This window comes from Roseinatronobacter monicus, from assembly GCF_006716865.1.
Classification (GTDB): domain Bacteria; phylum Pseudomonadota; class Alphaproteobacteria; order Rhodobacterales; family Rhodobacteraceae; genus Roseinatronobacter; species Roseinatronobacter monicus.
In genome coordinates this window covers 1410103-1464668 of sequence record NZ_VFPT01000001.1, presented here as the reverse complement: position 1 = coordinate 1464668, position 54566 = coordinate 1410103, and the positions used below count along the sequence as shown (strand labels likewise).

Sequence of the window (54566 nt, the reverse complement as noted above, 5' to 3'; positions counted from 1 at the left end):
TGCCGCGACACCGCGCAGCATGCGCGCGAAGATCAGATGCGTATCTGTGGGCAGGCCTTGCCAATAGGGGGGATAATGGCGCGAAATCTCGTTGCGACGGTCGGCGCGGGGCCAATCTTCGAGCGCTTCGCGCAGGGCGCGCTTGGCCTCATCTGCGCGGTTCTCGCGGTTGATCGCCTCTAGCCCGTTCTCCAGCGCATTTGCCGTTTCGCGGTAGAGCGTCCGCAACAGTTGCGCTTTCCAGTTATTCCATGTCCCTGGCCCGACACCGCGAATATCGCAGACGGTCAGCGCGGTCAGCAGGTCCAGCCGTTCCCGCGTTTTCACCAGCTTAGCGAAATCGCGCACTGTGCGCGGGTCCGAAATGTCGCGCTTTTGTGCAGTGTCGGCCATCAGCAGATGATAGCGCACCAGCCATTCCACAGTTTCGCATTCGCTTTTGCGCAAGCCCAGACGCGGGGCCACGCGGCGCGCAATCTGCGCGCCCAAAACGGAATGATCCTCTGGCCGCCCCTTGCCGATATCATGCAGCAACAGCGCGACATAAAGCACCCGCCGGTTGACCCCTTGCTCTAGAATACGCGAGACGACAGGCAGTTCTTCGCGCAACTCCTTGCGCTCGATCTGGGCAAGATGGCTGATACATTGAATCGTATGCTCATCCACCGTGTAGTGGTGATAGACGTTGAACTGCATCATTGCGACGATCGGCTCGAACTCCGGGATGAACGCGCCCAGAACACCCAGTTCGTTCATGCGCCTGAGCGCGCGCTCCGGGTTGGCGTGCTTTAACATCATCCGAAGGAAAACCTTTTGTGCCTCTGGTGTTGCGCGTAGATTCTCATCTATCAGGTGAAGATTGGCCGCGATCAGGCGCATTGCATTCGGGTGCAGCAGGAACCCTGTGACAAGCCCTTCTTCAAACAGGCGCAGCAGGTTCAGCGGGTCGCTTAGAAATTCTTGCGGGTCTTCAATATCCAAGCGGTTCTGAACCACTTTAAGACCGTGCCGCATTGTCTTGCGTTTGTTCAAGAAATGCCGCAACAGCGGTTCTCGTTTGACGTGCCGCGCTTCCAACTCGGTCAGAAAGATGCGCGTCAGATCGCCCACATGGGTGGCGTGGCGGAAGTAATCCTGCATGAAATGCTCGACCCCGCGCCGACCCCCGTGATCTGAGTAGCCCATGCGCTCGGCCACGCCGACCTGCATATCAAAGGTCAGTTGTTCAACCGGGCGGTTTGCAAGGTGGTGCATATGACAGCGCACGGCCCACAGAAATGTCTCGGCGGCGCGGAATGTTTCGTATTCTTCGGCGCGGAAAAACCCAAGCCCGACCAGTTCTTCGGCTTGATCGACTTCGTGGATATATTTGGCGATCCAGTAGAGGGTCTGAAGGTCACGCAAGCCGCCCTTACCCTCTTTGACGTTCGGCTCCAGCATGTAGCGCTGATTGCCAAGCTTGCTGTGGCGCTCTGCGCGTTCCGCCAGTTTCGCCTCGACAAAATCGGCGTGTGTCTTGGCGAATAACTCGCTCCACAGGCGCGCGCGCAATGTCTGGGCCAGATCAAGGTTGCCACATAGGAAACGCTGTTCCAGCAATGCGGTGCGGATGGTCACATCCTCGCGCCCCAGACGCAGGCATTCATTGACTGTCCGGCTGGCATGACCAACCTTCAGGCGCATGTCCCACAGCACATAGAGGGTTGATTCAATGATCTTTTCAACCCAGCCCGTCACCTTCCACGGGACCACGAACAACAGATCAATGTCGGAATGCGGCGCCATCTCGGCGCGGCCATAGCCGCCCACGGCCAGAACCGCGATCCGCTCGCCCTCGGACGGGTTGTTGTTGGGGTGCAAACGGGTCTGCACAAGATGCAGAACCAGTTTGACAATCGCATCCGTCAGCCATGAATTGGCCGCTACAAAAGACCGCGCATCCCGCGGATGCTGGGCGAACAATGCCTCAAGGCGCTGCGAGCCGTCTTTTAACGCGGCCTTCAACTCGGCCACGATGACCGCGCGCTGCGCCTTGCCATCCCCTGCATCAACATCATCCAGCGCGCGGGCCACCCGCGCGCCAAGATCTGCTTCATCAAGCAAATCTTCCAAGGGAAACAGTGCTGGCATGTCATCGCTCAGCCGTGGCTGCGGCACGGCGTTATGAGGGCCAACTGTCAGATGTTGCGTGCTCAGGACCCACCCCCGGCAAAGCTGCGGGGTGCGGGGCTTAGCACATTCACCCGCTGATCCCGGATTTCGGCAATCGCCAGACCGCGCTCGTTGCTGCCATCCGCGCGCAGGCGGAACACCCCTGTCACACCAGCGAAACCCGACCCTTGGGTGATCGAAGCTGCCGAGAATGGTGCATTGCCGCCACGGCTGGCAAGGGCGCCGACAGCGGCGATCCCGTCATAGGCCAGTGCGGCAACTGCGTTCGGGGTCGACCCATAGGCCGCGCGATATCGCGATTCGAATTGCGAGGTCAGCGTCGGGTCAGGCAGTGCGAACCACCCCCCTTGCAACCCGCTCAATTGCAGCGTGGCGGGCGGAATATCCCACCGCGTCAGCCCCATAAACTGAAAGCTGCTGGGTGATATACCGTTTTCAGGCAGCAATTCTGCCAGAAGCGGCAAGGCCCCTGCGGAACTGGCTGTCATGAAAATGCTTTGTGCGCCGGATGACTGCGCGGCAGATGAAATACGCGGCAAGGAATCGACAATCCCCCGCTGCGAGAACTCATAGGATTCAGACGCAACAATGCTGGCACCCGTCCGGTCGGCGGCACGCCGCATCGAGCGCGCGCCAACCTCGCCTGCCTCGTTTTGTTCGGACAGGATCATCACCCGCCCTTTGTTCTGCGATGCCGCGTAGGTCAGCAACCGTGTGGCCGTCGGCTCGAACATCGGTCCAAGCAAAAAGACATTGCCGCCTGCGACGTCAGGGTTGTTGGAGAAGCTCAGCACATTGACCCCGGCCTGAGCCGCAACCGGCCCCACCGCTCTGGCCGAATCGGCGAAAAGCGGGCCGACAATGATCTGCGCGCCATCATTGATTGCGCGTGCAGCCATCGCGGCCGCGCGTTCGGCCGAGCCGCCGGTCTGGTAAATTCTCAGGTCAATCTCGACACCTTGCAGATCGGCCACTGCCAGCCGCGCTGCATTCTCAAGATTGCGCGCAAGTGTCTCTCTTTCTTCATTGCCGCCGCCGCCGGGCAGCATCAGGGCCACCGGAACCGGCTGTGACGGGTCCGCCGCCGGGCCAGTGCTCAGCGGGCCAATCGCGGGCACATCACAGGCGGCAACCGCCATCGACGCGGCAGCAGACAACAGCAGGGACCGCCTGGACAGGCCTCGGCTCTGGCTGGTTTGGGACTGATTGCGCATCTCACCTCCACTGCGAACTTACATGACATGTTATAGGGCGTCACAGTAAGGAAGGGCGCGCTTGAAGTAAACGCTCTGAACGCATAACCCCGCCAAAGCGGCAAAGACCTGAAGTGAACCCCGATGCCTGAACATGAAGATGACATCACGCCCCTGACGCAAGATACGCGGCCAAGCGCCAGTTTTGCGTCCGGCCTCTATCTGATCGCAACGCCGATTGGTGCGGCGCGCGACATCACGCTGCGCGCCCTCGATCTGCTGGCGGGCTGCGATATTCTGGTGGCCGAAGATACGCGCAGTCTGCGCAGATTGATGGAAATTCATGGTGTGGCACTTGGTGGGCGGAAAATATTTGCCTATCACGATCACAACGGCGCACAGATGCGCCCCAGATTGCTGAACGCACTCCAGCGGGGCAAATCGGTTCTCTATGCATCCGAGGCCGGAACGCCGCTGGTTGCCGACCCCGGATTTCAGCTTGCCCGATCCGTGATCGCCGAAGGGCATGAGGTGATCGCAGCGCCCGGCCCTTCGGCCATGCTGGCCGCGCTTATGGTTGCGGGGCTGCCCAGTGACCGGTTTTGCTTCATGGGGTTTGCCCCCGCACAGGCAGGCGCAAGGCGCAAGTATCTTGAAGAAGCCGCCGCCATTCCGGCAACGCTTATTTTTTATGAATCGCCCAAGCGGATTAACAGATTCTTAGATGAATTATGCGAGATATTGGGCAGCGACCGACAGGCGGCGCTGTGTCGGGAGCTGACAAAGAAGCATGAAGAAATCTTGCGAATGCCGCTTGGGGACATGGCACAAGCGCTGTCAGACAGGACATTGCGCGGTGAAATCGTGCTGGTGATTGATCGGGGTGAGAAACAAATTGCCGATGCGCAATCACTTGATGACGCATTGGGGGCCGCATTGGAAACGATGCGCCTAAAGGATGCAGTGGCGCAGGTCGCCAGTGACCTCGATCTGCCCCGCAGGCAGGTTTATCAAGCGGCTCTGGCCAAGGAAAAGGGCAAGACGGAGTGAGGCAGGCGCGCAACTATCAGGCCGGATTGGCCGCCGAGGCATCGGTCTTGCGGCACTATCTTGCGTCGGGCCATTCCCTGCTCGCGCAACGCTATCGCGGTGTGCATGGTGAGATTGACCTTGTCTTGCAGCGTGGCAGCGATGTGATCTTTGTCGAGGTGAAGAAAAGCCGCAGCTTTGACGCCGCTGCACTGCGTCTGGGCGCGCAGCAGATTGATCGCATATTCCAGACCGCAAGCGAATTTCTGGGCACGCAGCCGCAAGGGCAGATGACACCGGCGCGGTTTGATGTGGCGCTGGTCAACGCGCATGGCGAAGTTTCCGTGCTGGAGAATGCTTTGGCCGCCTGAGGCATTGCGCCCATTGCAACCGATCCCGGCTTCCGTCATCTAGAGTTGAACCGGGCAGAATTTGGCCCCTTGATGATGAAAAGAGGATCGCATGGCGTTGCGTGTTGCCTTTCAGATGGACCCGATTGAAACTGTCGATATCGACGCGGACAGCAGTTTCCGCATCGCGCTGGAAGCGCAGGAACGCGGGCATGAGTTGTATGTCTACACCCCTGAAAAACTGATTTTCAGCGAAGGGCGCGTCATGGCATTGGCGCGCAGCGTGACCTTGCACAAGGTCAAGGGCGCGCATGTCACCTTCGGCGCGGAAGAGATGCTTGATCTGGCCCAAATCGATGTGGTCTGGCTGCGGCAAGACCCGCCTTTTGACATGGGTTATATCACGACAACGCATTTGCTGGACATGATCCACCCCGCCACATTGGTGGTGAATGACCCGTTCTGGGTGCGCAATTACCCCGAAAAGCTGCTGGTGCTGAAATTCCCGGACCTGACGCCGCCGACAATGATCGCGCGCGATCTGGCCACGATCCGCACCTTCAAGGCCGAGCATGGCGATGTGATTCTGAAGCCGCTTTACGGCAATGGCGGCGCGGGCGTGTTCCGGCTGGACCCCAATGACCGCAACCTTGCGTCGCTGTATGAATTATTTGCGGGCATCAACCGCGAGCCGTTGATCGTGCAGAAATTTCTGCCCGCTGTAGCCAAGGGCGACAAGCGCATCATTCTGGTGGACGGGGTTGCCATTGGTGCAATCAACCGCGTGCCTGCGGTGGGCGAGACGCGCTCGAACATGCATGTGGGGGGGCGGCCAGAGCGCGTGGCGATGACACAGCGTGACCACGACATCTGCGCGGCCATCGGCCCGTTGCTGCGCGAAAAGGGTCAGATTTTCGTCGGCATCGATGTGATTGGCGATTACCTGACGGAAATCAACGTGACCTCGCCCACAGGGTTGCAGGAGCTAGAACGCTTCGACGGGGTGAATGGCGCGAAACTGATCTGGGAAGCGATAGAGGCCCGTCGCACGTCATGATCTGGCAGTTGAAGGTCATGCGTGTCGCCATGCGCCACGCCGTGCGCCGGTCACTGGGGCGCCAGCGCGACAGTCTGGCGGCGCGCAAATGGTTCGAGCGTGGCGCTTGGCTGAACGCGCGTGGCCGCCCATACAAGACCTTCATTCCAGATACATTCGACATTGAGGCGCGCGATCTGCCCGCGCTGTGGACCGCCCTGCCCGACCAATCAGAGCGGTTTATTCTGTATTTTCATGGTGGCGGCTATGTCATGGGCAATCCGCGCACCCATGCCGCACTTGCGAATTTCCTGACACGAAAAACCTGCCTGCCAGATTATCGCCTTGCACCCGAGCATCCCTTCCCAGCCGCGTTTGACGATGCTGTGGGGATATGGAATGCGCTGATGGCGCGGGGTGTGCCTGCCAGTTCGGTGGTCGTTGGGGGTGATTCGGCGGGCGGGGGGCTGGCGCTGGCCTTGCTCGGCCATCTTTGCGCGACAGACCAGCCACGTCCCGCTTGCGTTTTCGCGTTCTCTCCCTTCACTGATCTGTCCTTGTCGGGTGCATCCATCACGCAAAACGCACAGAGTGAGTTGCTCTTGCCGCCGCACCGGTTGGAGCAGTTGCGCGACCGTGTTCTGGCCGGGGCCGATCCGCGCGATCCGCGCATCTCGCCGTTATTCGGCAATTTCAAAGGCGCGCCCCCTGTCCTGATTCAGGTTGCGCGCAGCGAGATATTGCGTGACGATTCGCGCCGCATGGCAGAGGTGTTGCAGCGCGATGGCGTAGACGTGACGCTACAGGAATGGGGCAACCTGCCCCATGTCTGGCAGTTTTTTCATGGCTGGCTGCCAGAGGCGCGCAAAGCCTTGGGCGATGCGGCCCTGTTCATCCGCTCACAGTGTCCACCATCCCCATCAGGCGATAGCTGATCGCCTCGGCCATATGCGGCGCACGGATCACGGGCGCGCCTTCCAAGTCTGCGATCGTGCGCGCAACCCGCAACAGGCGGTGATAGCCGCGCGCGGTCAGGCCAAAGCGTTCCGCCGCGCGCGTCAGAAGGGCGCGCCCTTCGGCATCGGGGGCTGCGATTTCTTCCAGCAGCGCGCCTTCTGCATCGGCATTGACGCGCAAGCCCTCATAACCCGCAAACCGCGCCGATTGCACAGCGCGCGCCTGCGCCACGCGCGCCGCCACGATGGCAGAGCTGTCGCCCGATGGCGGCAAATCGAGATCCGAAAACGCGACCGGCGGCACTTCGACACGCAGATCGAAGCGGTCCATCAAGGGGCCGGATATGCGCCCCATGTAATCTTCGCCGCAAGCCGGGGCGCGCGCACAAGCGCGGGCGGGTTCCGACAGATAGCCGCATTTGCACGGATTGGCCGCCGCGATCAGCAGAAAACGGCACGGATAGCGGATATGGGCATTGGCACGCGCGACCACCACCTCGCCCGTCTCAATGGGCTGGCGCAGGGTTTCCAACACCATGCGTGGAAATTCGGGCAACTCATCCAGGAACAGCACGCCATTATGGGCCAGCGAAATCTCACCCGGTTTCGCCCCCTTGCCGCCCCCCACAATTGCCGCAACAGAGGCTGTGTGATGCGGCTCTCTGAAGGGGCGCGCGCGCGAAATCCCGCCCTGTTCCAGCAAGCCAGAGATGGAATGCACCATCGACGTCTCCAACGCCTCGGCCGCGCTGAGGTCGGGCAGGATGCCGGGCATGCGCGCGGCCAGCATAGATTTGCCTGACCCCGGTGTTCCGACCATCAACATGTGATGCCGCCCCGATGCCGCGATTTCCAGCGCACGCTTGGCGCGCTCCTGCCCTTTCACATCGAACAAATCACGCGCGGACCCTTCGCGGATAACCTCGCCGGGGCTGGCTGGGCTCAGCGGTGCCTGTCCGGTGTAGTGTCGGATAACCTGCGCGAGTGAGGTTGGTGCGAAAACGCGCGTATCCGCGACCCATGCCGCTTCCGCACCGCAGCCGGCAGGGCAGAACAGGGTGTAGCCGCCCTCGGCTGCGGTCATGGCCGCAGGCAATGCCCCCGACACGGCCACCAGCGCCCCGTCAAGTGACAGCTCGCCCAAGGCGACTGTGTCCGCAACCTCTTCTGCTGGTATGATTTCCAGTGCTGCCAGAAGCGACATGGCGATGGGCAGATCGAAATGAGACCCCTCTTTCGGCATATCAGCCGGGGACAGATTGATCGTGATGCGTTTGGAGGGCAGCGCCACGGACAGGGCGGAAAGCGCTGCGCGCACACGCTCGCGCGCCTCGGACACAGCCTTGTCGGGCAGGCCAACAATCTGAAATGACGGCAACCCCGGCGAGAGCGCGCATTGCACTTCGACCAAGCGCGCCTCGATCCCCACAAATGCAACAGTCAAGGCCCGAGCGACCATGTTGATTTCCACTTTACCCAGACACATGGTTAACGCGCCAACCCTTTCCGAAAGGTTAACGCGCGCAACACAGCCGCCCCTGCAAGAAAATTACATCGCATGTGAACCAATTGGCATTTTGGTGCGTAACACCCTCAACAAAGCATGGTGGGGGAAAAAATGTCACTGGATTTTTCCGACGATCGCAGAATGTCTCGCAAGGCGATGAAGGCCGAATTGCTGGACGCCGAAACAGAACTGGGGCTGGCGCGCGCGTGGCGCGATCATCGGGATGAACAAGCGCTGCACCGGCTGATTACAGCTTACATGCGGCTTGCAATCTCGATGGCTGGCAAATTCCGCCGCTATGGCGCGCCCATGAATGACCTTATTCAAGAAGCCGGTTTGGGGCTTATGAAAGCCGCCGAAAAATTTGACCCTGAACGCGGGGTGCGGTTCTCGACCTATGCTGTGTGGTGGATACGGGCAAGCATTCAGGATTATGTCATGCGCAACTGGTCGATGGTGCGCACCGGATCAACCTCTAGCCAGAAAACCCTGTTTTTTAATTTGCGCCGCGTACAGGCCAAATTCGAGCGCGAAGCCTTGGCGCGCGGTGAGGAGCTAGACCGGCACCAACTGCGCGAGATGATTTCGCGCGAAGTGGGTGTGCCGCTGCATGATGTGGAAATGATGGAAGGGCGTTTGTCCGGCTCTGATTTTTCGCTCAACGCCATGCAGTCGTCGGATGAGGACGGGCGCGGATGGATTGATGCGCTGGAAGATGACACACCGCAGGCAGGGGCGGAGGTTGAGCAAGCGCATGACATAGCACAATTGCGCGACTGGTTGATCGTGGCGATGAAGGGGCTGAGCGAGAGAGAGCGTTTTATCGTACGTGAACGCAAACTGCGGGACGACCCGCGCACATTGGAATCACTGGGTGAGGAATTGGGCCTGTCCAAGGAGCGTATTCGTCAGGTCGAAGCCGCGGCATTCCAGAAAATGCGCAAAAGCCTTGAGACTCAGTCTAAGGAAGTGTTTCACTTCCTGACATGAAATATTTGTTTACGCTTGCAGCGTTGGCCTGTGCCCCTGCCCATGCAAAACTGATCGACGCGGATGATGTCGGCGGGCTACCGTTGGCCGATGTCATCTTCCTTGGTGAGGTGCATGACAATCCGATGCACCATGACAATCAGGCGCGCGCGATTGAACAGATCGGCCCGACGGCGCTGGTGCTTGAAATGCTTGACCCGGATCAGGCCAGCCGGATGCCAGACAGCTTGCCCGACATGGCAGAATTGCGCGCGCTGCTGGATTGGGATGCGTCGGGATGGCCTGATTTCGCGCTCTATTACCCGCTATTCTCTGCCGCGCCGCAGGCGCAGGTTTTCGGGGCTGGCCTGCCGCGAGAGGCCGCGCGCGCAGCAATGGGCCAAGACCTTGATCAGGTATTGTCAGGCGACGCCGCGCTGTTTGGCCTAACAACTGACCTGCCAACAGCGCAACAACATGAGCGCGAAGCGCTTCAGGCGCGGGCGCATTGCCGGAGGATTTGCTGCCCGGAATGGTCGATATCCAGCGCCTGCGCGATGCCATGCTGGCCGATGCCGCACTGGAGGCCGTGACACAGACCGGCGGGCCGGTCATTGTGATCACCGGCACAGGACATGCGCGAAATGATTGGGGCGCGCCCTATATGCTGACGCAAGCGCAGCCCGATTTGCGGGTGCTGTCTGTGGGTCAGTTCGAGCTGACACCGGAAGATTAACCACCTCATGACTACTGGATCGTGACCGACCCGCACCCGCGCCCCGACCCTTGCGAGGTGTTTCGCTAACCGCAGTTGGGCTTTCGTTTTTTGCGCCAAGCGCGTAAGGCTTGAGCCAGAGTTCATCATGCAAGAGGCAGAGCCATGTTGGCCGGAAAACGTGTCACGCTGATTATTGGTGGCGGAATCGCGGCATATAAATGCCTTGATCTGATCCGCCAGTTGCGCCGCGCGGGCGCAGAGGTGATCCCTGTCCTGACGCGCGCAGGCACGGAATTTGTCACCCCCCTTTCGGTGGCCGCACTTGCAGGGATGCAGGTTTACCAAGACCTGTTCGACCTGAAAGACGAGGCCGAAATGGGCCATATCCAGTTGTCGCGCGCCGCTGATCTATTGGTTGTGGCCCCCGCAACCGCCGATATGATGGCGAAAATGACCGGTGGCCATGCCGATGATCTGGCGACGACGTTGCTGTTGGCAACCGATAAACCTGTCCTGATTGCACCTGCGATGAATTTGCGCATGTGGTCCCACCCCGCGACCCAGCGCAATCTGGCGCAGTTGCATGCCGATGGGGTGAGAAGCGTCGGTCCCAATAGTGGTGATATGGCGTGCGGTGAATATGGTCCCGGACGCATGGCCGAACCGGACGAGATCCTGTCAGCCATTGCCGCACAGTTCAGCGCGGGGCCAATGTCGGGCAAACGGGTGCTGGTCACATCCGGTCCGACACATGAACCGATTGACCCAGTGCGGTATATCGCCAACCGGTCGTCGGGCGCGCAGGGAGCGGCACTTGCGGTTGCGTTGCGTGATCTGGGCGCGGAGGTGATCTTTGTCACAGGACCGGCCAGTGTGCCGCCGCCCGCTGGAGTGGCTGTGCACCGCATTGAGACTGCGCGCGAGATGCTGGCGGCGGTTGAGGCCGCACTGCCGGTCGATGCGGCGATTTTTGCCGCCGCTGTTGCAGATTGGCGCGTCGAGAACAGCTTGACGCAAAAGATTAAGAAGGTGGCACAAACCTCTCCAAGCATTACACTTTCTGAGAACCCGGATATTCTTGCGACTGTCTGCGCGCACCCCGAACGGCCAAAGCTGGTGATCGGTTTTGCTGCGGAAACCGAGAATGTGGTTCCCCATGCAACGGCAAAACGCCTGCGCAAAGGGTGCGACTGGATCGTGGCGAATGACGTCTCGCCCGCGACAGGGATCATGGGGGGCAGCAACAACACGGTGCATCTGATTACCGAAGCGGGGGCCGAAGATTGGCCACCCTTGCCAAAAAGTGAAGTCGCGCAGCGTTTGGCCGCGCGCATAGCCGAGGCATTGGCATGAGTGTTACCGTCAAGTTCCTGCGCCTGCCCGACAGTGACCCCGCAGTGCCCCTGCCCGCGTATGCGACCCCGGGGGCTGCGGGGGCGGATATTCGCGCCAATTTCCCAGCCGAGGCGCGCGTGACCGGGCTGCTGCTGGCCCCTATGGCGCGCATGTTGGTGCCAACCGGACTGGCCTGCGAGATACCGCAAGGGTATGAGATGCAGATCCGCGCGCGCTCTGGTCTGGCGCTGCGTCATGGCATTGCGCTGCCCAATGCACCGGCCACAATCGACAGCGATTATCGTGGCCCCATCGGTGTTATTCTTGTTAACTTGGGGGACGAGGCGTTCCTTATCGAGCATGGCGCGCGGATTGCGCAGATCATCATTGCGCCCGTTGTTCAGGCCCGCTTTCAGAGCACTGACACGCTGGGCGACACATCACGCGGTGCGGGTGCTTACGGCTCTACAGGGTTGAAATAGATGGGTTTTGTTCTGTTCCTGATGGCCGCACTTTGGGGGCTTGGCTGGGTGATGAAAACGCCAGTGCGGGTGCGGCTTGTCATGATTGGCCTGCTCTATGTGGCAGCCGTATTGGCCAACCTTGTGCTGCCTGAAGCCGCAGAATTGCGACGTGCAACAGGTGGTGACGTGCGCCCGTGGCTGGTTCTTGGTGGGCTGGCGGCGTTGGTTTACGGATATACGCGGATTGTCGGAGGCTTGCACAAACGCAACGCCCCCCCTGAGGACGCCCCACCCGACCAGCCCGGCACCTTTCGTGAGGCAGAGTTGAACCGCTATGCCCGCCATATTGTCTTGCGCGAAATCGGGGGGGCGGGGCAAAAAAAGCTGAAGGCGGCAAAGGTGCTGGTCATTGGCGCGGGCGGGCTGGGATCGCCTGCGCTGCTATATCTGGCGGCGGCGGGTGTCGGCACCATCGGCGTGATTGACGATGATCTGGTTGACGGGTCAAACCTGCAACGCCAGATCATTCACCGTGATGACACGATTGACACGCCCAAAGTCTTTTCAGCGCAATCCGCGATGATGGCGCTGAACCCGTTTATCACCGTGCGCCCCTATCAGCGCCGCTTGACGCCCGAAATCGCGCAAGAACTATTTGCCGAATACGATCTGGTTCTGGATGGCACGGACAATTTTGACACCCGTTATCTGGTCAATCGCGCCGCCGTCGCCACAGGGAAACCGCTGATTTCGGCGGCAATCACGCAATGGGAGGGGCAAATCAGCCTGTATCATCCGGCGAGTGGTGCGCCGTGTTTTGAATGCCTGTTCCCCACCCGGCCCGCGCCCGGCCTTGCCCCCGCTTGCGCAGAGGCGGGGGTGATTTCACCCTTGCCCGGCATTTTGGGCGCGATGATGGCCCTGGAGGCGATAAAGGAAATCACAGGCGCTGGCACCGGATTGCGCGGGCGCTTGCTGATCCATGACGCGCTTTATGCAGAAACGCGCAGCGTGCGGATCACGCGGCGCGCGGATTGTGGGTGCTGCAAGGATGTAACGGAGCAGTCAGCCCCGAGCGCACCCTTGCAAGACAGCGCTGTCTGACCCCGACAGTTTCAGGCGGGTTCGATCCGGTAGCTTTCGATAACTGTGTTGGCCAGCAGCCTGTCGCACATGGCGCGCGCCTGTTCATTGGCCTTGTCCGTGTCCCCCTCGGTCAGGTCAAGTTCGATCACCTTGCCTTGCCGCACGCCATTTACACCCTCAAACCCCAATGCCGACAATGCATGGCGGATCGCCTCGCCCTGCGGGTCCAACACACCGGGTTTCAAGGTTACAAATACACGCAGTTTCATGGGTACGCCTTTCAGTTCATCAACTTGGGTTTATTAATGGGTGTGGGCGATTTTGGCATGACACCCAGACGCCGCGCAACTTCGGAATAGGCGTCGGTCAGGCTGCCAAGGTCGCGGCGAAACACGTCCTTGTCCAGCTTCTGTCCGGTTTTCATATCCCACAGGCGGCAGCTGTCGGGGCTGATTTCATCTGCCACGATCAGGCGCTGCATCTCGCCATCAAACTGGCGGCCAATCTCGATCTTGAAATCCACAAGTTTGATGCCCACGGCCATCATAACACCCGACATGAAATCATTGACGCGCACGGCCAGTCCGACCATGTCATCCAGATCCTGATGGCTGGCCCAATTGAAGGCAAGGATCTGGTCTTCGGTGACCAGCGGATCGCCAAGCGCGTCATCTTTGAAATAAAACTCGATAATCGGGCGCGGCAAGGGCGTGCCCTCTTCGATCCCCAAGCGCTTGGACATGGAGCCCGCAGCGATATTGCGCACGACCACTTCCAGCGGGATAATCTCGACCGCGCGGATCAGTTGCTCGCGCATGTTGATGCGCTTGAGAAAATGTGTCGGCACACCGATCTGGCCAAGCCCGGTCATGAAGAACTCGGACAGCAGGTTGTTCAACACGCCCTTGCCCTCAATCACATCGCGCTTCTCGGCGTTGAATGCAGTGGCATCATCCTTGAAATACTGCACCATCGTCCCCGGCTCTGGGCCTTCATACAGGATCTTGGCCTTGCCTTCGTAGATTTTGGTGCGGCGTGCCATCAAGCTCTCCGGTTCTGTTGGGGGTGACGCAATCGTGTCGCTGCCCTATAGCTTAGCCGCGTCATCACCGCAAGGCAGCCTGTTTGCGCATAAGCCAGGGGTTTTGACCTTGCAGCGAAGGGCGGCAGGGGCCATATTTCAGGGAACCTTTTGACCATAACGAGGCAAGATTATGAGCACTTTCCAAGACCGCGAACGCGCATTCGAGAACAAATATGCCCATGACCAGGAAATGGTGTTCAGGGCCGTCGCGCGCCGCAACAAGAAACTTGGCCTTTGGGCAGCAGGTCTATTGGGAAAAACCGCTGAAGACGCAGATAATTACGCGATGGAAGTGATCCGCGCAGATTTTGAAGAAGCGGGCCATGAAGATGTTGTGCGCAAACTTTTGGCTGATCTGGGCGCACATGCCGATGAGGCCCTGATCCGCGCCAAGATGACCGAATTTCTGACCGAGGCAAAATCGGAACTGTCCGAGGGGTAAGGCTGGCGCATTGCATCTGCATGGGCACGGAAAAAGCGACGTGCCCATGAAAATGTGTCATGATCCTTATGCAGAATATGAATTTGCGTCACACTCCAAGCTGTGACAGGTAGCAGCGAAATGCGCGTAAGGCTGCGGCTTTGCGCTCCGTGACCGTGAAAGGCGTGACATGAGCACTGCATTCTTTGATCTTCTGGCCAAGCGCGACTGGCTTTTGGCCGACGGCGCGACCGGCACCAACCTGTTCAATATGGGTCTGGCCTCTGGTGATGCGCCGGAATTGTGGAATGTTGACGCGCAAGATAAGATCCGCACCCTGTATCGCAATGCAGTCGAGGCAGGCTCTGACCTGTTTCTGACCAACACATTCGGCGGCAATGCCAGCCGCCTGAAACTGCATGACGCGCAAAACCGCGTGCACGAGTTGAACAAGCTGGGCGCTGAGTTGGGGCGCGAGATTGCAGACAAATCCGGCCGTACTGTCATCGTTGCGGGGTCTGTCGGGCCGACAGGCGATATCATGGCCCCGATGGGCACGCTCACGCATGAGCTGGCCGTCGAGATGTTCCATGAACAGGCCGAAGGTCTGAAAGATGGCGGCGCAGACGTGCTGTGGGTCGAGACAATCTCGGCCCCAGAGGAATACAAGGCCGCCGCCGAAGCCGCCGCTTTGGCAGGGATGCCGTGGTGCGGAACGATGAGCTTCGACACTGCCGGGCGCACAATGATGGGCATGACCTCGGCGGCGATGTCACAGATGGTGCATAAGCTGAAACACCCGCCGCTGGCGTTTGGTGCAAATTGCGGTGTCGGCGCGTCTGATCTGCTGCGCACGGTTCTGGGCTTTGTCGATGCGGGCAGTGATCTGCCGATCATCGCCAAGGGGAATGCGGGCATTCCCAAATACCATGACGGGCATATCCATTATGATGGAACACCCGCGCTGATGGCCGATTACGCCGTGCTGGCCCGCGATTGCGGGGCGCGCATTATTGGCGGGTGCTGCGGCACCATGCCCGAGCATCTGCGCGCGATGCGAGAGGCGCTGGAAACACGCGCCCCCGGTCCGCGCCCGACGCTGGAGGCGATCACGGATGCGCTGGGTGGCTTCTCTTCTGCGGTCGACGGCACCGAGGAAGGTGGCGACACCGAAACGCGCCGCGCGCGCACCAGCGGACGCCGCCGCCGCAGCGATGCCTGAATAACCAACCCTTAAGTCTGATTTCGGTATGCCGCGTCGCGTGAATGCAGGTCCATGTCGCAATTGGGACAGTGCCATGCGGCATTCTGTCCGAAATCGGAGACAGCTTCGTGTAACCGCCCCTACCGGCATGCCTTGAAAGGTAGCTTTCATGTCTGAAGAAGACGACATCATCCTTGCTGATCTGTCTGACGATGAACTCGTCGAACAGATGATGGACGACCTGTACGATGGTCTGAAAGAAGAGATCGAGGAGAGTGTGAACATTCTGCTCGCGCGCGGCTGGACACCGTATGACATTCTGACCAAAGCGCTGGTCGCGGGCATGACGATCGTGGGCCATGACTTCCGCGACGGAATTTTGTTTGTGCCCGAAGTGTTGCTGGCGGCGAATGCGATGAAATCGGGCATGTTCATCCTCAAACCCTTGCTGGTGGAAACCGGCGCGCCGCGCATGGGCAAGATGGTGATTGGCACCGTGAAGGGGGATATTCACGACATCGGCAAAAATCTGGTCGCCATGATGATGGAAGGGGCCGGGTTTGAAGTCGTTGATCTGGGGATCAACAATTCGGTCGAGAAGTATCTGGAAGCACTGGAACGGGAACAACCCGATATCTTGGGCATGTCCGCGCTGCTGACGACGACCATGCCCTATATGAAAGTCGTGATCGACACGCTGATCGCACAGGAAAAGCGCGATGATTATATCGTGCTGGTGGGCGGCGCCCCGCTGAATGAAGAATTCGGGCGCGCAATCGGTGCAGACGCGTATTGCCGTGATGCGGCAGTCGCGGTTGAAACGGCCAAGGATTTCGTTGCACGCAAGCACAACCAGATGGCGGCTGGCTAAGGGGCTGTCGCAAGGCCAAATTGAAAAGTCGGGCCATTTGGCCCGCCTTTTTTTGAGTATTTTTAGCAAGAAAATGACCTTACAGATCAGTCGACAAACGCTTTCTCGACCACATATTGCGCAGGGGCAGAGTTCGCACCCTCATGGAGGCCAGCCTCTTCCAGAATTTTCTTGATATCAAGGTTGAAGGCCAAAGAGCCGCAGACCATGGCGCGATCCACAACCGGATCAAGCGGGGGAATACCCAGATCCGCAAACACCTTGCCCGAAGACAGGTTGTCGGTCACCCGCCCCATCTGCGCGCTCTGCTCGCGCGTGGTTGTCGGGTAGTAGAGCAGCTTGTCGCCCACAAATTCGCCAATCAGCGGGTCATGTGGCAAAGCCTCGATCAGGTCGCGGCCATAGGGCAGTTCGGCCACTTCGCGGCAGGTATGCATTACGATGACCTGATCGAATTTCTCCCATGTCTCGGGGTCGCGCAGCAAGGACGCAAAGGGCGCAATGCCGGTGCCCGTCGCCAGCATCCACAGCCGCCGTCCCGGCAGCAGTGCATCAAGCACCAGTGTTCCCACGGGTTTGGGGCGCAGAATGATCGGATCACCCGGCTGGATATGCTGCAAGCGCGATGTCAGGGGGCCATCAGGCACCTTGATCGAATAGAATTCCAGTTCTTCATCCCAAGAGGGCGAGGCGATGGAATAAGCCCGCAACAGCGGCTTTCCATTCTCGCCCAACAGCCCGATCATCACAAACTCGCCAGAGCGGAACCGCAAGGACCGTGGCCGCGTGCACCGGAATGCGAAGAGGTGATCGGTGTAATGGGTCACGGATGTCACGGTCTGGGCATCTGGCAAGGTGGGGATCGGCTTGGGCGAGATTGCGCTGTGTTCGGTCATCGGTTTTGCTTTCACTTGGAAGATGGCGCGCCATCCTGCACGCGGCATGTGGACTTCGCTATCGCTCGTGGTCTGTTTACGCCTTGATTCACATCAAAATCAAGTTCGCGCTTTAAACGCATTGGCGGTTGTGTAAAATATAATTCCGCGAATTACAGTCCAATCTTGCTTTATTCGGAATTATTTTCTAGAATAATTGCGTTCTACAGGAAGGAATCGACTTATGCCGCTGGATCTGGACGAATTGGATCGCCGTATTCTGACCGAGTTGCAGCAAGATGCAAGCCAGTCCTTGGATGATATTGCGCGCAAAGTGAGTTCCAGCAAGACCCCTGTCTGGAATCGCATCCGCAAGCTGCGCAAGGCGGGCATCATTGTCCGCGACACTGTGCTGCTGGACCCAGAGGCGTTGGGGCTGGAGGCGTGTTTCTTTGTTCTGGTGCGCACCTCGGCGCATGAGGCCGACTGGCAGGCGCGGTTTTTGCAAGCCGTTCGCGCCCGCCCCGAAGTGATGGAGGCGCACAGGCTAGCCGGTGACATCGACTACATCCTGAAAGTGCGCGTACCCAATGCCCGCGCGTATGACCGGTTCTATCAGGCGCTGATCTCGGAAGTGACGATTCACAATGTGACAGCCCTTTTGTCGATGGAGGAGATCAAGTTCACCACCGAAATGCCGCTGGAGCACACGAAAAGCTGATCCGTATCGCGCAGAAAATCTTGGCAGGGCTGCCCACTCCGGCCTATCGTTGCAAAAATTTTCTATTTTCAGGAGGGGGCCGATGCGCGGATTTCTGGCTATGATTATTCTTGGTGCAACCGTAATTGCGGCGCAGGCGCAACCCATGCCGCAGCTTTATGATGTGCACGATGTTGCGGCCGATGACGCGCTGAATATCCGCGCAGAGCCGTCTGCGGGTGCAGAGATCATCGGCACATTGGCCCATGACGCGCAGAACGTCGAAGTTGTGGCCACTAATGACGCAGGCACTTGGGGGCGCGTGAACAGCGGCGAGGGGTCGGGCTGGGTCAATCTGCGCTATATGGCCGAGCGCGGGGTGCATATTGACAATTACAACCTGCCAAATGACCTGTTCTGCACTGGGACCGAGCCGTTCTGGTCGGCCTCGAATATCGGCGGCGCGCTGCATTTCGACACGCCCGATGCGCCCGGTCAGGACATGCCGATCTGGATTGCGCAGGATAGCGGCATAGCCGATGATTTGCGGCGCATGGTGCATATGGGCGGCAACGGGGGACAAGCGACAGCTTTCATCTACCCCGCAAGCTGCAATGACGGAATGAGTGATCTGCAATTCGGGCTGGCGATCAGTCTGATGACCGCGCCCGATGCCCCCCTGCTGAGCGGGTGCTGTACGCTTAGTCGGTAAGGGCGGGGCGGTCCAACTGCGCGATCCAACGCTCCAGCCGTGCGCGATTGTTGCCAAGGTCGGAGCGCCCGAAGCGCGCGCGTGCGAATGCCAGCAGCATCGCGCCCGCGCCCGCCGGCTCAATCAGGACCGAGGTGTAATCGGGATAGCCCATCCACGGGGTGCGTGTCACATAGGTCATGTGGCCCGATTGCACCGAGCCTGCCAGCAGCGTGGCACCATCTGCGCGCGCCACCTCATCCAGCCGTGCGGCCAGCGCGTCAGGGGCCATCTGAAACACTTGTGGCATGGCATCGCCGCCGACCATGCGGATCAGGTGAAAATTCGGCGTGGTGGGGCGCGACACAAGGCGCGGGTCTTCGTGCCAGCGCGCGGGGTCAGACGGGGCAAGCCGGATATAGGCCGCAACGGCCACCGCCACAAAGACAGCCCCCAGAAGTATAAGTTTGATCATGCACCGCCCTTTTCCTGTAAGCCCCGACAATAGAGGCAGATCAATTCCATCCCGACATGCGCGCCCATGATCGCCGTGACGCCCGTCGGATCATGACCGGGCGACACTTCAACCACATCGCCGCCTTTCATATTGACCCCTGAAAGTTGGCGCAGGATGACTGCCACCTGATTGGGGGTCAAGCCATTCCAGACAGGCGTGCCGGTGCCGGGCGCAAAAGCCGGATCAAGCGCATCAATGTCGAAGCTGAGATAGCAAGGCGTCCGCCCCACGATCTCGTGCAGTTTTGCGGCCACGGCTTTGGGGCCGATGTCATGAACCTCGAACGCGTCGATCACGCTCAGCCCCAGATAATCCGCGCATTCAGTGCGAATACCAACCTGCACCGAGGTTTCTGGCGCGACCAAACCCTCGCGCACGGCCTTGTACATCATCGTGCCGTGGTCAATGCGCGCGGGGTCATCATCGGGCCACAGGTCGGAATGCGCGTCGAACTGGATCACACTCAGCGGGCCGAATTTCGCGGCATAGGCCCGCAGGATGGGCAGTGTGATGTAGTGATCACCCCCCAGAACCAGCGTGCCGGCCCCTGCCCCAAGGATCGTGGCAATATGGGCGCGCAATGTTTCAGGGAAATCCTGAATGCGGGCAAAATCAAAGGCCAGATCACCATAATCAATGATGTCGAACTCTGTCAGCGGATCAAACCCCCAACCATAGGGCGGATAGCAGGGTTGCAGGCTGCTGGCCTCGCGGAGAGCGCGCGGCCCCAATCTTGTGCCGGGCCGGTGCGATGTGGCCTGATCAAAAGGCACGCCGGTCACCGCCAGATCAACGCTGCGCAACACCTTGTTGTAGCTGCGGCGCAAAAAGCTTGTCGCCCCGCCAAAGGTGTTTTCAAAGGACAGCCCGCGCAGGTCGGGGCGCGTGAATGCGCTGTCCACCTCGATGCCCGGCTTACCGAATGCCATGCGGTTTTCCTCCATGCTGAATTGGCCTATGTTTCGCCGGAACATCAGGGGCAAAACAATGCTGTATGAGCCGAGTGGCTACGATCCGAACGAATGGCCCGACAGCTACTGGCGCGCGTCGTGCCTGCCCCTGCCCGCCTGCCCGCCGCTGCAAGGGGAAACACAGGCGCAGGTGGCGATTATCGGCGCGGGCTATGCCGGTCTGAATGCCGCACTGGAACTGGTCGAGCGGCATGGCACCAATGTCGTCGTGTTGGACGCCGCGCAACCCGGTTGGGGCGCATCGGGGCGCAATGGCGGGTTTTGCTGTCAAGGCGGCGCGCGGCTGGATGCGGACCAGATCACGCGGTGCTTTGGGCGCGAGGCCGCGCAAGACTGGGACAGGTTCGAGGCCCGCGCCATTGCACGCGTGCAGGACAATCTGACACGCTACAGGATCGACGCACAGACGACCGAGCCCGGCGAATTGGCCCTTGCGGCCAGCCCGCGCAGTTGGGCCCGTATGCAGGCGGCCCCTGTGCCAGAGGGCGGCGCGCTGCTGGACCGGGCGGAATTGCGCGCCCAAGGCCTGAACACCGCCGCATATCTGGGCGCGCGCTATGTTCCTTGCGGCTTTGGCTTGCACCCCTATGCCTATGTCACAGGGCTGGCACGTGCTGCGCAGGCCGCAGGGGTGCGCGTGCAAGGCGACAGTCGCGTCACCGAGATAGTGCCGCATGGTGATGGCTGGCGTTTGCGCACCGCTACCGGCGCTGTCATCGCGCGGCAGGTCTTGATTGCAACCAATGGCTATAGTGACGAAAGCCTCGTCCCGTGGCTGCACCGGCGCATCCTTCCCGCCATCTCGAACGTCATGGTCACACGCCCCCTCACCGCCGCCGAGTTGGACGCACAGGGCTGGAACCGGTCGCTGATGGCCTATGACGACCGCTATCTGCTGCATTACTTCCGCCTGTTGCCGGACAACCGGTTGATGTTCGGCGCGCGTGGGGGCCTGTCGTTTCAGGCGCACTCTGTGGCCCGTTTCAAACAGCGCGCGCGCGCCGAGTTTGAGCTGATTTTTCCGCAATTCCGACAGGTTGAAACCGCCTATAGCTGGAATGGGCTGGTCTGCCTGACGGCGTCGCTTGCGCCCTATATTGGCCCTGTTGAGGGGGCGAAGGGCCTTTGGGTGGCCCTTGGCTGGCATGGCAATGGTGTGGCCGCCGCCTCTGAAGGGGGGCGGTGTGCAGCGCGTGGCATGATGGGTGCCCGCGATGCCCCCCCGCATATCACACGCAAGCCGCCGCCCCGTTTCATCGCGCCGCGCAAATGGGCGCTTGCGGCTGCAATGGCAGTGGCCGGGGTTATGGACGGGCCATTGCAGCGGCATGACTAGTGCAGTCAGGCAGCCGCGCGCAGCAATCCCGCACGCGTCAGATGATCATGCGTCTGATCCAGCGTCTTGCGAACCCGCACGATCAGGGCATCAATATCCTCAAGGGTGATGACCAGCGGTGGTGCGATAATCATACGATCCCCGACATGGCGCATGACCAGATTGTTGTCAAAGGAATATTCCCGCGCGATCAAGCCCACCGTTCCCGGCTCGGAGGCGAAACGCGCGCGCCGCGCCTTGTCAGGCGTCAGCGCAAGGCTGGCCATCATGCCGCGCGACACGGCCTCGCCCACAAGCGGGTGATCAGCCAATGCGCCCCAGACTTTCGCCAGATACGGGGCTGTTTCCTCGTGCACGCGCTCGATGATCCCCTCTTCTTGCAAGATGCGCAGGTTCTCCAGCGCGACGGCTGCTGCAACCGGATGGCCGGAATAGGTATATCCGTGGTTAAACTCATCCTGCGCAATCGTATGGGCAATCTCGTCACAGACGATCGAGCCGCCGATGGGCTGGTAGCCGGAGGAAAGCCCTTTGGCGATGGTCATAATATGGGGCCGGATGCCATAGCTTTGCGAGCCGAACCAATGGCCAAGACGGCCAAAACCGGTGATTACCTCATCCGCGATCAGCAGGATGCCGTATTTGTCCACGATCCGCTGGATTTCAGGCCAGTAACTCTCAGGCGGGATAATCACACCGCCTGCGCCCTGCACGGGTTCTGCGATGAAGGCGGCGACATTCTCTGCGCCCAGTTCAAGGATTTTCTCTTCCAGCTGCCGGGCACGCGCCAGCCCAAACGCCTCTGGCGTCATCTCGGCGCCTTCGCCATACCAATAGGGCTGGTCAATATGCACGATGCCGGGAATGGGCAGCCCGCCTTGCGCGTGCATTCCCGCCATCCCCCCAAGGCTGCCCCCGCCCATGGTCGAGCCGTGATAGCCGTTAATCCGCGCAATGATGGTGCGGCGCTCTGGCTGGCCTTTCAGATCCCAATACTGGCGCACCATGCGGATATTGGTGTCATTCGCCTCGGACCCTGATCCGGCAAAGAACACATGGTTCAGATCGCCCGGTGCCAGTTCGGCCAGTTTGGCCGCCAGCGTCAATGCAGGCACATGGCTGGTCTGGAAGAAGGTGTTGTAATAGGGCAGCTCGCGCATCTGGCGCGCTGCCGCCTCGGCCAGTTCTTCGCGCCCATAGCCGATATTGACACACCACAGCCCGGCCATCCCGTCAATCAGCTCGGCCCCATCGCTGTCGGTCAGGCGCACGCCCTTGGCGCGGGTGATGATGCGCGCCCCCTTCTTGCCCAAGGCCCCGTTCGCCGTGAACGGGTGCATATGATGGGCGGCGTCCAGCGCCTGCAACTCGGCCGTGGGCAAAACATTGGTCAGCGTCATAAGTGGATACCCTGTAAATTTCGATGTCCAAGACAGGATACTCTGTGCCTGTGCCGCGTCAAGCAATTTGATCAAATTATTGCGCGACCCCGAACACCCCCGCCTCTAGCCCTGCACGAATATTGGCGACACCTTGCGCGATATCGGCAGAAATCGCGGCAGACAGGGCCACCGTGTCGCGCGCGTCCAGTGCGGCAAGGGCGCGTTTATGGTTGTCGGGCTGGTGCAGCGCCGCGCCATGCGCCCCGCGCGCCCCTACCCCCTCTGGCCCAAGGCACACAACACGCAACGAGGGGCCGAACCGCAACCAGAGTGACGCCGCCACCGCTTCCAGAACCTGCGATCCGGCGCATGCGTAGAGTGTGAAATGAAACCCGTGGTTCTCGCGCAGATAGGCCGCGATGTCGCCGCGCGCGATTGCGGCATCAAGGCGGGCATCAATCGCACGCAACTCTGCCACCACATCGGGGTTGCAATGCGCCAGCGCCTGCACCGCCAGTCTGACTTCCACCGCTTCACGCGCATATCCCAGATCTTCAAGCGCACGCAGATCAAGACGCGGCACACAGACGCGCCGGTTGCCCTGCAACTGCAACGCCCCTTCCGCGATCAGCCTACGGATCGCCTCGCGCACGGGTGTCATTCCCAGCCCAAGCTGGCGTACCAACCCCTCAATCGTCACCGCAGCGCCGGGGGCAAGCTCGCCAAACAAGACCATGTCCCGCAATCTGCAATAGGCAATCTGATGCGCGGGCAGCCGATCAGTCATATCTCATCTTCCGTCAAATCCCCAAAATTCCATTCTGATCATTTTCTTGCCAAAAATACTCAAAAAAACGCCGGGCGTCAGCCCGACGTTTGACCCTGTTGCGCTTGTGCCCAGTTTGATCAGAAAAATGCCTGCAAGCCGGTTTGTGCGCGCCCAAGGATCAGCGCATGAATATCATGTGTGCCTTCATAGGTGTTCACAGTCTCCAGATTAAGCATATGGCGCATCACCTGATATTCCTCCGCAATGCCATTTCCGCCATGCATGTCGCGCGCGACGCGCGCAATCTCCAGCGCTTTGCCGCAATTGTTGCGTTTGATCAGGCTGATCATTTCAGGGGCACCGGCTGCGTCATCCATCAGCCGGCCCACTTGCAACGCCGCTTGCAGGCCCAGTGTGATTTCGGTCTGCATATCGGCCAGTTTCTTCTGGAAAAGCTGCGTCTGCGCCAGCGGTTTGTCGAATTGCTTGCGGTCCAGTCCGTATTGGCGCGCGGCGTGCCAGCAAAATTCTGCCGCCCCCATCACGCCCCACGCGATCCCATAGCGTGCGCGGTTCAGACAGCCAAACGGCCCTTTCAGCCCCTCGACATACGGCAAAAGCGCGTCTTCGCCGACCTCGACCCCGTCCATCACGATCTCGCCGGTGGTCGAGGCGCGCAAGGACAGTTTGCCCTCGATCTTGGGGGCCGACAGGCCTTTCATGCCCTTTTCCAGCACAAAGCCCCGGATCTTGCCGCCATGCGCGTCAGATTTCGCCCAAATCACAAACACATCGGCAAAGGGGCTGTTTGATATCCACATTTTCGCGCCCGTCAGCTTGTAGCCGGTCGCCGTCTTCTCCGCGCGGGTTTTCATGCCAGCGGGGTCAGAGCCTGCATCGGGTTCGGTCAACCCGAAGCACCCAATCAATGCGCCGGAACTCAGCCCCGGCAGATATTTCTGGCGCTGCTCTTCCGAGCCATACGCATAGATCGGATAGATCACCAAGGATGACTGCACCGACATCATTGACCGATAGCCGGAATCGACACGTTCAATCTCGCGCGCGATCAGCCCGTAAGTGACGTAAGACGCACCCAGCCCGCCATATTCCTCGGGCAAGGTTGCGCCCAGCAATCCCGCCTCGCCCATCAGGGGGAACAGGCCCGGGTCGGCAGTCTCATTGCGATAGGCGGCAATCACGCGCGGTTGCAGGACTGTCTGCGCAAAGGTCTGCGCCGCATCGCGCAACATGCGTTCATCTTCGGTCAACTGGCTTTCCAGTCGCAGGGCATCTTCCCAGTGGAATTTGCCCAGATCGGGGGCGTCCTTGGCCTTCAGGGCGGGTTTGTCGAGCGGCATGGCAACCTCCTTGCGTCGCGTATCGGTTGATTGAATTATATAGAACCTCGTCCGCATAAGAAAGGTAATGCCACATGAAATCGCTTTCGCGCGATGGTGCTTGCGATGGCGCGCGACGATTGCGATAACGCGCCATGGTCAAAGCTCTGCCTCAGTTTTCGTGCACCGCCTGTGGCGCAACCCATCGCAAATGGGCTGGGCGCTGCGAGGCATGTGGTGCGTGGAACAGCATTATTGAGGAAAAACCCGTCTCTGCCGGTCCGGGACCGCGGCTTGGCAAGGGGCGCAGCATTGCGCTAAGCACCCTTGCCGATTCCGAGGCACCGCCGCCGCGCAGCGCGTCAAACATGGCCGAGTTGGACCGTGTTCTGGGCGGCGGGCTGGTGGCTGCATCGGCCATTCTGGTGGGCGGTGATCCGGGTATCGGCAAATCCACCCTGTTGCTGCAAGCGGTGGCCGCTTTTGCCAATTCCGGTTTGAAATGCATGTATATCTCGGGCGAGGAGGCCGCCGCGCAGGTCCGGTTGCGCGCCGCCCGTCTGGGACTGTCGCAAGCCAAGGTGCAACTGGGGGCGGAAACCAGCTTGCGCGATATTCTGTCCACGCTGGATGCCGAGCGCCCTGATCTGGTGGTGATCGATTCGATCCAGACGATGTGGCTGGATACGGTCGATTCGGCGCCGGGTTCGGTTAGTCAGGTGCGCGCGGCGGCGCATGAGCTGGTCAGCTTTGCCAAACGGCGCGGCGTGTCGGTGGTGCTGGTGGGGCATGTCACCAAAGAAGGCCAGATCGCAGGCCCGCGCGTGGTCGAACATATGGTCGATACTGTGCTGTATTTTGAGGGCGAGCGCGGCCACCAGTTCCGCATTCTGCGCGCGGTCAAAAACCGCTTTGGCCCTGCCGATGAAATTGGCGTTTTCGAGATGACGGGCGCGGGTCTGGCCGAAGTCGCCAACCCCTCGGCCCTGTTTTTGTCCGAGCGCGGCACCCCTGCCCCCGGCTCGGTCGTGTTTGCGGGCATTGAGGGCACACGTCCCATGCTGACAGAGATTCAGGCGCTGGTCGCCCCCTCGACGCTGGGCACCCCGCGCCGCACTGTGGTGGGGCTGGATTCTGCGCGTCTGTCCACCATTCTGGCGGTGCTAGAGGCGCGTTGCGGTATTCCGTTTGCGGGTATGGATGTGTTTTTGAACGTGGCGGGCGGCATCCGTGTGCATGAACCGGCGGCTGATCTGGCCATCGCCTGTGCGCTGTTATCCGCGCGCGAAGATATCGCGCTGCCAGCGGATACAGTGGTTTTCGGCGAAATAAGCCTGTCTGGCGCGTTGCGACCGGTCAACCAGACCGAAAACAGGTTGAAAGAGGCGCAAAAACTTGGTTTCTGCGCAGCTATTGCGCCCCGGCTTCTGAAACCTGCCACGACACCGGGAATTGTTTTGAAAGAAATGCCCGATCTGGCAGAAGTGGTCGGGCAGGTTTTTGGCGCTGGGTGAGTATGGCGCAGGATATAGGAGACGGGCATGGAAGGCTTTAATATCGTCGATGCGGGTGTCGCGGTGATTATCATCGTGTCAGGCATTTTGGCGTATTCGCGCGGGTTCATGCGAGAGACGCTGGCGATCCTTGGCTGGGTTGCAGCCGCGGTTCTGGCCTTCATCTTTGCCCCGGCGGTGCAACCGCTGGTGCGTGAAGTCCCGTATCTGGGCAATTTTCTGGGTGACAGCTGCGAATTGACGGTCATTGCCGCCTTTGCAGTGGTGTTTGCGGTGGTGCTGGTTCTTGCCTCGCTGATTACACCTTTGTTTTCGTCCTTTGTTCGCAACTCTGCGATAGGAGGGATCGATCAGGGTGCGGGGTTCCTGTTTGGTGTGGCGCGCGGCATCTTGTTGATAGCGATTGCGTTACTGGTTTTCGATCGCGCGGTGCCGCCGGGGTCGGTGGAGCTGGTTGAACAATCGCGTTCAGCGTCCATTTTCGCCCAGTTATCAGGCAATCTGAACGAAGCTGTGCCCGAAGATGCCCCGAATTGGCTGGTTCAGAAGTATGAAGAACTGGTTGCCGATTGTCGGTAATACTCTGCGTTCGGCGCGTGACAGCGCCGAACAGATGCGTTACAGCGCCCCCATCTGCAAACGATATGCGAGATATCCATGCTCAGCCATCCGTTCGATGACGACAAGCTGCGTGAAGAATGCGGCGTATTTGGGTGCATAGGGCTAGAGGACGCAGCGAATTTCGTAGCCCTTGGTCTGCACGCCCTTCAACATCGCGGTCAGGAAGCGGGCGGGATCATCACCCACCATCCTGAAACCGGCTTTCATTCTGCCCATAGGTTCGGGCTGGTGCGCGACAACTTTACCAAGACAGGCGTGATCGAGTCGTTGCCCGGTTCTATCGGAATCGGGCATGTGCGCTACTCCACTGCCGGGTCCAAGGGTGCGACGCAAATCCGCGATGTGCAACCCTTCTTTGGCGAATTTGCTATGGGTGGCGCGGCACTTGCGCATAACGGCAATATCACGAATGCGGATGCGATCCGCCGCGAATTGATCGAGCGTGGCTCGATTTTTCAATCCAGTTCCGACAGCGAATGCCTGATCCATCTGATGGCGCGGTCGTTTCAGAAAACCATCCCCGAGCGGATGAAAGACGCGCTGCGCCGCGCCGAGGGGGCATTTTCCATCGTCGCCATGACGCGCACCAAGCTGATTGGCGTGCGTGACCCGCTGGGCGTGCGCCCGCTGGTGCTGGGACGGTTGCATCAGGGCTGGGTTCTGGCCTCCGAGACTTGCGCGCTGGACATTATCGGGGCCGAGTTTGTGCGCGAGATTGCACCCGGCGAGATGGTCGTCATCAGTGAGAAGGGTGTGGAGAGTGTTCAGCCCTTTGCCGCGCAGAAATCGCGCTTTTGCATCTTCGAGCATGTGTATTTCTCGCGTCCCGACAGCTTTTTCGGGGGGCGATCGGTCTATGAGACACGTCGCCAGATCGGTGTTGAACTGGCCCGCGAAGCGCCGGTCGACGCGGATATGGTCTGCCCGATCCCCGATAGCGGGACGCCCGCTGCAATCGGGTTTAGTCAGGAATCGGGGATTCCCTTTGCGCTGGGGATTACGCGCAACCAATATATGGGCCGCACCTTTATCGAGCCATCGCAAGCGATCCGGTCAATGGGCGTGCGCCTGAAGCTGAATGTCAACCGCGCGCTTATTCGTGGCAAGCGGATCATTCTGGTTGACGATTCGGTCGTGCGCGGCACCACCAGTCAGAAGATCAAGGAAATGATCCTAGAGGCAGGCGCGGCAGAAGTGCATTTCCGCATCGCATCGCCGCCCACCGCGTGGCCCTGTTTCTACGGAGTGGACACGCCAGAGCGCGAAAAGCTTTTGGCAGCCAATATGACCGAAGACGAGATGCGCGACCATATCGGTGTGGACAGCTTGCGATTCGTCACCCTTGACGGGCTGTACCGTGCAGCGGGAGAGGCAGGCGGACGCGACAACTCTTGCCCGCAATATTGCGATGCCTGCTTCTCGGGGGAATACCCTGTGGCACCGCATGACATGATCGAACGCGGCTTTACCCCCAAACAAGCGGCGGAATGAGCGCAAGCGTCACCTTCCGCCCGCATCATTTCCTGTGCGCGCTGGGGTTTGCGGGCAAGGGCTATTCCGACGACTTCACTGCCAATATGGCTGCGATTGTGGATCGCTTGCGTGCGCCGGGTGGCGGCGCAGTGCAGATCGAAGTCACGTATCAGGCCGACAGCATCTGCGCCCCCTGCCCACATAAACGCGGCCAGTCTTGCGAGAAAGCGGCCAAGATCGCGGCGCTTGACACACACCATGCACAGGCATTGTCACTTGCGGATGGGGACTGCCTGACATGGGCGGACGCGCAGGCGCGCATTGTCGCCCATGTACCACCGGGGTCACTGGCGCAGCTTTGTTCGGGCTGCCAATGGCTGGAACTCGGCCTGTGCGAGGCGGCATTGTCAGAACTTCACACAAGCCACACAGAAAAAGGGCGGGGATAACCCCCGCCCTTCGTTAATCTCAGAATCTTATCGTTGGATCAGTTAAGGCGGGATTTAAAGGCCGCCCAAGCGCCGGTCACGATCAATACCGCAACGGCCACTTTAACCAGTTCACCCAGAACGAACGGCGCTGCTGCGGCCATGAATGCACCCTGAAGATCAAGCGGGCTTGCTACATAGAGCCATAGCACACCCGGCACGAACAGAAGCGTCGTCGCAATCAAAGCTGCCCCGACCATGCCCAGGCCGTTTGATAACCCGCGTTCGACTAGCCAGCCCATCACGAATGCCATAGCGACAAAGCCGAACAAGAAGCCCGCAGTCGGGCCCATGAATGGCGCGATCCCGAAAGCACCGCCAGCAAAGACGGGAAAGCCCATTGCGCCCTGCCCCAGATATGTGACCAATGTCGCCCCAGCAAGCCGCGAGCCGTAGGTTAGGCCGATTAGCATGATGGCGAGGGTCTGCAATGTCATGGGAACCGGAAACATCGGCACGCTGACCTGTGCAGCAGCCCCGACAAGAAGCGAGCCGAACAAAACCATCGTCACTTTGCGCAAGATCGTATCATTGCCGCCAAGTGCCGGCACCAAAGGTGTAGTATGAGCCATGTCGGACCCCTTTTGTTGAAGCGAAGTTGGTGCTTTATGCGACAGCACGGCCCGCGTGGCAAGACTCTGCTGTGGTGTTCATGCACAGGCGCGCCCTATCGCGCCCGTTTCCCTTGCGCTTGAGTGCCGGAGCGGCTAAGAGCGCGGCAACCTTCCGCCATTTTTGGAACCGGTGCAGCTCTCGTAGGCAGGGGTGGAAGGGTTGAACCTGTCTTTTGAAATGCACCCATGACACAGATTGGAGATCGCATGCCGCTATACGAGCATGTCATGATCGCGCGTCAGGACCTGTCGAACACACAGGCCGAAGCGTTGATCGAACATTTTGGCGCTGTCCTTGCCGATAATGGCGGGACACTCGTGGATCACGAGTATTGGGGCGTCAAGACAATGGCCTACAAGATCAACAAGAACCGCAAGGGGCATTACGCCTTTCTGCGCACCGATGCACCTGCCAGCGCAGTGCAAGAGATGGAACGCCTGATGCGTCTGCATGACGACGTGATGCGCGTGCTGACCATCAAGGTGGACGCGCATGAAGAAGGCCCCTCGGCCCAGATGCAGAAACGTGACGACCGTGACCGTGGCGACCGCGAACCACGTCGTCGGGCATCGTAAAGGAGATCTGACCCATGGCTACAAAACCATTTTTCCGCCGCCGCAAGGTCTGCCCCTTCTCTGGCGACAACGCGCCCGCGATTGACTACAAAGATACACGCCTTCTGCAGCGCTATATTTCCGAACGCGGCAAAATCGTGCCATCGCGCATTACTGCTGTATCGGCAAAGAAGCAGCGTGAGTTGTCCCGTGCCATCAAGCGCGCGCGGTTCCTTGCACTGCTGCCCTACGCTGTGAAATAAGGAGAACGAGACATGCAAGTGATCCTTTTGGAACGCGTGGCCAAGCTTGGCCAGATGGGCGACGTGGTCAACGTCAAGCCCGGTTATGCGCGCAACTATCTGCTGCCACAGGGCAAAGCGCTGCGTGCATCCAACGACAACATCAAGTCGTTTGAAGTACGCAAGGCTGAACTGGAAGCGCAGAATCTGGAAACCCGCAAAGAAGCGCAGGCAGTTGCTGCGCGTCTGGAAGGGGAAACCTATACCGTCATCCGTCAGGCATCTGATGGTGGCGCGCTGTATGGTTCGGTCAGCCCGCGCGATGTGGCTGATCTGCTGGAAGAAGCTGGCGTTAAGATCGACAAGCGCCAGATCGTCATCACCACGCCGATCAAATTGCTTGGCCTGCACACGGCCATGATCAATCTGCACCCCGAAGTGGATGTAGAGGTCGGCTTGAACGTCGCACGCTCGGTTGAAGAAGCGCAGTTGCAGGCATCCGGAAAATCGATTCAGGAATTGGCTGCTGAAGAAGAAGCCGCTGCTGAATTCGAGATTTCAGAACTGTTTGACGATATCGGTTCTGCGGGAATGGATGACGAAGGCGACATGCGCGATCAGGGCAACCGCGAAGATCCGCGCGACTCCTGAATTCCGGCCTTACGCCTAAAATTGAGGATGCCCGCCAATATGGCGGGCATTTTCTTTAGGATAATATCCCAATTCTGCACAATCCTATGGTATATTGTCACAAATCCGCTCCATATTGGGCAATCTCGCGCCTAACTGCATCGCGGTAGCTTGCTCAACAGCCTCAGGCACAATACATATTCAGTTGCTTGAACGTATAAATTCACGGGCCGCAACGCCAGGGCCGCTTTCGACAGGGATAAAGCGATGTCGCTTGACCATGAACTTGCCGATACCGAAACAGTGGAACGGGACACGTCTGTGACTGACGACGACACGCGCGCTGAGGTGCAACCGGTCGATATGGTTGAACAAGCGCAAGCGGCGTCATGTTTCCTCAAGGCGCTTGCGCATGAGGGGCGCCTGATGATCCTGTGCCATCTGTCCTCGGGCGAAAAGTCGGTAACGGAACTTGAGCAATTGTTGCACTCGCGCCAAGCCGCTGTCAGCCAACAATTGGCCCGCCTGCGGCTGGAAGGCATTGTTTCATGCCGACGCGACGGCAAAACCATCTATTACGCCCTTCATGACCCAAAAGCCGCGCGGCTGATCGGTGTCGTGTACGAGATGTTCTGCGCGCAACCCAAACCCTGATTTTCCGTGACCCTGTGACAGGGCTGGCCTATAGTCGTGTCATAGGCAGGCCAATGATTTGGCCAACCCGCGGGAGGACCAGCTATGTGGGATTTGTCACCCTCGATATTGGCCGGTAGTGCTGGCTTGCTTGGCGGAATAGCTTTTGGCTATGCGGCACGTATGGGGGACTTCTGCACATTAAACGCTATTGAAAGCGCCGCTTATGGCGGGGACCAGCGCCGCGCGCGACTTTGGGGGGTGGTTCTGGGTGTCGCGATTCTGGCTTTGTTTCTGGCAGAGGCCGCGGGTTTCGCGCTGATTACACAAAGCCCGTATCATATGATTGCGTTCAATCCCTTGACTGCCATCCTTGGCGGGTTGCTGTTTGGCTATGGCATGGCCTTGGCGGGCAATTGCGGGTTCGGGGCATTGGTGCGCTTGGGCGGGGGCGATCTTCGGTCTTTTCTGATTGTGATGATTATGGCTGTTTCGGGTTTCGTCACATTGGCAGGGCCGCTCTCGCCGCTGCGTGTGGCGCTATTTCCCCAGATCGAGGCCGATAGCCCACAAGGCTTTGCACATGCGTTTGCCAATATGACGGGCCTGTCGCCGCTGATCGTGGCGGTGCCGGTCGGCTTGGCCCTGATCGGCATCGGGCTGGCGCACCCGCATTTGCGCACGGCCCCGCGCACGATTGCATGGGGTGTGGTTGTGGGGCTGTCGCTGGCCTATGCCTTTATTGCGACATCAGTGCTTCGGCTTGGCACATTTGAAGCGGTGCCGATTGAAGGGTTCACTTTCACTGCCCCGCTTGGCCGGACGATTCTGTATCTGATGACCTCCAGCGCGGGGGGGCTGAATTTCGCGGTCGGATCGGTCGTCGGGGTTGTCGTGGGCGCGGCCTTGGCGGCGGTGTGGCGGCGGCGTTTTCGCTGGGAAGCCTGTGAAGACCCGCGCGAATTGGGCCGTCAGGTTGCAGGCGCCTGTCTGATGGGCGTGGGCGGTGTGATTGCGGTTGGCTGCTCGGTCGGGCAAGGCGCATCCGCGATGGCGACACTGGCCTTCTCCGCGCCTTTGGTCTTTGTCAGCATCGTGGCAGGTGCCATGTTCGGGCTGCGCCAGCTTCTGCGCGGGTTCCAATCTGCCTGAGCAAAACCAGCAATCGCCAGCCCATGCGTCACACCATCTCGGCAGATCGCCCCGACCACTGTCGGAGCGATCAAAAGACGCACCAATCGCTTAGTCGATCACATTGACTTCCGGGCCATAGGGAAAGCCGGTGATATTCTCAGCCCCGTCATGGGTTATAATCAGAATGTCATGCTCGCGGTATCCGCCAGCCCCCGGCTGCCCTTCGGGAATAGTCAGCATCGGCTCCATCGAGATGACCATGCCCGGCTCCAGCACCGTGTCGATATCTTCGCGCAATTCCAACCCCGCCTCGCGCCCGTAATAGTGCGACAGCACGCCAAAAGAATGGCCATAGCCAAAGCTGCGGTACTGCAACAGATCGCGCTCTGCGAAAAAGGTGTTGAGTGCAGCCGTCACATCGCAACACCGAACCCCTGGTTTGAGCAACGAGATGCCCAGTTCATGGGTCGCAACATTTGCTTGCCAGAGCCGCAGGCTGTCAGGGTCGACCGCGCCCATGAACAAAGTCCGCTCCAGCGCCGTGTAATACCCCGAGATCATCGGAAAGGTATTGAGCGACAGAATATCGCCATGCTCCAGCTTGCGGGCCGTGACAGGGTTATGCGCCCCGTCGGTATTGATGCCGGACTGAAACCAGACCCAGCTGTCGCGGTATTCGGCTTGTGGAAAACGGCGCGCGATCTCTAACTCCATCGCATCGCGGCCAGCCATTGCAATGTCGATCTCGCGTGCGCCAAGGCGAATTGCGTCACGAATGGCAGCACCGCCCAGATCGGCGACTTGTGCGCCCGCGCGGATCAGATCGCGCTCTGCCTCGGATTTATGCAAGCGTTGCTGCATTGTCGCTGGTGCCAGATCATGCTTCTCTGAAGGGGTCAGAAACGCGTCAAGCTTGGTTGCCTGCACAAGTGTCAGGTGATCCCCTTCATACCCGATGCGCTTGCCCTGCCCCGCCACATGCGCAGCGGCACGCCAGAAATTGTCCCGCTCCCAATCGGTATAGGTCAGGCAATCGCCATAGCTGCACCGCCACGGCTGCGCGCCGTCAATGCCGGCACTCAGCGTCACGCATTCCGTGGCTGTGACAATCAGCCCATAAGGACGTCCGAAACTGCAATACAGAAAGCCAGAATAATACGCGATATTCTGCATCGAGGTGAATACCGCCACCTCGACACCCGCCTGCGCCATGATCGCGCGCAGCCCTTTCAGGCGCATCTCGTACTCTTCGGGCGCAAAAGGCAGAACCTTCTCGCCTTGGTGGAAACGGAAAAAATGTGGACGCATTTGCATCGCACCCTCCTTAATCAACGGGGGCTGATGCACAGACCTCAGCCCGAGAGAGTCCCGGCGTTCAGGACAAAAAGCGCCAGTATCTGACGCTACTCTTGGGCGGGCCGCATATGCGACCTATCACCGCGACGCCATCGCGGCCATGAGTGCACGATAAACCGCGAAAACCCCGCCTGACAAGGCCGGATCGCTTGCGATCACGCCAAAGACAGGGCATCACATACCTGAATAATTGTGTAAGAAGTCCAATGAGCCGAATCTGCCAGATAGATATAGATGATAGCGGGCTGCCCACGCCCACGCCTGAGATTGAACAGGAACGCAAGGTCGCTGTATTTGACCTTCTCGAAGATAATTCTTTCATGCTTCTGGCGCGTGACGGACAAGCGGCCCCACCCGGCCCCTTTGCCATGCGCCTTGCAATCCGCGACCGCCGTCTGGTCATCGCTGTGTGTGACGAGGCAGGCCTAAGTCTGGGCGAGGTGCTGCTCTCACTCGGCCCGTTCCGGCAGGTGGTGAAGGATTACTACCAGATTTGCGGCAGCTATTTTGAAGCGGTCAAGCGCCTGCCCCCCAGCCAGATCGAGGCAATCGACATGGCGCGCCGGGGTATTCACAATGAAGGGGCGCGCATTCTTCAGGAACGGCTGGAGGGCAAGGCCGATATGGATATCGACACCGCCCGCCGCTTGTTCACCCTGATTTGCGTTTTGCACTTCGGGGGTTGAATGGCGAAACGCTTTCCTTCCTCGGTGCTGTTTTGCTGCGACCACAACTCGGTTCGGTCGCCAATCGCTGAAGGGTTGATGAAAAAGCTGTATGGCCAGCGCGCCTATGTGCAATCCGCCGGTGTGCGCAATGACCGCGATGTGGATGGGTTTTCTGTTGCCGTCAGCCTTGAAGCCGGGGTCGAGTTGGAGCGACACCGCGCACGCTCTTTCGAGGAGATGGTGGATTGGGGCGATGATCTGTCGGGGTTTGACCTGATCGTTGCCCTGTCGCCCGCGAGCCAGCGTCAGGCACTGGAACTGACCCGCTTTGCCCATATCGACGTCGAATACTGGCCGATCATGGACCCCTCGGGTCTGGGCGAGACGCGCGACGCCAAGCTTGCGGCCTATCGGCAGGTGCGCGACCAGATCAAGGAAAATATACTGGCCCGGTTCGGGCCACCCACGGAAAGGTAGAGCATGAGCAGCAGCATCATTGAGCGCTATTTTACGGCCTTTAATTCAGGCGACACAGACACGATGTTGGCCCTTGTCAGCGATGATGTGCAGCATTTTGTCAATCAGGGTGAGATGCGCGAAGGGCGGGCGAAATTCGCAGAGTTTTGCAGCCATATGGGCGTCAGCTACCGCGAGACATTGCGCGATATGGTCGTTTTCGTGAACGAAGACAGCACCCGTGCGGCGGCTGAATTTGTGGTGCATGGTGAATATCTGCAAACCGATCCCGGCCTGCCCGAAGCACATGGTCAGCGCTATGTCTTGCCCGCCGGATCGTTTTTCACGCTGAGCGGTGGAAAAATCACTCGGATTACCACATATTATAACCTACAAGACTGGATCACACAGGTCTCTGCATGAGTTTACGGATAGAACCCCTGAAAGGCGCGCAAATTGCGCCAATCATGGACGGGCTGGCCGAATTGCGCATACGGGTGTTTCGGGACTGGCCCTATCTGTACGAGGGCGATCTGGACTATGAGCGCGGCTATTTGCACGGATATCGTGACAACCCGCGCGCGATTGTTGCCGCTGCGTTTGACGGCGCAAAACTGGTCGGTGCCTCAACCGGCGTGCCGCTGAGTGACGCCGACGCAGAGTTTGCACAGGCCTTTGAGCAGTCCCCATATGACACTGACGCGATCTTTTACTGCGCCGAATCCGTGTTGCTGCCCGAGTATCGCGGACAGGGCGCTGGCCATCGCTTCTTTGATCTGCGCGAAGACCATGCGCGCGCGCTTGGGTATAGAAAAGCTGCCTTTTGCAGTGTCATCCGTCCTGCCGACCACCCTGCCCGCCCCCAAGGGTATCGCCCGCTGGACGGGTTCTGGCGCGCGCGTGGCTATGCCCCGCTAGACGGTGTTGTCGCCCATTTCCCGTGGCGCGACATCGACGCCGCGCAGGACAGCGTGAAACCCCTTCAATTCTGGATGCGAGAGCTATGAAAATTGCTGCTGCGGCCTATCCGCTGGATTTCCTGCCTGACTGGGAAAGCTACAAAACAAAACTTGGTGACTGGGTGGCCCGTGCCGCCGATGAGGGCGCGGATTTGCTGGTCTTTCCGGAATATGGCGCAATGGAACTGGTCAGCCTTGGCGGGGCCGAGGTGGCCGCTGATCTGGAAGCCGCTTTGCATGAGGTGATCCGCCATGAAGCGGCCGTGATTGATCTGCATTGCCAGCTTGCCCACACCCATGGCGTCCATATTCTGGGTGCGAGTGGCCCCGCATGGGCCGAAGCCCCCCGCCCTGTGAACCGCGCGATCCTCTATGGTCCGACAGGCGTGATCGGGCATCAGGACAAGCAGATCATGACACGGTTCGAGCGCGAAGATTGGGACATTGCCCCTGGTCAGGGGTTGCGCGTGTTCGACACAGCGCTTGGAAAGCTGGGTGTAATCATCTGTTATGACAGCGAATTTCCGCTTTTGGCGCGCGCGCTGGTGGATTCTGGCGCCGAAATCCTGCTGGCCCCGTCCGCGACCGAAGCACTGGCCGGATATAACCGCGTCAAGATCGGCGCGATGGCGCGCGCGCTGGAAAACCAGTGTATCGCGGTTCATTCCCCGACAGTCGGGGCCGCGAACTGGTGCCCTGCTGTCGATATGAACACGGGCGCCGCTGCGATCTATGGGCCACCGGATCTGGGTTTTCCCGACACCGGAATTTTGGCGCAAACCGCCCTGAATGTGCCCGGTTGGGCCAGCGCAGAAATCAGTCTGGAGGCGATTGCCCGCGTGCGCAGTTCTGGCGCAGTGTTGAACCACGCACATTGGAGCGAGCAACATGCGCGCATTTCATTGCAGGTAGAGCACTGCAAATCCCTATAAAAGGCTTGAAAACCCCGCGCATTGCGCGCATTTAAGCGGCGCACGGTTTCCGTGCGCGAAATAAATATGGAGTTACCATGGCCAAGGAAGAACTGCTCGAATTCCCCGGTGTCGTGAAAGAACTTCTGCCAAATGCGACATTTCGGGTCGAGCTGGAAAACGGCCATGAGATCAACGCACATATGGCAGGCAAGATGCGCAAGAACCGCATCCGGGTTCTGGTCGGCGACAAGGTTCAGGTGGAAATGACCCCCTATGACCTTACAAAGGGTCGTATCAACTATCGCTTCAAATAAGCCATGCGCCTGATTCTAGGCTCTGGCAGCCCACGTCGAAAAGATATTTTGGCGGGGCTTGGCATCATACCCGATGCAATTACCGCCGCCGATATTGACGAGACGCCCCGCAAAAATGAATTGCCGCGCCCCTATTGCGAACGCGTGACGCGCGCCAAGCTGGATGCGATCCCATCAGACCCTGACGATATTGTTCTGGTGGCCGATACCACTGTGGCGCTGGGACGTCGCATTCTGGGCAAACCTGAAGACGCGGCACAGGCGGCGCAATTCCTGCTGCTGTTGTCGGGGCGGCGTCACAATGTCATCACATCGCTGGCCTTGCGGCGCGGCGCACAAACTTGGGCGCGCACGCAAGTCACAGCCGTAAAGATGAAGCGGTTGTCCGATGATGACTTGAATGAATATCTGTCCTCGAACGAGTGGCAGGGCAAGGCTGGCGGCTATGCCATTCAGGGGCGTGGCGGTGCGTTCATTTCGTGGATACAAGGTTCGTATACCGGGGTGATGGGCCTGCCCGCCATGGAGACAGCGCAACTTTTGCGCGCAGCAGGGCTAAGGTGGGGCACATGAAGGGAAGCGTCATTGCATTGGACCATTTCCGGGGCCGCGAAGCAGCGGCACGGATGGTCGATGGACGGCTGGAAGAATTGCTGATCGCACTGGATGACAACAGGCTGCCGCCCGAAACCCTGTGTCGCGGCAAATTGGGGCGTCCGGTCAAGGGACTGGGTGGCGCATTTGTCGATCTGCCCGGTGGGCAAAGCGGATTTTTGCGTCAGACCAACGGGTTGCGTCCGGGAATGTCACTTCTGGTGCAGGTGACGGGGCTGGCAGAGGCGGGCAAAGCTGTTCCGCTAAACACGCGCCTGATGTTCAAAAGCCGCTATGCGATTATCACGCCTGATGCGCCGGGGCTGAACATTTCCCGCCAGATTGATGATGCCGAACGTAGCCAGAGACTGTCGCAGCTTGCACAAGAAGCGATGGCTGGCGCTGACCCGTCGCTCGGGCTGATCCTGCGGTCTGCGTGCGACGCGGCCGAGGATGAAACGGTCTTGGCCGATATTGTTCACATGCGCTCGCTCGCCGAGGCGGTTCTGGCCGATACAGAAGGCGCGCCGGAAATCCTTGTCGATGCCCCTGCCCCGCATCATGCCGCGTGGCGCGACTGGGCAACCCCTGACAGTCTGGATGACAGCGATGGCAGCTTTGCGCGCCACAATGTAGACGAGGCGATAGACCAGCTTTTACAGCCCGAAGTGGCATTGCCCAACGGCGCAACAATGGTGATCGAGACGACCCGCGCGCTGATCGCAGTTGATGTCAACACAGGGCCGGATACCAGCCCCGCCGCAGGGCTAAAGGCCAATATCGCCAGTGTGCGCGACCTGCCCCGACAGGTGCGCTTGCGCGGAATTGGCGGTCAGATCGTGATTGATTTTGCGCCTTTTCCAAAGAAAGAGCGCCAGATCCTTGAGCAGTCCTTGCGTGCGGCCTTTCGCCAAGACGGGCGCGATGTCACGCTTGCAGGATGGACCCCTTTGGGGAATTATGAACTGACCCGCAAACGCGACCGCATGCCACTTCGACAGGTGCTGCAATGAGTTGTCCGATCTGCAAGAAACCCACCGACCCCACATATCGCCCGTTCTGTTCACGCCGCTGCGCCGATGTCGATCTGGCGCGCTGGTTTCGTGAAGATTATACAATTCCCGTGCCTTTGACCCAGCAAGATGACGACCCGTCCGACCCAGTTGGGGATGATGGCCAGACTTGATCACAGTTTTTTATCAAAGCCTCTGGACAGTCTGAAATCCCTGCAATAAGACACCCACACCCAGCGCAAAACGACGCGCTTTGCATCGCAAGATGCACCCGTGCCCGGGTAGCTCAGGGGTAGAGCAGTGGATTGAAAATCCTCGTGTCGGTGGTTCGATTCCGCCCCCGGGCACCACATAACCAGCAAAAACCGGACCAGACCTTACAACGCGTTTCGGCGCCTTATGAGACTGGGACAAGGTTGCACCAGCTCTCACCATCCGCCTTGAGAAAGCATTTCCACTTTCGGCAATGCCTCTCAGTGCGAATGTGCCGAATGCGCCTTTAGCGGCCCGGACCGTTCCAGTCTATCTGACATATCTCGGCAGATCGGCCATCGAAATCCCACACACGCCCGAATGCGCGCACACGGCCCTTGGTGGCGGTGGCGACGGTAATATCCGGTCCCATCCAATATTCAGTGTTGGTCACGACAATCTCGCGGTCGGGATCTGCGCCGCGCACGGGCACAACCTCGCCCTGAATTTTCTTGCCAACCATCAGGCGGCGTTTGTCGCCCTCTGTCTCATAGGAAATGGCGGCACGTTCCGCGCCAAGAAACTCGCTCACCAGCAGCCCGAACAGACCCGTTGTGCCGCGTGCGGCCCCTGAGAAAATATTGACCAACCCCTCATAGGCATCTTCGGTCGCGCGCTCGTCGATAAAGGCCGCCGCCTGCCAGTTGCCCCGCGCCATAAGGCCCGGAATTTCCAGCAACAGCCCGACATTCAGACCCGAAATATCCGTGTCGCCATAATGGCCGCTGTCGATCCGCACGCCCGCCCATGCCTGACAATACCCTTCCGTGGGCGCATGTTTGCCAAGGCTAACGACACAGGGGCAGAAAACCGTGCAATTGCAGTTCAGGATCAACTCGCCCTTGATCGCCCAAGGCACAGTGCCCACGGCTGGTTTGTCCATAGTTTCGGTCATATCCATCCTCCCAGATTGAAAATCACGACTGCCGCACTTGCCGCAAGCAGCCCATAGCCCAAGGGACGCGTCAGTACCGCGCCAATTGAAGGTAATTTCTCTAGCGCCATCAGCCCCATAGCGCCGCCCATCCACAACAGGTTCATGGTGCCGCCAACGAAAGCCAGCATCATCAACGCCCAGCAGCAGCCCAGACAAACCGCCCCCAAGCGCAGCCCCATGCGCCACGGCCCTGTTTGCCAATGCTGCATGAAGAAGGTCAGTGGATGGCGGCATTTGGCAAGACAGGCCTCTTTCAACGCAGAGAACTGGTACAGCCCCGCCGCTGCCAAAAGCGCTGCATTGAGTGCGGCATGCGTGCTTTCGCCGATGGGATTGACCAGACCTGCTGTCGCCAGCGCGATCTGCGCCAGTGTTGCCAGCACTGCAAAGCCCACCCAGACCACAAGAAACCCCGCCAGCAACAGTGCAAAGCCCGGCGCTTTGCCCGACTGCACCAAATCATGCCATGTCGCAAATGTCGGCACTACAGTTGGGGCCATCATCGCCACTGACATCAGCGCCCACATCAGAAATATACTAGGGGCCCCGGCAAGGCCCGGCTCGACTCGGCAAATCGCTTGCCAAAAATCCGCGCCATAGAAATCTGCCGCTGCGATCAGGTCTGCGGGCAATTGCATCGCGTACAGCGCGCTCCAGCACAGGGCGACCAGACTATAGAACCCCACCCAATGCGGGGTGCTTAGTCTTCGCACTGCACCTGCAAATTGCATATCGACCTGCCCGACATTTTTCTGTGGCGCGTCATGCGCCATATGTCTGACATATCAACCCGCCCGTGCGCGGACAAATACTATCTGCACAACATCTCGCCGTGTTGCGCGCCGATAGGGCAACTTATTGCAGCATGCCGCCCACTTGCTCGCGCCAGAAGGCTTCCCTCTTCCTGCGCAGCATGATAAGCCGCGCGACGACTGGGCCCGCAGCCCGGATTGACATTTCTGGAGAGTATCATGGCTATTGAACGCACGCTGTCGATCATCAAACCCGACGCGACCAACCGCAACCTGACTGGCAAGATCAATGCCAAGTTTGAGGAGGCAGGCCTGCGCATCGTTGCGCAAAAGCGCATCCATCTGACCAAAGCGCAAGCTGGCAAATTCTACGAAGTCCATGCCGAACGGCCGTTCTACGACGAACTGTGCGAATTCATGGCATCTGCTCCGGTTGTGGTGCAAGTGCTTGAGGGCGAAGGCGCTATCGCAAAGAACCGCGAAGTTATGGGCGCGACCAACCCGGCAGATGCAGCAGCCGGAACGATTCGTGCTGAGTTTGCACAATCTGTCGGTGAGAATTCGGTTCATGGCTCTGATGCGCCAGAAACCGCAGCGCAAGAGATTGCATACTACTTCTCTGGCCTTGAACTGGTCGGCTGACCACGCAGGCAAATTGCCTTGCGACAGAATCGCTGCCGCATGTAGCGACATAAGCACAAGTTAACGCTGGCCCCGGACGTAAATCCGGGGCCATCTGTTTTAGATCGAATGGTACATGTGGGATTTACCAACCCGCGCATTCCTGCAAGATTGTCGCCATGTTCCAGACTGTTACCTTGCCCATGTGGGCACTGATTCTAATACTTGGTTTTGCTGCTGTAACCTTTGCATCGCATTTCCTCTTCCCATCTGTGCGGTGGTTCTTTCGCCGCAGGATGGAACGTGCGGTCGCCAAGCTGAACACGCATTTGCAGCGCCCGATCGAGCCGTTCAAGATCATGCGCAGGCAAGATCAGGTCACGCGGCTGATCTATGACCCGCAAGTCATGGAAGCCGTCCGCGCCTATGCCCGCGACGAAGGCGTGCCGCCCAATGTCGCCTTCGAGAAAGCCCGGTCCTATGCGCGCGAAATCGTGCCCGGCTTCTCGACAGCTACCTATTTCGGCTTTGCGATCAAGCTGGCGCAACGCCTGAGCCAAGGTCTGTATCATGTCCGCATTGGGGGCGCAGACACCCCCCATATGAACGAAATCGACTCCAGCGCGGCGGTGATTTTCGTTATGAATCATCGCTCAAACCTTGATTACTTTCTGATCACATGGCTTGCGTCGAAACATTCGGCCCTGAGTTATGCTGTCGGGGAATGGGCGCGGGTCTGGCCGCTCAAGGCGCTGATCCGCGCAATGGGCGCATATTTTATTCGCCGGCGCTATTCCAACCTGCTCTACCGGGCGATCCTTGCGCGCTATGTGCAGATGTCAGTGCAACAAGGCACAACACAAGCCATTTTTCCCGAAGGTGGCCTAAGCCTGACGGGCAGTGTGGGACAGGCCAAGCGCGGCTTGCTGCATTACATCGTTCGGGGCTTCAATTTGCATGAAGGGCAGGATGTGGTTTTTGTGCCGGTTGCGTTGAATTATGACCGGGTGCTGGAAGACAGGGTTCTGATCTCGGCGGGTCAGCAAGGTATCCGGCGCTTTCCGGTGCGCGCGCGTGTGGTTCTGGGATTCACGCTGCGTATCTTGTGGCGAAAACTGCGGGGCACATTCACCCCCTTCGGATATGCCGCCATGTGTTACGGCCCCCCCCTGTCACTGCGCGAGTTTATGACCACGACGCCGGATGCCAGCACCGAAACGCTGGCAGAGGATCTGACGCAGCGTATTCGGTCTGCGGTGCCTGTGCTGCCTGTCCCCTTTGTGGCCGCAGCGATCATTCGCTGCGGCGGAACATGTACGCATGCGCAATTGCAGGCAGAATGCGCAAAGTTGCGGGCAGAATTGAATGCGCTCAGGGCATGGATTCATTTGCCAGACGGGGAAAACACTGACGCTATGTCAGACGGGCTGGCGGCGCTGAAGCTGCGCGGCATTGTTACGGTACAAGGTGCGCAGATCAGCACCAAGGCCGGCGAAGAAAGTGTTCTGGGCTTTTACGCCGCCTCGACCTTGCAACGATGCGATGCCCCTGTTGGAATCGCGACAACCCCGCATCAGACCCTGCAAGACCCGGATGCACACTAAGACATAAAGTTACAAAATTTGCTAAAATAGGGTTGCATTATTGCGCAGCCACTTTTATCCATACTGCAAGCGCGGCATGATATTCTGCAACGCAGCAAATTCACCGGGCCAAGGCCCATCAGGCATAACATATGGAGGCATACATGGCTCTGGATACTCAGGACGGCATCGCACATTACGACGCACCCGAAAAAGACCTTTACGAAATCGGTGAAATGCCGCCCCTCGGTTTTGTGCCCAAGCAGATGTATGCATGGGCCATCCGCCGCGAGCGGCACGGCACACCCGAAAAGGCGATGCAGATCGAAGTGGTCGATGTGCCCCAACTCGACAGCCATGAAGTGCTGGTTCTGGTTATGGCCGCAGGCGTCAATTACAACGGCATCTGGGCCGGTCTGGGCGAGCCGATCTCGCCTTTTGATGTACACAAAGCGCCGTTTCACATTGCCGGTTCTGATGCATCCGGCATCGTCTGGGCTGTCGGCTCTGCCGTCAAGCGCTGGAAAGTTGGCGATGAAGTCGTGATCCATTGCAATCAGGATGATGGCGATGACGAGCATTGTAATGGCGGCGACCCCATGTTCTCGCCCAGCCAGCGCATTTGGGGCTATGAAACCCCCGATGGCAGCTTTGCACAGTTCACCAATGTTCAGGCGCAGCAGCTTATGCCACGCCCCAAGCACCTGACTTGGGAAGAAGCCGCCTGCTACACGCTGACACTGGCAACCGCCTACCGCATGTTGTTCGGGCATGAACCCCACGACCTGAAACCCGGCCAAAACGTGCTGGTCTGGGGTGCATCGGGCGGCCTTGGGTCTTATGCGATCCAACTGGCCAACACTGCGGGCGCGAATGCCATCGGCGTCATCTCTGATGAAAGCAAGCGCCAGTTCGTGCTGGATCAGGGTGCAAAGGGCGTTATCAACCGCAAGGACTTCAATTGCTGGGGTCAGTTGCCCAAGGTCAACACGCCCGAATATAATGAGTGGCTGAAAGAGGCCCGCAAGTTCGGCAAGGCGATCTGGGACATTACCGGTAAAGGCGTCAATGTCGACATGGTGTTCGAGCATCCGGGCGAGGCGACCTTCCCTGTCTCGACACTGGTGGTGAAAAAGGGCGGCATGGTTGTGATCTGTGCAGGCACGTCCGGCTTCAACTGTACCTTTGACGTGCGCTATATGTGGATGCACCAGAAGCGGTTGCAGGGCAGCCATTTCGCGCATCTGAAACAAGCCTCGGCCGCCAATCAGTTGATGATCGAGCGCCGCCTTGATCCTTGCATGTCAGAGGTGTTTCCTTGGGCAGAAATCCCTGCGGCGCATGTGAAGATGTATAACAACGAACACAAGCCGGGGAACATGGCGGTGCTTGTCCAGTCGCCACGCACAGGCTTGCGCACGTTTGAAGATGCGCTTGAAGCCAGCCCGAAGCGCTAATTTTACGCAAATACTCTGCCCTCACCGCCCCGTAGCATCGCGCTGCGGGGCGGTTTTCTTCTGCGCGCAATCAAGCATTAACTGCTCGGCCTGTAGTCTGATCCTTGGCAGGTAGCGGAGCCTGCGTTGATCGAGCAGTTTCGCGTGTCACATGTCTGGTTAATCGAGTCTTTGGTAGAGCTGCGGACCTACGCAGCACAGTCCGGCCTTCCAGAACTGGCCAAGCATCTGGACGGGGCAATCCAACTGGCACATCTGGAAATCACCCTACGCGAAGGGGGCGAGGCGCCTATAGCATCCAATGGCCCAGATGTGGCCGGTTCGGACGATTGACAAACGGTTTTCTGCCGCTTGATGCTGAAATGCGCTGCACATCTGCGCCTGCATAGGCTAGGTTGCCGCCATGTCTGAAGCAATCGTGCAGTTTTCCGAAGATCAAGCCGAAGCCTGGGACCGCGTCGCCGAAGTGTTGGCAGCGGCAGGGGTGAATCTGGCTGACGGACAATGCCTTGCCCCGACGAAAGAGACGCGCGCGACCTTGGCGATTATGGGCAAGGCCGGTTCCGGCAAAACCATGCTGCTGGCCGATCTGACCCGCGCGCTGCTGGAATTGGGTGTAGAACTGGTTTCCGGCGACTATGAAGGGCGGCGCAAGCGCGAGCGGCGCAGCCTTGCAGTCCTTGCCCCAACGAACAAGGCCGCATCTGTGCTGCGCGGGCGCGGGGTTGCCGCGACCACCATCCACCGCATTTTGTACACCCCTGTCTATGACCCCGAATATGAACGCATCGCGGAATGGCTGACCGGCAACCTGCCCCGCCCCACAATCGAAGGGCTGAATGATACAGCGCTGGACCGCGCCCACGCATTCTATGCACAGGTCAAATCCATTCCCGGCGCATTGGCTGCCGCGGGCCTGCGCGGGTCGGACTTCATTACCGGCTGGAAACGGCGCGAAGAACCGCTTGATATCGGTTTTGTCGATGAAAGCTCGATGCTGGATGCGCGCCAGTTGGAAGACCTACAAGAACTGTTTTCAACCCTGATCCTGTTTGGTGACCCGGCGCAGCTTGCCCCTGTGGGCCAATCGGGGGAAATGGTGTTCGACAAATTGCCCGCCCCCGCACAACTGCGCCTGTCACGCATTCACCGCCAGGCACAAGACAACCCGATTCTGGATCTGGCCCATGCGCTGGCCGACCCGGATATGGGATTCGAGGAATTCGAGAGCAAGATTCAGAATGCCGCGCGTCAGGATGAACGCGTACAACTGGCAGAGCGTGTGAACAGCGATCTTATGGCACGCTCGCCTGTGTTGGTGTGGCGCAATGCCACCCGCCTGCGCCTGATCAACGCCTTTCGCAGCGCGCATGGCGCACCCGAAACCGAGTTGATCGCCGGAGAGCCGCTTATCTGCGACGGGTTGGAGTTGCCGCTCAAGCACCGCAAGAAACGCATTGATCTGGAAGCGCGCGGGCTGATCAAGGGTGCGCAAGTGGTCTTTCTTGGCCCCGGTCGCAAACCCGGCTTTTCGCGCCTGCATATTTTTGGCGCGGAAGAGCCGCAGATTTCTGTCGCATCCATCATCAAGATCGAGACGGACCCCGAAGAAGAACCCTTTATCCCCTATGCCGCCACGATGGGTGCTGCCTTTGTGCATGGCGCGGCTGTCACGATTCACAAGGCGCAAGGGTCACAATGGCCCGATGTGCAGGTATTTGCACCTGATCTGTACGCCGCCGCCCGCGCTGGCCGATCAGAGGCGGGCATCCCCCTGTGGAAGCGTCTGGCCTATGTCGCCATCACCCGAGCAGAACACAGGCTGCATTGGGTTATTCGCAACCGCCTCGCGCGCCCGCAAACGCCGCTTTCAACGGATGATCTGGGCGCCCCCCCTGCCCCTTTGGCGCTCGCCTCGGAGAGCTGACATTTCCTGTATCCGCGCAAAGCGTCAAGGCTTGCCATATGCGCCGCGTTGCTTCAACACATAGGCCAAGCTAAGTTTGCCACGTGACAGGAGAGTTTGATGCGCTGCGTTTTCGTCCAGTTCCGCTGCCAGCCCGGCAAGACCTATGAGGTCGCCGATGCAATCTATGACCGCGAGGTCGTCTCGGAGTTGTATTCAACCTCTGGCGAATTTGATCTGATTGCGAAGGTCTATATCCCCGAAGACGAAGATGTAGGCCATTACCTGACCAATCGGCTGTTCGACATAGCGGGCATCAGCCGCACCGTCACAACGATGACATTCCGCGCCTTTTGACGCAGGGTTGCTCTGCCGGTGCTGCTCGGCCAGATCAACTGCGCAGGAACCGGAATAAAGCCGATGCGCCCCAGCCGAAAAATACCGCCAGAAACAGCGCCAGCAATCCGTATAGAAACGGCTGGTCATAGGCCAGATTGGTCAGCCAACGTTCCAGAACGGCCTTGCGCACATCGATGAATGTCTCGAATTCGTCAATGACATCGCCATCGCGCAGCAGGAATATCCGCGCAGCATAAGACCCTTCGACGATGGTCTTGGGCAAGGTCAGGCGCGTGCTGAACAATGTGTCGCGTTGCAGATCGACCGTGCTTTCGCGTTGCTGATACAGCCCTTCGGCTTCGCGTATGCGGATCAGCGCTTCGGTGAATGCGGCGGGGTCGGTGCGGTCCACACCGCTGCGCGCCTCGAATATCGCAAGGCGGGTTGAAATCCGATGTGTCAGATCGGCATCTGCGGATAGAATTTCACTCAGCGGGCCTGTCGTTGCAACAGCATAGAAGCTGGGTGCGGCGCGCACCTCTTGGCCTTCGGTATTCACCCATATGCCCGCACGCCGCGCCTTGCGCCAGATGGTTGCCTGCTGGGGTGGCCCTTCGATTGCGACGATGACATCCAGCGCGGAATCCTCTGGCAGCGCCATTTCGCGCCGCACGGCCCCAAAAATCAGAATCTCAGAGCCTTCGAAATTTACCGTAAGGGACACACGGTTCTGACTGAGGCCGACAATCACCTCCTCTGCGCGCAAGGGCAGCGCACTCAGAAACAGGAAAAGTGCCAGCACCACACGCATCAGAACCGCCCCTTGACGCTGATCGAGTAAAACTCTGACGGTGTCCAAAGCAGGTCGAACGCAATTTTTCCGCAGACAGCCAGCACCAATAGTGCCAGCAAAATGCGCAACTGCTCGGCAGGCAACTTCAGGCCGATCCGCGTGCCAACCTGCGCGCCGATCACCCCGCCAAGGATCAGAAAGATCGCCAGCATCACATCAACGCTTTGGTTGGTGACAGCGTGCATCATCGTGGTAAAGGCCGCCACGAATGTCACCTGAAACAAGGATGTGCCGATCACCACCTTGGTGGGCATACCCAGCAGGTAGATCATCGCAGGCACCAGCACGAACCCGCCCCCAACGCCCATGATCGCAGCAAGAATACCAACCCCGACCCCGACAAGAAGTGGCGGAAACACCGAGATATACAGCCCCGACGTACGAAACTTCATCTTCATGGGCAGGTTATGCACCCAGATATGCGTATGCAGCTTTCGTCGTGCCGCATTCGGGTTCTTGGAGCGCAGAAGCGCGCGCAGGCTTTCTTGCAGCATCAGCGCGCCGATGATGCCAAGGAAAATGACATAAGACAGCTGCACGATCAGGTCGATCTGGCCCAGCCTGCTCATCAAGTTGAAAAACCATATCCCGACAAGCGAGCCGATCAGCCCCCCGATCAACAGCACAGTGCCCATGCGCAGATCAACAGTCTTGCGCTTGAGATGCGCCAGCACGCCAGAGATAGACGAGGCGACAACCTGATTGACACCGGTCGCCACTGCAACCGCAGGCGGCACGCCGATGAAAAACAAAAGCGGCGTGATCAGAAATCCGCCCCCCACGCCGAACATGCCAGACAACACACCAACACCGCCGCCGACACCCAGCAGGGTGAAGGCGTTTACGGATGTCTCGGCGATGGGCAGATAGATCTGCATGCCTGTCTCAAGGCCAATTGGGGCCGGTTAGTGTTCCTTGACGTATGCAGCGCCACCGGCGCGCGGCGGGATCGCCCTGCCCACGAACCCTGCCAGAATGACAACGGTCAGGATATAGGGCAAGGCCTGCATGGCCTGCACAGGCAAATTGAACCCAAAAATGTCGATGTTTTGAAACCTGTTGGCCACAGCTTCCAGCAATCCGAACAAAAACACCGCGCCCAAGGCGTGCCACGGTCGCCATTTGGCGAAAATCATCGCCGCAAGCGCGATGAACCCGCGCCCTGCCGTCATGTCCTTGACGAATCCTGCCGACAGGCCCGTGGACAGATATGCCCCCGCCAATCCGCATAACACACCACAGATCGCCACCGCCCCGCAGCGCAACGCCACAACGGAAACGCCTGCTGTGTCCACCGCCGCCGGGTTTTCACCCACCGCGCGCAGACGCAACCCGAAGCGCGTGCGAAACAGCATGTACCATGTCAGCGGCACGCAGAGCAGCGCGACATAGACGAGCAACGCATGGCCTGACAGAATGCCGTGATAGATCGGCCCGATCACCGGTACGTCGCGCAGCGCGTTTGCAAAGGGCAGATCAATCCGCGCCATGCGCGCATCACCTGAAAGCGAGGGGGTACGTCCGCCTTGGCGAAACCAGTTTTGGGCGATGACCACCGTAATGCCTGCCGCGAGAAAATTGATCGCTACACCAGAGATCAACTGGTTGCCCCGAAATGTGATCGAGGCCAGCCCATGGATCAGCGCCATTGCGACCGATACCCCAACGGCGGCCACAACCCCGATCCAGACATTGCCCGAGACATAGGAAATCGCAGCCGCCATAAAGGCCGCCGCCAGCATCTTGCCTTCCAGCCCGATGTCAAAGACACCCGCGCGCTCGGATATCAGCCCGGCAAGGCAGGCAAACAGTAAGGGCGTTGCCAGACGCATGGTCGAGTCCAGAACCTGTACCAATACCATCAGGTCCATCACCGTGCCCCCCGCAACGCGAACAGCCGCGCAATCGGAATGCGCACCATATTATCAAGCGCGCCTGTGAACAGGATCACAAGCGCCTGAATCACAACGATCAATTCACGCGGAATTCCTGTCCAAAGGGCCAGCTCTGCGCCGCCCTGATACAGAAACCCGAACAAAACCGCCGCCAGAAACACACCCAAAGGGTGATTCCGGCCCATCAGCGCGACGGCAATCCCGATAAAGCCTGCGCCTTCCACCGCGTTCAGGACCAGTCGCTGCTGTTCGCCCATCACCGAATTGACCGCCATCAACCCCGCCAGCCCGCCGGAAATCAGCATAACATAAATCGTGATCCGTACCGGGCTGATACCGGCATATTCCGCCGCAGGCTCGGATTCGCCAAAGGCACGGATCTGATAGCCCAACCGCGTGCGCCACAGCATGAACCAGACCGCGAAACACATCGCCACCGCGATCAGCAGCGAGATATTCACCGGCGGCACCGTCGAAAACGGAATCCCGAATACGCCAAGTATTTCATGCAGTTTCGGCAACGCCGTGTCAGAAGGAAACCGCGGCGATGACGGGTCTTGCGAGCCTTGCTGGCGCAGGACATTGACCAGCACATAGCCCAAAAGCGAGGCCGCAATGAAATTGAACATGATCGTGGTAATCACGATATGGCTGCCGCGCCGCGCTTGCAGATAGCCCGGAATAAGCGCCCAGCCTGCCCCGAACACCGCCGCGCCAAGGCTGGCCGCGATCAGTGCCAGCGACCAATGCGGCCACGGGATATACAGACAGACCAGCGCGACCCCAAGGCCCCCAACAAGCGCCTGCCCCTCGCCGCCGATATTGAACAGCCGCGCCTGAAACGCCACAGCCACCGCCAACCCGGTAAAGATGAAATTCGTGGCGTAATAGAGCGTGTAACCCCAGCCGTAACTGGACCCGAACGCCCCTTCGACCATCAGCTTCAACGCGCCCCACGGGCTTTCGCCAATCGCCCAGATCAGGATACCCGAAATGATAAACGCAAGCACCACCGAGGTAAGCGGCACAAGTGTCACATCGGCCCAATGCGGAATGCGCCCCCTGCTCATGCCATGCCCGCCATCATCAGCCCCAGTTCCTGCGCGTTCGTCTGGTCTGGCAGCCGCTCGCCCATGATCCGCCCGTCGAACATCACAATGATCCTGTCAGACAGGGACAGGATTTCATCCAGTTCGACCGAGACAAGCAAGATCGCGGCCCCGGCGTCGCGCAGACGGATCAGTCTTTGGTGAATAAACTCGATTGCGCCAATATCGACCCCGCGTGTGGGCTGGCCCACCAACAGCAGATCCGGCTCATGCTCGATCTCGCGGGCAAGGACGATTTTTTGCTGGTTGCCGCCCGAAAACCCGCTGGCTTTCAGTTGCGGGTCAGGCGGGCGCACGTCAAAGGCAGCCATCTTGGCTTCGGTTTCTCGGATAATGGCGGGATTGTCCATTTTCCAAGGTGTCGGATTATAGGCCGGGTCATGGTGATAGCCGAGGGCCGTGTTTTCCCATGCGTGAAAATTGAGCACCAGCCCGCGCCTGTGGCGGTCCTCTGGGACATGGGCAATCCGGACTGCGCGCCGCGCCTGCGCATCGCATTTCGACCCTGAAAGCGGAAGCTCGGCGCCTTTTAGCCATGCCTGACCTGTTGCGGGGCGCAGGCCGGCGAGCACCTCCAGCAATTCCGACTGGCCATTGCCAGCGACGCCCGCAATGCCCACAATCTCGCCTGCGCGCAGCGAAAAACCGATGCTGCGCAGCCGCTCGACGCCTTGTGCATCGACCAGCCGCAGATCTTCGACGCGCAGCACTTCATCACCGGGATTGGCGGGCATTTTCTCAACCCGCAACAACACCTTACGCCCCACCATTAACTCAGCCAGTTCAGTTGGGCTTGTTTCAGACGTGGTGCGCGTGGCGACCATCTCACCGCGCCGCATTACACTAACTTCGTCCGTTACATCCATGATTTCACGTAATTTATGCGTAATCAGGATGATCGTCTTGCCCTGTTCTTTCAATCCGCGCAGAATGCGGAACAGGTGGTCAGCCTCGGACGGGGTCAGCACGCCAGTCGGCTCGTCCAGAATAAGAATATCCGCCTCTCGATACAGGGCTTTCAGGATTTCAACACGTTGCTGGTGGCCGACAGACAGGTTCTCGATCAGGGCGTCGGGGTCGACATTCAACTCAAACTCGCGCGCCAGATCTTTCAGCAACCCGCGCGCTTTGGCCAATGAAGGGCGCAAAAGCGCGCCAGCTTCGGCACCCAGAATGACATTCTCCAGCACCGTAAAATTCTCGACCAGTTTGAAATGCTGAAACACCATACCAACGCCTGCGCAAATAGCGGACAGGCTATCTGGAATTTCAGTATGTTGGCCATTGATAAAGATTTCGCCAGAATCGGCGCGATAAAACCCATACAAGATAGACATGAGCGTCGATTTACCCGCGCCATTCTCGCCCACGATGCCGTGGATCGTGCCACGGCGCACTCGGATCGAGATGTCTTTGTTGGCCTGAACCGGCCCAAATGCCTTGCTTATTCCCCGCAACTCAATCGCGAGCGGGCTGGATGCGGCAGTGTCCTGCCGCATCATTTCTGTCTGTGACTGGGCCATGCCTGTATCAGAATGCCGGGCAGACGCTGTCCACGCGGTAATCATGCACGACCAATTCGCCAGTGCTGATGGCCGCTTTCGCAGCCTCGACCATTTCCTGCATCTGATCGCTGATCAGATCGGCGTTATGCTCGTCCATTGCATATCCCACACCGCCAGCGGCCAGATCCATCTGGACGACGCCCGCTTCCAGACCGGGACCATCGGTGAACGCATCATAAACCGCCTGATCCACCAGTTTCAGCATTGAGGTCAGAACCGAGCCGGGGTGCAGATGGTTCTGGTTGGAATCGACACCGATGGAAAACACGCCCGCATCCTCGGCGGCTTGCAGTACGCCAAGGCCCGTTCCGCCCGCTGCTGCAAACACCACATCAGAGTTCTGCGAAATCTGCGCGCGGGCAATTTCTCCGCCCCGCACCGGATCATTCCAAGCGGCAGGCGTGTCGCCTGTATAGTTGACGATCACATTGATGTCGGGGTTAACGGCCTTGGCCCCTTGCGCATAGCCACATGCAAAGGACGCAATCAGCGGAATTTCCATGCCGCCAACGAAACTGATGGTGCCCGTCTCATTCGCCATCGCCGCCAGCATACCGACCAGATAGCTGCCCTCATGCTCGGCGAAGATGACCGAGCGCACATTGGGCAGGTCCACCACAGCGTCGATCAGCACAAAGGATGTGTCGGGATAATCGGGTGCGACCTCTTCCAAGGTGGGTGCGTTCTGAAAGCCCATGACAACCACGGGGTTAGAGCCTGCCTCGGCCAGACGACGGGCAAATTGCACACGCTGTGCGGCGGCCTGCATCTCGATCTCGCGGTAGGTGCCACCTGTTTCCGCGCGCCAACGCTCGGCCCCGTTATAGGCGGCCTCGTTGAAGGATTTGTCGAATTTCCCGCCAAGATCGAACATCAACGCGGGGTCAGCCTGCGCCATGCCTGCGGTCAGCGCCAGCACAGACGCGGCACCTGTGAAAGTCGAAATACGAATCATTATCTATCTCCTGTTGTGCCCCTGCTCAGACTGCGTTGTGCTTGGGGGCGATTTTGGGGCCGCAAAACTGCCGCTACTACAGCCGATTAACGCTGCAATGCGTTGAGTGGTCAACACCTAAATCAACGCGCACAACCCAACCCGACCAAAGCAGCAATCCCTCAGTCAAGAATTGCACGAAACACAAGCGCATCGACCGGCGCACGGCCCGAAATGCGGTAATAGGCTTTGCGCAAACCAACCTGCGCGAAGCCCGAAGTCTGATAGAGTAGAATCGCTGCATCGTTGCTGGCGGCCACTTCCAGAAAACACTGTGCAGCGCCGAGGCTGCGCGCGCGTGCAAGCCCGTCGTGCAACAGCTTGCGCGCAAGCCCTTGGCGACGCGCGGTCGGGGCCGTGGCCAGTGTCAGAAGCTCCGCCTCATCCGCTGCAACACGAAACAGCGCAAATGCGGCAAGCTGGGTATTGTTGCGGCTACTCAGCACGAAACACCCCGGATCATTCAGAAATACCGCGAAATCAGAGGCATTCCATGCGGGCGGCAAAGTGAAGGATTCGGCATGCAGCCGCGCCATCTCCTCGGGCGTCATGGCAGAATCGTTAAAGGCAGATCAGACGAAGGGGCGGCGTCCGCAGCGCGGATATAGAGCGGTGCAGGACGCGGTTGAGGGGTGCCTAACTTGCGGGCGGCCACGCGTGCGATGGCTTCGGCCAGCGGAAAACGCGGCTCTCGCGCAGACAGGTTCGACCCCGCCGCCACCTCAGCCGCGAGAGTGCCGACAACTGCGGCCCCATTGGTGAAGCTCAGATCCGCGCGCTGTATCAGAAAGGGGTCGGCATCGGTGTCGTTGAACGCCTGCACATACACATCGCCCCGGCGCGCATCCTCAACCACATAGAGCGGGCGTGGCAGCCCTTCGGCGCGGGCCTCGAAAATCGACACGCCAATCGCGGGCAAACCCAACCCCAAGGCAAGCCCCCGCGCGGCAGAAACCCCGATGCGGATGCCGGTGAAATTGCCCGGCCCGACACCTACCGCCAACGCATCAAGATCGCGCCACTCCATACCGGCGCTGTGCAGCACCTGGTTCAGCAAGGGGATCAGGCGTTCGGCTTGTCCCTTTGCCATATTTTCGTGCGTATGGGCCAGTATCTGCCCCCCCGACAATAAAGCGGCCGCGCAATGCG

At 59.4% G+C, this 54566-nt stretch carries 61 protein-coding genes, 1 tRNA gene and 1 pseudogene (2 of these 63 only partly in view); 40 read left to right on the top strand and 23 right to left on the bottom strand.

Going from position 1 to position 54566, the window contains the following annotated elements:
• Positions 1 to 2130, bottom strand: partial view of a [protein-PII] uridylyltransferase gene (locus BD293_RS06905; protein WP_142080459.1) — the 5' portion only. 618 nt of this gene lie to the left of the window's left edge; the window shows 2130 of its 2748 coding nt (coding positions 1-2130); its start codon is at positions 2128 to 2130; its stop codon lies off the left edge, out of view.
• A 62-nt stretch (positions 2131 to 2192) separates the two neighbouring features.
• Positions 2193 to 3386 carry a penicillin-binding protein activator gene (locus tag BD293_RS06900; RefSeq protein ID WP_142080458.1) on the bottom strand — a complete coding sequence of 398 codons (1194 nt, stop codon included), beginning with the start codon at positions 3384 to 3386 and terminating at the stop codon, positions 2193 to 2195.
• Positions 3387 to 3509: 123 nt separating this feature from the next.
• Between BD293_RS06900 and rsmI the strand changes: the two genes are divergently transcribed.
• The 4 genes from rsmI (at position 3510) to BD293_RS06880 (ending at position 6715) form a co-directional block, all read left to right on the top strand.
• Positions 3510 to 4415: a 16S rRNA (cytidine(1402)-2'-O)-methyltransferase gene (gene rsmI, locus BD293_RS06895; RefSeq protein WP_142080457.1), complete on the top strand. Its 906-nt coding sequence runs from the start codon at positions 3510 to 3512 to the stop codon at positions 4413 to 4415.
• Complete coding sequence (locus BD293_RS06890) at positions 4412 to 4765, top strand: YraN family protein (protein WP_142080456.1); 354 nt, start codon at positions 4412 to 4414, stop codon at positions 4763 to 4765. The genes rsmI and BD293_RS06890 overlap by 4 nt, the downstream gene beginning before the upstream one ends.
• Before the next feature lie 91 nt (positions 4766 to 4856).
• Positions 4857 to 5801 (top strand): glutathione synthase, encoded by a 945-nt coding sequence (gene gshB, locus BD293_RS06885; RefSeq protein ID WP_142080455.1) that lies wholly within the window; start codon positions 4857 to 4859, stop codon positions 5799 to 5801.
• Positions 5798 to 6715: an alpha/beta hydrolase gene (locus tag BD293_RS06880; protein ID WP_142080454.1), complete on the top strand. Its 918-nt coding sequence runs from the start codon at positions 5798 to 5800 to the stop codon at positions 6713 to 6715. The genes gshB and BD293_RS06880 overlap by 4 nt, the downstream gene beginning before the upstream one ends.
• Here BD293_RS06880 and BD293_RS06875 read toward each other — a convergent pair.
• A complete protein-coding gene (locus BD293_RS06875; protein WP_142080453.1) occupies positions 6672 to 8195 on the bottom strand; it encodes a YifB family Mg chelatase-like AAA ATPase in 1524 nt (507 codons plus the stop codon). The genes BD293_RS06880 and BD293_RS06875 overlap by 44 nt on opposite strands.
• Before the next feature lie 159 nt (positions 8196 to 8354).
• Here BD293_RS06875 and BD293_RS06870 point away from each other — a divergent pair, with 159 nt between their 5' ends.
• The 5 genes and pseudogenes from BD293_RS06870 to BD293_RS06850 all read left to right on the top strand — a co-directional run bounded on the left by BD293_RS06870 (position 8355) and on the right by BD293_RS06850 (position 12833).
• Positions 8355 to 9233 (top strand): RNA polymerase factor sigma-32, encoded by an 879-nt coding sequence (locus BD293_RS06870; RefSeq protein WP_142080452.1) that lies wholly within the window; start codon positions 8355 to 8357, stop codon positions 9231 to 9233.
• Positions 9230 to 9948 (top strand): annotated as a pseudogene (locus BD293_RS23435) (ChaN family lipoprotein). Before BD293_RS06870 ends, BD293_RS23435 begins: the two are co-directional and overlap by 4 nt.
• Before the next feature lie 144 nt (positions 9949 to 10092).
• Entirely contained in the window at positions 10093 to 11283 is a 1191-nt protein-coding gene (gene coaBC, locus BD293_RS06860) for a bifunctional phosphopantothenoylcysteine decarboxylase/phosphopantothenate--cysteine ligase CoaBC (RefSeq protein ID WP_142080451.1), read from the top strand.
• Complete coding sequence (gene dut / locus BD293_RS06855; RefSeq protein WP_142080450.1) at positions 11280 to 11747, top strand: dUTP diphosphatase; 468 nt, start codon at positions 11280 to 11282, stop codon at positions 11745 to 11747. The genes coaBC and dut overlap by 4 nt, the downstream gene beginning before the upstream one ends.
• Positions 11748 to 12833 (top strand): HesA/MoeB/ThiF family protein, encoded by a 1086-nt coding sequence (locus BD293_RS06850; RefSeq protein ID WP_142080449.1) that lies wholly within the window; start codon positions 11748 to 11750, stop codon positions 12831 to 12833.
• A gap of 11 nt (positions 12834 to 12844) precedes the next feature.
• Here BD293_RS06850 and purS read toward each other — a convergent pair whose 3' ends face one another.
• Together purS and purC are read right to left on the bottom strand one after the other, a co-directional pair.
• Positions 12845 to 13084, bottom strand: coding sequence for a phosphoribosylformylglycinamidine synthase subunit PurS (gene purS / locus BD293_RS06845; RefSeq protein ID WP_142080448.1), 240 nt, complete (start codon positions 13082 to 13084; stop codon positions 12845 to 12847).
• 11 nt (positions 13085 to 13095) lie between these two features.
• A complete protein-coding gene (gene purC, locus BD293_RS06840) occupies positions 13096 to 13857 on the bottom strand; it encodes a phosphoribosylaminoimidazolesuccinocarboxamide synthase (protein ID WP_142080447.1) in 762 nt (253 codons plus the stop codon).
• A gap of 172 nt (positions 13858 to 14029) precedes the next feature.
• On the opposite strand from purC, the gene BD293_RS06835 reads away from it, so the two are divergent.
• From BD293_RS06835 to BD293_RS06825, 3 genes are all read left to right on the top strand, one after another.
• The gene (locus tag BD293_RS06835; protein ID WP_142080446.1) at positions 14030 to 14341 is read left to right on the top strand and encodes a DUF1476 domain-containing protein; all 312 of its coding nucleotides are present in this window, start codon (positions 14030 to 14032) and stop codon (positions 14339 to 14341) included.
• Positions 14342 to 14510: 169 nt separating this feature from the next.
• Positions 14511 to 15542: a betaine--homocysteine S-methyltransferase gene (bmt, locus tag BD293_RS06830; protein WP_142080445.1), complete on the top strand. Its 1032-nt coding sequence runs from the start codon at positions 14511 to 14513 to the stop codon at positions 15540 to 15542.
• Positions 15543 to 15693: 151 nt separating this feature from the next.
• Positions 15694 to 16395, top strand: a complete 702-nt coding sequence (locus BD293_RS06825; protein WP_142080444.1) for a corrinoid protein — start codon at positions 15694 to 15696, stop codon at positions 16393 to 16395.
• 86 nt (positions 16396 to 16481) lie between these two features.
• Here BD293_RS06825 and BD293_RS06820 read toward each other — a convergent pair whose 3' ends face one another.
• On the bottom strand, positions 16482 to 17291 hold the full coding sequence (locus BD293_RS06820; RefSeq protein ID WP_142080443.1) for a ferredoxin--NADP reductase: 810 nt from the start codon (positions 17289 to 17291) through the stop codon (positions 16482 to 16484).
• Positions 17292 to 17514: 223 nt separating this feature from the next.
• On the opposite strand from BD293_RS06820, the gene BD293_RS06815 reads away from it, so the two are divergent.
• Positions 17515 to 17991 carry an Lrp/AsnC family transcriptional regulator gene (locus BD293_RS06815; RefSeq protein ID WP_142080442.1) on the top strand — a complete coding sequence of 159 codons (477 nt, stop codon included), beginning with the start codon at positions 17515 to 17517 and terminating at the stop codon, positions 17989 to 17991.
• A gap of 82 nt (positions 17992 to 18073) precedes the next feature.
• Complete coding sequence (locus BD293_RS06810) at positions 18074 to 18682, top strand: COG3650 family protein (RefSeq protein ID WP_142080441.1); 609 nt, start codon at positions 18074 to 18076, stop codon at positions 18680 to 18682.
• Here BD293_RS06810 and BD293_RS06805 read toward each other — a convergent pair.
• A complete protein-coding gene (locus BD293_RS06805) occupies positions 18672 to 19136 on the bottom strand; it encodes a DUF1499 domain-containing protein (protein WP_142080440.1) in 465 nt (154 codons plus the stop codon). The genes BD293_RS06810 and BD293_RS06805 overlap by 11 nt on opposite strands.
• Positions 19133 to 20107 (bottom strand): agmatinase, encoded by a 975-nt coding sequence (gene speB / locus BD293_RS06800; protein WP_142080439.1) that lies wholly within the window; start codon positions 20105 to 20107, stop codon positions 19133 to 19135. Before speB ends, BD293_RS06805 begins: the two co-directional genes overlap by 4 nt.
• A 58-nt stretch (positions 20108 to 20165) precedes the next feature.
• Here speB and BD293_RS06795 point away from each other — a divergent pair, with 58 nt between their 5' ends.
• Positions 20166 to 21485: an NAD(P)/FAD-dependent oxidoreductase gene (locus BD293_RS06795; protein WP_170207080.1), complete on the top strand. Its 1320-nt coding sequence runs from the start codon at positions 20166 to 20168 to the stop codon at positions 21483 to 21485.
• Positions 21486 to 21490: 5 nt separating this feature from the next.
• Here BD293_RS06795 and BD293_RS06790 read toward each other — a convergent pair whose 3' ends face one another.
• The 3 genes from BD293_RS06790 to BD293_RS06780 form a co-directional block, all read right to left on the bottom strand.
• Positions 21491 to 22885: an aspartate aminotransferase family protein gene (locus BD293_RS06790; protein ID WP_142080437.1), complete on the bottom strand. Its 1395-nt coding sequence runs from the start codon at positions 22883 to 22885 to the stop codon at positions 21491 to 21493.
• A 76-nt stretch (positions 22886 to 22961) separates the two neighbouring features.
• Complete coding sequence (locus tag BD293_RS06785; protein ID WP_142080436.1) at positions 22962 to 23654, bottom strand: GntR family transcriptional regulator; 693 nt, start codon at positions 23652 to 23654, stop codon at positions 22962 to 22964.
• Between the two features lie 119 nt (positions 23655 to 23773).
• The gene (locus BD293_RS06780) at positions 23774 to 24997 is read right to left on the bottom strand and encodes an acyl-CoA dehydrogenase (RefSeq protein ID WP_142080435.1); all 1224 of its coding nucleotides are present in this window, start codon (positions 24995 to 24997) and stop codon (positions 23774 to 23776) included.
• A gap of 134 nt (positions 24998 to 25131) precedes the next feature.
• Between BD293_RS06780 and radA the strand changes: the two genes are divergently transcribed.
• From radA to BD293_RS06760, 4 genes are all read left to right on the top strand, one after another.
• Positions 25132 to 26490 (top strand): DNA repair protein RadA, encoded by a 1359-nt coding sequence (gene radA, locus BD293_RS06775; protein WP_142080434.1) that lies wholly within the window; start codon positions 25132 to 25134, stop codon positions 26488 to 26490.
• 27 nt (positions 26491 to 26517) lie between these two features.
• Positions 26518 to 27069, top strand: a complete 552-nt coding sequence (locus BD293_RS06770) for a CvpA family protein (RefSeq protein WP_142080433.1) — start codon at positions 26518 to 26520, stop codon at positions 27067 to 27069.
• A 78-nt stretch (positions 27070 to 27147) separates the two neighbouring features.
• Positions 27148 to 28602 carry an amidophosphoribosyltransferase gene (purF, locus tag BD293_RS06765; protein ID WP_142080432.1) on the top strand — a complete coding sequence of 485 codons (1455 nt, stop codon included), beginning with the start codon at positions 27148 to 27150 and terminating at the stop codon, positions 28600 to 28602.
• On the top strand, positions 28599 to 29033 hold the full coding sequence (locus BD293_RS06760; RefSeq protein WP_142080431.1) for a DUF1284 domain-containing protein: 435 nt from the start codon (positions 28599 to 28601) through the stop codon (positions 29031 to 29033). The genes purF and BD293_RS06760 overlap by 4 nt, the downstream gene beginning before the upstream one ends.
• A gap of 38 nt (positions 29034 to 29071) precedes the next feature.
• Here BD293_RS06760 and BD293_RS06755 read toward each other — a convergent pair whose 3' ends face one another.
• On the bottom strand, positions 29072 to 29644 hold the full coding sequence (locus BD293_RS06755; RefSeq protein WP_142080430.1) for a biotin transporter BioY: 573 nt from the start codon (positions 29642 to 29644) through the stop codon (positions 29072 to 29074).
• A gap of 249 nt (positions 29645 to 29893) precedes the next feature.
• Between BD293_RS06755 and rpsF the strand changes: the two genes are divergently transcribed.
• The 5 genes from rpsF to BD293_RS06730 all read left to right on the top strand — a co-directional run bounded on the left by rpsF (position 29894) and on the right by BD293_RS06730 (position 32898).
• On the top strand, positions 29894 to 30262 hold the full coding sequence (gene rpsF, locus BD293_RS06750; protein ID WP_142084391.1) for a 30S ribosomal protein S6: 369 nt from the start codon (positions 29894 to 29896) through the stop codon (positions 30260 to 30262).
• Between the two features lie 14 nt (positions 30263 to 30276).
• Positions 30277 to 30504 carry a 30S ribosomal protein S18 gene (rpsR, locus tag BD293_RS06745; RefSeq protein WP_068292848.1) on the top strand — a complete coding sequence of 76 codons (228 nt, stop codon included), beginning with the start codon at positions 30277 to 30279 and terminating at the stop codon, positions 30502 to 30504.
• 12 nt (positions 30505 to 30516) lie between these two features.
• Positions 30517 to 31134 carry a 50S ribosomal protein L9 gene (rplI, locus tag BD293_RS06740; RefSeq protein ID WP_142080429.1) on the top strand — a complete coding sequence of 206 codons (618 nt, stop codon included), beginning with the start codon at positions 30517 to 30519 and terminating at the stop codon, positions 31132 to 31134.
• Between the two features lie 246 nt (positions 31135 to 31380).
• A complete protein-coding gene (locus BD293_RS06735) occupies positions 31381 to 31767 on the top strand; it encodes an ArsR/SmtB family transcription factor (protein ID WP_425467920.1) in 387 nt (128 codons plus the stop codon).
• An 84-nt stretch (positions 31768 to 31851) separates the two neighbouring features.
• Entirely contained in the window at positions 31852 to 32898 is a 1047-nt protein-coding gene (locus BD293_RS06730; RefSeq protein ID WP_142080428.1) for a YeeE/YedE family protein, read from the top strand.
• A 90-nt stretch (positions 32899 to 32988) separates the two neighbouring features.
• On the opposite strand, the gene BD293_RS06725 is transcribed toward BD293_RS06730, so the two are convergent.
• Positions 32989 to 34194, bottom strand: a complete 1206-nt coding sequence (locus BD293_RS06725; protein ID WP_142080427.1) for an aminopeptidase P family protein — start codon at positions 34192 to 34194, stop codon at positions 32989 to 32991.
• A gap of 248 nt (positions 34195 to 34442) precedes the next feature.
• On the opposite strand from BD293_RS06725, the gene BD293_RS06720 reads away from it, so the two are divergent.
• The 10 genes from BD293_RS06720 (at position 34443) to BD293_RS06675 (ending at position 39504) form a co-directional block, all read left to right on the top strand.
• The gene (locus BD293_RS06720; RefSeq protein ID WP_142080426.1) at positions 34443 to 34922 is read left to right on the top strand and encodes a UPF0262 family protein; all 480 of its coding nucleotides are present in this window, start codon (positions 34443 to 34445) and stop codon (positions 34920 to 34922) included.
• Positions 34923 to 35381, top strand: coding sequence for an arsenate-mycothiol transferase ArsC (locus BD293_RS06715; protein WP_142080425.1), 459 nt, complete (start codon positions 34923 to 34925; stop codon positions 35379 to 35381).
• 3 nt (positions 35382 to 35384) lie between these two features.
• Complete coding sequence (locus BD293_RS06710; RefSeq protein ID WP_142080424.1) at positions 35385 to 35783, top strand: ketosteroid isomerase-related protein; 399 nt, start codon at positions 35385 to 35387, stop codon at positions 35781 to 35783.
• Positions 35780 to 36367: a GNAT family N-acetyltransferase gene (locus BD293_RS06705; protein WP_142080423.1), complete on the top strand. Its 588-nt coding sequence runs from the start codon at positions 35780 to 35782 to the stop codon at positions 36365 to 36367. Before BD293_RS06710 ends, BD293_RS06705 begins: the two co-directional genes overlap by 4 nt.
• Positions 36364 to 37251, top strand: coding sequence for a carbon-nitrogen hydrolase family protein (locus BD293_RS06700; RefSeq protein WP_142080422.1), 888 nt, complete (start codon positions 36364 to 36366; stop codon positions 37249 to 37251). Before BD293_RS06705 ends, BD293_RS06700 begins: the two co-directional genes overlap by 4 nt.
• Before the next feature lie 77 nt (positions 37252 to 37328).
• Positions 37329 to 37547, top strand: a complete 219-nt coding sequence (infA, locus tag BD293_RS06695) for a translation initiation factor IF-1 (protein WP_071470354.1) — start codon at positions 37329 to 37331, stop codon at positions 37545 to 37547.
• Positions 37548 to 37550: 3 nt separating this feature from the next.
• Positions 37551 to 38120: a Maf family protein gene (locus BD293_RS06690; RefSeq protein WP_142080421.1), complete on the top strand. Its 570-nt coding sequence runs from the start codon at positions 37551 to 37553 to the stop codon at positions 38118 to 38120.
• Entirely contained in the window at positions 38117 to 39154 is a 1038-nt protein-coding gene (locus tag BD293_RS06685) for a ribonuclease E/G (RefSeq protein WP_142080420.1), read from the top strand. The genes BD293_RS06690 and BD293_RS06685 overlap by 4 nt, the downstream gene beginning before the upstream one ends.
• A complete protein-coding gene (locus BD293_RS06680; protein WP_142080419.1) occupies positions 39151 to 39327 on the top strand; it encodes a DNA gyrase inhibitor YacG in 177 nt (58 codons plus the stop codon). Before BD293_RS06685 ends, BD293_RS06680 begins: the two co-directional genes overlap by 4 nt.
• 102 nt (positions 39328 to 39429) lie before the next feature.
• A tRNA-Phe gene (locus BD293_RS06675) sits at positions 39430 to 39504 on the top strand.
• Between the two features lie 149 nt (positions 39505 to 39653).
• On the opposite strand, the gene BD293_RS06670 is transcribed toward BD293_RS06675, so the two are convergent.
• Both BD293_RS06670 and BD293_RS06665 read right to left on the bottom strand, forming a co-directional pair.
• Positions 39654 to 40301 (bottom strand): DUF1326 domain-containing protein, encoded by a 648-nt coding sequence (locus tag BD293_RS06670; protein WP_246086233.1) that lies wholly within the window; start codon positions 40299 to 40301, stop codon positions 39654 to 39656.
• A complete protein-coding gene (locus BD293_RS06665; protein ID WP_142080418.1) occupies positions 40298 to 41074 on the bottom strand; it encodes a DUF2182 domain-containing protein in 777 nt (258 codons plus the stop codon). Before BD293_RS06665 ends, BD293_RS06670 begins: the two co-directional genes overlap by 4 nt.
• A gap of 240 nt (positions 41075 to 41314) precedes the next feature.
• Between BD293_RS06665 and ndk the strand changes: the two genes are divergently transcribed.
• From ndk to BD293_RS06635, 6 genes are all read left to right on the top strand, one after another.
• On the top strand, positions 41315 to 41737 hold the full coding sequence (gene ndk, locus BD293_RS06660) for a nucleoside-diphosphate kinase (protein WP_142080417.1): 423 nt from the start codon (positions 41315 to 41317) through the stop codon (positions 41735 to 41737).
• Positions 41738 to 41895: 158 nt separating this feature from the next.
• Positions 41896 to 43320, top strand: coding sequence for a 1-acyl-sn-glycerol-3-phosphate acyltransferase (locus BD293_RS06655; protein WP_142080416.1), 1425 nt, complete (start codon positions 41896 to 41898; stop codon positions 43318 to 43320).
• A 143-nt stretch (positions 43321 to 43463) separates the two neighbouring features.
• On the top strand, positions 43464 to 44756 hold the full coding sequence (ccrA, locus tag BD293_RS06650; RefSeq protein WP_142080415.1) for a crotonyl-CoA carboxylase/reductase: 1293 nt from the start codon (positions 43464 to 43466) through the stop codon (positions 44754 to 44756).
• Positions 44757 to 44900: 144 nt separating this feature from the next.
• Positions 44901 to 45089 carry a hypothetical protein gene (locus tag BD293_RS06645; protein WP_142080414.1) on the top strand — a complete coding sequence of 63 codons (189 nt, stop codon included), beginning with the start codon at positions 44901 to 44903 and terminating at the stop codon, positions 45087 to 45089.
• Between the two features lie 70 nt (positions 45090 to 45159).
• Positions 45160 to 46683: an ATP-dependent DNA helicase gene (locus BD293_RS06640; RefSeq protein WP_142080413.1), complete on the top strand. Its 1524-nt coding sequence runs from the start codon at positions 45160 to 45162 to the stop codon at positions 46681 to 46683.
• 99 nt (positions 46684 to 46782) lie between these two features.
• Positions 46783 to 47019 (top strand): Lrp/AsnC ligand binding domain-containing protein, encoded by a 237-nt coding sequence (locus tag BD293_RS06635; protein WP_142080412.1) that lies wholly within the window; start codon positions 46783 to 46785, stop codon positions 47017 to 47019.
• Positions 47020 to 47053: 34 nt separating this feature from the next.
• On the opposite strand, the gene BD293_RS06630 is transcribed toward BD293_RS06635, so the two are convergent.
• The 8 genes from BD293_RS06630 to tsaB all read right to left on the bottom strand — a co-directional run.
• Complete coding sequence (locus tag BD293_RS06630; RefSeq protein ID WP_142080411.1) at positions 47054 to 47812, bottom strand: TIGR02186 family protein; 759 nt, start codon at positions 47810 to 47812, stop codon at positions 47054 to 47056.
• Positions 47812 to 48732, bottom strand: coding sequence for a sulfite exporter TauE/SafE family protein (locus BD293_RS06625; protein ID WP_142080410.1), 921 nt, complete (start codon positions 48730 to 48732; stop codon positions 47812 to 47814). The genes BD293_RS06630 and BD293_RS06625 overlap by 1 nt, the downstream gene beginning before the upstream one ends.
• Before the next feature lie 27 nt (positions 48733 to 48759).
• Entirely contained in the window at positions 48760 to 49725 is a 966-nt protein-coding gene (locus BD293_RS06620) for an ABC transporter permease (protein WP_142080409.1), read from the bottom strand.
• Positions 49725 to 50819 carry an ABC transporter permease gene (locus tag BD293_RS06615; protein ID WP_142080408.1) on the bottom strand — a complete coding sequence of 365 codons (1095 nt, stop codon included), beginning with the start codon at positions 50817 to 50819 and terminating at the stop codon, positions 49725 to 49727. Before BD293_RS06615 ends, BD293_RS06620 begins: the two co-directional genes overlap by 1 nt.
• The gene (locus BD293_RS06610) at positions 50816 to 52381 is read right to left on the bottom strand and encodes an ABC transporter ATP-binding protein (protein WP_142080407.1); all 1566 of its coding nucleotides are present in this window, start codon (positions 52379 to 52381) and stop codon (positions 50816 to 50818) included. The genes BD293_RS06615 and BD293_RS06610 overlap by 4 nt, the downstream gene beginning before the upstream one ends.
• Positions 52382 to 52388: 7 nt before the next feature.
• Complete coding sequence (locus tag BD293_RS06605) at positions 52389 to 53378, bottom strand: BMP family lipoprotein (RefSeq protein ID WP_142080406.1); 990 nt, start codon at positions 53376 to 53378, stop codon at positions 52389 to 52391.
• 161 nt (positions 53379 to 53539) lie between these two features.
• Positions 53540 to 53968 (bottom strand): GNAT family N-acetyltransferase, encoded by a 429-nt coding sequence (locus tag BD293_RS06600; RefSeq protein WP_142080405.1) that lies wholly within the window; start codon positions 53966 to 53968, stop codon positions 53540 to 53542.
• Positions 53965 to 54566, bottom strand: partial view of a tRNA (adenosine(37)-N6)-threonylcarbamoyltransferase complex dimerization subunit type 1 TsaB gene (tsaB, locus tag BD293_RS06595; protein ID WP_142080404.1) — the 3' portion only. Its footprint extends 43 nt past the window's final position; only the last 602 of its 645 coding nucleotides appear in the window; the start codon falls outside the window, past its right edge; its stop codon occupies positions 53965 to 53967. Before tsaB ends, BD293_RS06600 begins: the two co-directional genes overlap by 4 nt.

What these genes read in the sequence shown, in the direction of transcription:
- BD293_RS06900 (WP_142080458.1), bottom strand. Translation starts at nt 3,386, where the DNA reads ATGCGCAATCAGTCCCAAACCAGCCAGAGCCGAGGCCTGTCCAGGCGG.
- rsmI (WP_142080457.1), top strand. Translation starts at nt 3,510, where the DNA reads ATGCCTGAACATGAAGATGACATCACGCCCCTGACGCAAGATACGCGG.
- gshB (WP_142080455.1), top strand. Translation starts at nt 4,857, where the DNA reads ATGGCGTTGCGTGTTGCCTTTCAGATGGACCCGATTGAAACTGTCGAT.
- BD293_RS06880 (WP_142080454.1), top strand. Translation starts at nt 5,798, where the DNA reads ATGATCTGGCAGTTGAAGGTCATGCGTGTCGCCATGCGCCACGCCGTG.
- BD293_RS06875 (WP_142080453.1), bottom strand. Translation starts at nt 8,195, where the DNA reads ATGGTCGCTCGGGCCTTGACTGTTGCATTTGTGGGGATCGAGGCGCGC.
- BD293_RS06870 (WP_142080452.1), top strand. Translation starts at nt 8,355, where the DNA reads ATGTCACTGGATTTTTCCGACGATCGCAGAATGTCTCGCAAGGCGATG.
- coaBC (WP_142080451.1), top strand. Translation starts at nt 10,093, where the DNA reads ATGTTGGCCGGAAAACGTGTCACGCTGATTATTGGTGGCGGAATCGCG.
- dut (WP_142080450.1), top strand. Translation starts at nt 11,280, where the DNA reads ATGAGTGTTACCGTCAAGTTCCTGCGCCTGCCCGACAGTGACCCCGCA.
- BD293_RS06850 (WP_142080449.1), top strand. Translation starts at nt 11,748, where the DNA reads ATGGGTTTTGTTCTGTTCCTGATGGCCGCACTTTGGGGGCTTGGCTGG.
- purS (WP_142080448.1), bottom strand. Translation starts at nt 13,084, where the DNA reads ATGAAACTGCGTGTATTTGTAACCTTGAAACCCGGTGTGTTGGACCCG.
- purC (WP_142080447.1), bottom strand. Translation starts at nt 13,857, where the DNA reads ATGGCACGCCGCACCAAAATCTACGAAGGCAAGGCCAAGATCCTGTAT.
- BD293_RS06835 (WP_142080446.1), top strand. Translation starts at nt 14,030, where the DNA reads ATGAGCACTTTCCAAGACCGCGAACGCGCATTCGAGAACAAATATGCC.
- bmt (WP_142080445.1), top strand. Translation starts at nt 14,511, where the DNA reads ATGAGCACTGCATTCTTTGATCTTCTGGCCAAGCGCGACTGGCTTTTG.
- BD293_RS06825 (WP_142080444.1), top strand. Translation starts at nt 15,694, where the DNA reads ATGTCTGAAGAAGACGACATCATCCTTGCTGATCTGTCTGACGATGAA.
- BD293_RS06820 (WP_142080443.1), bottom strand. Translation starts at nt 17,291, where the DNA reads ATGACCGAACACAGCGCAATCTCGCCCAAGCCGATCCCCACCTTGCCA.
- BD293_RS06815 (WP_142080442.1), top strand. Translation starts at nt 17,515, where the DNA reads ATGCCGCTGGATCTGGACGAATTGGATCGCCGTATTCTGACCGAGTTG.
- BD293_RS06810 (WP_142080441.1), top strand. Translation starts at nt 18,074, where the DNA reads ATGCGCGGATTTCTGGCTATGATTATTCTTGGTGCAACCGTAATTGCG.
- BD293_RS06805 (WP_142080440.1), bottom strand. Translation starts at nt 19,136, where the DNA reads ATGATCAAACTTATACTTCTGGGGGCTGTCTTTGTGGCGGTGGCCGTT.
- speB (WP_142080439.1), bottom strand. Translation starts at nt 20,107, where the DNA reads ATGGCATTCGGTAAGCCGGGCATCGAGGTGGACAGCGCATTCACGCGC.
- BD293_RS06795 (WP_170207080.1), top strand. Translation starts at nt 20,166, where the DNA reads ATGCTGTATGAGCCGAGTGGCTACGATCCGAACGAATGGCCCGACAGC.
- BD293_RS06790 (WP_142080437.1), bottom strand. Translation starts at nt 22,885, where the DNA reads ATGACGCTGACCAATGTTTTGCCCACGGCCGAGTTGCAGGCGCTGGAC.
- BD293_RS06785 (WP_142080436.1), bottom strand. Translation starts at nt 23,654, where the DNA reads ATGACTGATCGGCTGCCCGCGCATCAGATTGCCTATTGCAGATTGCGG.
- BD293_RS06780 (WP_142080435.1), bottom strand. Translation starts at nt 24,997, where the DNA reads ATGCCGCTCGACAAACCCGCCCTGAAGGCCAAGGACGCCCCCGATCTG.
- radA (WP_142080434.1), top strand. Translation starts at nt 25,132, where the DNA reads ATGGTCAAAGCTCTGCCTCAGTTTTCGTGCACCGCCTGTGGCGCAACC.
- BD293_RS06770 (WP_142080433.1), top strand. Translation starts at nt 26,518, where the DNA reads ATGGAAGGCTTTAATATCGTCGATGCGGGTGTCGCGGTGATTATCATC.
- purF (WP_142080432.1), top strand. Translation starts at nt 27,148, where the DNA reads ATGCTCAGCCATCCGTTCGATGACGACAAGCTGCGTGAAGAATGCGGC.
- BD293_RS06760 (WP_142080431.1), top strand. Translation starts at nt 28,599, where the DNA reads ATGAGCGCAAGCGTCACCTTCCGCCCGCATCATTTCCTGTGCGCGCTG.
- BD293_RS06755 (WP_142080430.1), bottom strand. Translation starts at nt 29,644, where the DNA reads ATGGCTCATACTACACCTTTGGTGCCGGCACTTGGCGGCAATGATACG.
- rpsF (WP_142084391.1), top strand. Translation starts at nt 29,894, where the DNA reads ATGCCGCTATACGAGCATGTCATGATCGCGCGTCAGGACCTGTCGAAC.
- rpsR (WP_068292848.1), top strand. Translation starts at nt 30,277, where the DNA reads ATGGCTACAAAACCATTTTTCCGCCGCCGCAAGGTCTGCCCCTTCTCT.
- rplI (WP_142080429.1), top strand. Translation starts at nt 30,517, where the DNA reads ATGCAAGTGATCCTTTTGGAACGCGTGGCCAAGCTTGGCCAGATGGGC.
- BD293_RS06735 (WP_425467920.1), top strand. Translation starts at nt 31,381, where the DNA reads ATGTCGCTTGACCATGAACTTGCCGATACCGAAACAGTGGAACGGGAC.
- BD293_RS06730 (WP_142080428.1), top strand. Translation starts at nt 31,852, where the DNA reads ATGTGGGATTTGTCACCCTCGATATTGGCCGGTAGTGCTGGCTTGCTT.
- BD293_RS06725 (WP_142080427.1), bottom strand. Translation starts at nt 34,194, where the DNA reads ATGCAAATGCGTCCACATTTTTTCCGTTTCCACCAAGGCGAGAAGGTT.
- BD293_RS06720 (WP_142080426.1), top strand. Translation starts at nt 34,443, where the DNA reads ATGAGCCGAATCTGCCAGATAGATATAGATGATAGCGGGCTGCCCACG.
- BD293_RS06715 (WP_142080425.1), top strand. Translation starts at nt 34,923, where the DNA reads ATGGCGAAACGCTTTCCTTCCTCGGTGCTGTTTTGCTGCGACCACAAC.
- BD293_RS06710 (WP_142080424.1), top strand. Translation starts at nt 35,385, where the DNA reads ATGAGCAGCAGCATCATTGAGCGCTATTTTACGGCCTTTAATTCAGGC.
- BD293_RS06705 (WP_142080423.1), top strand. Translation starts at nt 35,780, where the DNA reads ATGAGTTTACGGATAGAACCCCTGAAAGGCGCGCAAATTGCGCCAATC.
- BD293_RS06700 (WP_142080422.1), top strand. Translation starts at nt 36,364, where the DNA reads ATGAAAATTGCTGCTGCGGCCTATCCGCTGGATTTCCTGCCTGACTGG.
- infA (WP_071470354.1), top strand. Translation starts at nt 37,329, where the DNA reads ATGGCCAAGGAAGAACTGCTCGAATTCCCCGGTGTCGTGAAAGAACTT.
- BD293_RS06690 (WP_142080421.1), top strand. Translation starts at nt 37,551, where the DNA reads ATGCGCCTGATTCTAGGCTCTGGCAGCCCACGTCGAAAAGATATTTTG.
- BD293_RS06685 (WP_142080420.1), top strand. Translation starts at nt 38,117, where the DNA reads ATGAAGGGAAGCGTCATTGCATTGGACCATTTCCGGGGCCGCGAAGCA.
- BD293_RS06680 (WP_142080419.1), top strand. Translation starts at nt 39,151, where the DNA reads ATGAGTTGTCCGATCTGCAAGAAACCCACCGACCCCACATATCGCCCG.
- BD293_RS06670 (WP_246086233.1), bottom strand. Translation starts at nt 40,301, where the DNA reads ATGACCGAAACTATGGACAAACCAGCCGTGGGCACTGTGCCTTGGGCG.
- BD293_RS06665 (WP_142080418.1), bottom strand. Translation starts at nt 41,074, where the DNA reads ATGCAATTTGCAGGTGCAGTGCGAAGACTAAGCACCCCGCATTGGGTG.
- ndk (WP_142080417.1), top strand. Translation starts at nt 41,315, where the DNA reads ATGGCTATTGAACGCACGCTGTCGATCATCAAACCCGACGCGACCAAC.
- BD293_RS06655 (WP_142080416.1), top strand. Translation starts at nt 41,896, where the DNA reads ATGTTCCAGACTGTTACCTTGCCCATGTGGGCACTGATTCTAATACTT.
- ccrA (WP_142080415.1), top strand. Translation starts at nt 43,464, where the DNA reads ATGGCTCTGGATACTCAGGACGGCATCGCACATTACGACGCACCCGAA.
- BD293_RS06640 (WP_142080413.1), top strand. Translation starts at nt 45,160, where the DNA reads ATGTCTGAAGCAATCGTGCAGTTTTCCGAAGATCAAGCCGAAGCCTGG.
- BD293_RS06635 (WP_142080412.1), top strand. Translation starts at nt 46,783, where the DNA reads ATGCGCTGCGTTTTCGTCCAGTTCCGCTGCCAGCCCGGCAAGACCTAT.
- BD293_RS06630 (WP_142080411.1), bottom strand. Translation starts at nt 47,812, where the DNA reads ATGCGTGTGGTGCTGGCACTTTTCCTGTTTCTGAGTGCGCTGCCCTTG.
- BD293_RS06625 (WP_142080410.1), bottom strand. Translation starts at nt 48,732, where the DNA reads ATGCAGATCTATCTGCCCATCGCCGAGACATCCGTAAACGCCTTCACC.
- BD293_RS06620 (WP_142080409.1), bottom strand. Translation starts at nt 49,725, where the DNA reads ATGGACCTGATGGTATTGGTACAGGTTCTGGACTCGACCATGCGTCTG.
- BD293_RS06615 (WP_142080408.1), bottom strand. Translation starts at nt 50,819, where the DNA reads ATGAGCAGGGGGCGCATTCCGCATTGGGCCGATGTGACACTTGTGCCG.
- BD293_RS06610 (WP_142080407.1), bottom strand. Translation starts at nt 52,381, where the DNA reads ATGGCCCAGTCACAGACAGAAATGATGCGGCAGGACACTGCCGCATCC.
- BD293_RS06605 (WP_142080406.1), bottom strand. Translation starts at nt 53,378, where the DNA reads ATGATTCGTATTTCGACTTTCACAGGTGCCGCGTCTGTGCTGGCGCTG.
- BD293_RS06600 (WP_142080405.1), bottom strand. Translation starts at nt 53,968, where the DNA reads ATGACGCCCGAGGAGATGGCGCGGCTGCATGCCGAATCCTTCACTTTG.